This window comes from Actinoplanes hulinensis (assembly GCF_019429605.1).
Classification (GTDB): Bacteria; Actinomycetota; Actinomycetes; order Mycobacteriales; family Micromonosporaceae; genus Actinoplanes; species Actinoplanes campanulatus.
Window position 1 is genome coordinate 1 of the sequence record NZ_JAHXZI010000021.1, and the last position, 57671, is coordinate 57671.

Genomic DNA, 57671 nt, shown 5'->3' on the forward strand with positions numbered 1-57671 from the left:
GCTTCGACCTGAGCCGGTAGAAGCCGCCGCCGGAGTCGACGAACTGCCACTGCTGCTGCGCCTGATCGTTACGCGTCCACTGGGTGATCCGGCCGCCGTCGGCGGTGGACAGGTTGTAGACGTCCAGCGCCTTGCCACTGGTGCGGTTGACCAGCACGTAGGAAGCGCCGGTGTCGATCGTCGCGGCGGACGCGGCGGACGTGGTCACCGCGACGGCGCCGCCGGCGGCGAGCAGGACCATCGCGGCCAGAGCGCCACGCCACCTTCCGTGGCGAGCTCGGGTGGATGTCATGAGCGGTTCTCCAAAAACCTCGGGGATGTACGGGGGAAAGCTCAGCGGACGCGGACGAGTCGCCACTGCCGGTTAGCGCGGGAACGTGCGGGGTCACGCCTCAAAGGGGTGGCGAGGCCGAATCCACGACCGCATAGAAAGCAATCTCCGAGAACGCTACCAAAGTGTCAACCGACATTGCCAGAGCCAATCATGACTAGCAACTTGCCATCAATGATCGCATGAATTACCAGTTCAAAGGCAGTTTCAATCACTGCGACCAGCGAGAGCGGGTCCATATAACAGATTTTCAAAAACCGGCTCTTCTCATCGTGCTGATATCGCTAACACGGTTCGGCGCGGTCATATCCGCATGACGCCGACCATCGGCGAACCGCTCACATAACAGATTTCGGCGAACTATCGGTCTCGCTGATCATGAAAGCCCGGCCGCGCGCCCGTGGAGTCAGCGGCGGAGGGCGTCGGCGGGTTCGATCCGGGTGGCCCGCCACGCCGGGTAGAGACCGGCCACGAGACCGGTGAGCGCGCCGGCCAGTGGGGCGGGCAGGACCGTGGCGGGCTGGAGGATCGGGGTCCATTCCCGGAAGAAGGCGACGGCCACCACGGCGGCGACGCCCACACTGGTGCCGATGAGGCCGCCGATCAGGCCGAGGGTGCCGGATTCGGCGAGGAAGTGGGCGGCCACGTGGCGCCGGCGGGCGCCGAGGGCGCGCCGCAGGCCGATCTCGCCGACCCGTTCCAGGACCGCCACCAGGGTGGTGTTGGCGATGCCGACCGCGCCGATGAGCAGGCAGACGGCGGCGAGGGCGAGGAACAGCGTGCCGAGGTCGGTGTCCACGCCCTCCCGCAACTGGCGGGGGTCGGGCGGCGTGACCGTCCTGAACCGGCCCGGCTCCTCCGGCCGCAGGGCCAGCGGCGCCTCGTCACCGACCTGCCGGGCGGCGCCGATCTCGGTGTCGATGATCGCCCGCGCCCCGGTGCCCGCGCCCCAGACGGCCTCCGCCGTGCCGGCCGGGACCACGGCCCCGAGCAGGGTGCCGGCCTCACGGTCGACGTCGTCGATGATGCCGATGACGGCGAACGGGGTGCCGCCGATGAAGACCGCCGGCTGTTCGTCGATCCAGGTGACGCCCAGCCGGCCGGCCGCGCCGGAGCCCAGCACCACGACCCGCTGGTGTTCGGCGTCGTGCCAGGGGTCGAAGATCCGGCCGGCGGCGAGGCGCGCGTGGATGGCGCGCAGGTATCCGGGTGAGGCGGCGAGCACCTTCACGTCCTCGCCGGGTTCCTGGGCGGTCGGCCGGCGGGCGGCGAGCGGGCCGGCATCCGTCACCTCCCACACCACACCGGCGCTGTGCACCCCGTTCAGCGCGGTCAGCCGTCGTTCCGCGTCGTCCGGGAACGCCGGTCCGGCGCCGGAGCGGCCGGCGGTGTCCTGAACGATCACCTCGGTGGCGACCAGCGCGGTGAAGCGGTTGCTGATCTGCCCCTCGACGGTGGTGGTCAGGCCGAGGACGGTGACGAACGCCGCGACGCCGAGCAGGGTGCCGAGCACGGTCAGGGCGGCCCGCCCCGGCCGGGCCAGCATGCCGGCGACGGCCTCGTCGACCACGTCCAGCGGGCTCAGCCGGGTGGCCGGCACCATCCGGTTCGCCCGGTTCACCGCAGGACCCCATCCTTGATCAGGACCGAGCGGTACGCCCGCGCGGCGACCTGCTGGTCGTGCGTGACCATGAGGACCGTCAGGCCGGCGACGTTCAGTTCGGCGATGAGCGCGAGCACGGCCGCCGCGTTGGCGCTGTCCAGGTTGCCGGTCGGCTCGTCGCAGAGCAGCAGGGACGGGCGGTTCACCAGGGCCCGCGCGATCGCCACCCGCTGCGCCTCGCCGCCGGACAGGTGACCGGCCCGGGCGTACGCCCGCTGGGTGAGACCGACCCGGTCGAGGGTCTCGAGGGCGAGGCCGGTCCGCGCCCGCCGGCTCACCGCCGTGTAGATCATGGCCAGCTTGACGTTCTCCAGCACCGACCGGTGCCGCAGCAGGTGGAACGACTGGAACACGAAGCCGATACGCCGTCCGCGCAGCGCGGTCCGGTCGGCGTCGGCGAGGGCGGCGGTGTCGATGCCGTCGAGGCGGTACACGCCGCCGTCCGGACGGTCGAGCAGGCCCACCAGGTTGAGGAAGGTGGACTTGCCGGAGCCGGACGGGCCGGTCACGGACACGTACTCCCCCGCGGCGACGGTCAGGTCGGCCTCCCGCAGCGCCGGCACCGGGGGTGGGCCGGGATAGGAGCGGGTCACCCGGGCGAACTCGACGACCGGCGGCGTGGTCACCCCGTACCGTCCGGGATGCCGCCGACCGCGACCCGGTCGCCTTCGGTGAGTCCGTCGCCGCTGACCTCGACGAATCCGCCGGCGGACGCGCCGGTCCGGACGGTGACCGGCCGGCGCCGGTCGCCCTCCGGCACCCGGAGCACCTGGGTCGAGCCGTCCGCGGCCGAGAAGATCGCCGAGACCGGTACGACGAGGACGGCCTGCCCGGTGGTGGCGGCGGTGACGGTGAGGCGGACGTCCTCGCCGGCGAAGTTCGACGGCAGCGCCTTCGTGGCGCCCACCGTGATCGGGTGGCCGGCCTCGGCTCCGGCGCCCGGCTTCAGTTCGCCGATCGACGCGACCTCGCCGGTGACGGTGCGCCCGGTGGTCTCGTTGAGGATCTGCACCGGCATGCCGGTCTCCACCAGTTCCCGGTCGGCGGGCGCGAGGCTGCCGCGGACCACCATGTCGCCCACCGAGAGGGTGAGGATCGCGTCGCGGACCTCGGCGCCAAGCCCGGCCCTGACCGCGGACACCCGGGCGGGCAGCGACCTGACGTAGTAGACCTCGCTCATCGGCAGGTAGGCGGCGCGACTCGCGGCCGTCGTGGGTGACGCGCTCGGCGCCGCCGTGGTCGTGTCCGGCTGTTCCGCCTCCTCGACCGGCGGGTCGTAGTCGCGGGCCTGGTACATCCTGCGGATCGCGCGTTCGGTGGAGGCGCCGAAGACCCCGTCCCGGTCGGTGACGCGGTAACCCAGCCCGCTCAGCGCCGCCTGCAACTGGTCGACGTCCGAGCCCTTCATCCCCCGGTGGATGTCCCGGTACGGCGGCACCACACCCTTGAGCGCGATGACCGGCCGCCCGGAGATCTCCGCCAGCACCGTGCCCGCCTCGACCCGGGCGCCCGCCTTGACCGTGCGCCGCGAGATGACGGCCCGCCCCGCACCGGGCACCGGCCGGACGTCGAGCGCCCGGTCCGGTTCGACGGTGCCCCGCAGCACCACCGCCTGCTGGAGCACCCGCCGCTCCACGGTCGCCGTGATCAGGCTCGGCGCGGGCGGGGCGGCCTCGGCGGCGGCCTGCTGCGGCGACTTGATCAGGGTGGAGGCGCCCAGACCGGCGATCGCCATCACCACCGCCCCGGTGACCACACCGATCAGGAACCGGCGCCGCCCGCGCAAGGGTTCGGCGGGAGCCGGGCTACCGTCCACTCAGCACCGTCGCCGCGTTCTTCAGCGCTTCCTGGGTGTGCTGGTGTGCGGTCTCCAGCCGCTCCGCGTTGACCTCCACGATCTGCTGCTGGTAGGCGCTCAGGATTGAGGTCATCTGGTCGAGGTAGCCGACCTTCCGCTTGCAGCGCACGTCCGCGACAGCGGTGTTGATCTCCGTCTTCGAGGCGGCGGCCTTGTCGTCCTTCCACCAGCGCGCGTCGTTGTTCGCGTCGTCCGGCTTGGCGTAGCGGTAGCCGGACTCCTTCATGCAGGCGCTCCAGCCGGCGGCCACCTTGAGCGCGCGAGCGTCGGCGAAGGTGCGCGCGGCCGCCTCGTTCGTCAGGTCCTCGAGCCAGGCGTCCTCGTCGAGGTTCCAGGCGATCCTGCGGTGGCCCTCACCGAGACAACCCCCTTCCGGTACGCCGTCCGGCGCCTTCTCCCCCGGTGCGGCGCCCAACAGGATCACGGCCTGGTCGTCGGTGAGCGTCGTACGGTCGCGGTCGGTCTGCGTGTGGTCGCCGGCGCGCTGCGGATCGTCGTGGTACCCGGCCCGCTTCGCCACCGCCTCGTCGATCAGGCCCAGCCGGTTCGTCCGGTCCCGCAGCGCGTTGAGCTCGACGCGCTCACCGAACTTCCAGGTGACGCCGAACCGTTTCATGCAGTCCGCGGCCACCGCCTTGGAGGCGTAGTCGAGGTCGATCAACTGGTCGATCGTGGTGGTGTACCGGTCCAGTGGCAGCTTCACGTCGTTCAGATTCGACACCGAGGGCGTGGCGGTCACCGGGGGAGGCGGGAGCGAGGCGGCGGACGCCGGCGACCCGCCCGGGTTGTCCTGATCACCGGAACATCCGGCGGACCCAAGAAGGCCGGCCGCCACCACGGCCGCGGCGAGAACACGTTTCATCGGTACGCTCCACTCGTCATCTTCCCGTTCTTCCCGCCTCGATCGCCGGCGGGACGGCACGTGGGCCGCCCGCCGGCTTCGGTCACCGTTGCGACCCTGCGGTCAGCACGACCACGTGTGCGTGGACATGACCCTGTCGTAGGTGGTGTCGATCAGGGTCCGCCCCACACCGCCGGGGACGATCTTGATGACCTTGGTGCTGTTGGAGATGCTGCCGTAGTTGTTTCCCCACGCCGCGGTGCACGAGCTGCCCCTGGACGTGAGCCCGCGGCTGTTGTTGTCGACCAGAGCGCCGGTTCTCGGGTAGTAGTTGTTGCTGAGATTGGTGTCGGTGCCCTCGTAGTCCCAGCCGGCGATCTCCCAGATGTCGCCCTGCCAGATGCAGGACTCGGAGGGCTCACAGGTGCCGTTGAAGTTGGTGTTCGCGGATGCCGGCATCGACGTCGCGAACAGGACGGCGCTGGACGCCAAGCCGGTGACGGCTACCGCGCGCACCCAGCGCGCGGTCGAACTGGCCTGAGACAAGCTGTCTCCCTTCCCCGTGCGGAGCGGAGTCGCTCCGCCTTCTCATGAGCCTCGGACCGCCCCGTAGGTTCCGAGGCAAGCCGGGCATAAGTAACGTCAGGCGACGCTGCGCGGGCGCTGAGTGATCAGCTTCAGGAGCTGTTCGGTCGACCGGCCGCCCCGGAGCAGCTCCCGCTGGAGGCGTTCGAGGCCCGGCGCGTGCAGGCCGGTCTCCTTCACCAGGTGGTGGCGGGCCTGCCGGAAGGTGATGGAGGTGGCCTCCACCAGCCGCCCGCTGAGCGCCTCGGCGACCATGAGCTGCAACCAGAACCGTTCGCGGTTCGGATGGAGCTCGGCCAGCCGCCGGGCCCGGGGCAGGGCGAACTCGATCTGCCCCGACTCCAGGCTGGCCAGCACCAGCGTCTCCTCCGCCTGGAAGCGCAGCTCCTCCAGATAGGCGGCCTCGGCGCGCAGCGAATGCACGTCCACCACGTCCGGCATGGCGTCGGCGCCGCGCCACAGATCGAGCGCCGCGCGGGCGGTCCGGGCCGCGCCGGCGGAATCCCGTGGCCACCGGCGCCGCGCCTCGTCCAGCAGCTCGCGGAACCGGTAGGCGTCGACGGCACACCGGTCCGGTGCGATCCGGTATCCCGCCGCGCTCGTCGGCAGGGTCCGCTCGGTCTCGTGCCGCAGAGCGCCGCGCAGCACCCGGATGTGCGAGCGCACCATCTGCGGCGCGTGGGACGGCCGGCTGTCGCCCCAGATCGATCGGACCAGCTGACCGGTGGACACCGGCCGCCCGGCAGCCACGACCAGGAGCGCGAGCACCTTGCGGCACTGCAACTGGAGGTCGGCCTTCACCCCGTCCGGCCGCAGGATCTCTACCGGTCCGAGAATTCCCACGTCAGGCCACTCTTGATCTCCGCTCACCGTCCAGACCCCCGTCTCGATGGGCACATCGATCACGGAGAATACACAGAGGACGGACGCCGTGGTGACCCGTCGGTAACAGAGCATCACGCGAGCTGGGCCGGCATCGAGAACCTCGAGGTTCTCGATGCCCGGCCCAGCTCCGCGCGGGCGGGGTGTGACGGTCACCAGACGCGTACGCGGCCGCTTCCCTCGGTGAGGCCGGCGAGCGGGCCCGCCGCGTACGTCCGGCCCGGCTCCTTGCGGAGGCCGGTCAGGTCGGTGTCGATGACGACGGGGCTGCCGTCGCGCTCCTCGAACTCGGCGTCGGCGAACCGGACCCGCTCCAGGTCTCGGCCGCCGATCGGGGCCAGGCCCGCGCCGTCGAAGCCGTCCGGCAGGTCGGTCACGAGGTAGACCTCGTCGCCCTCGGTGACGACGGTGGCGGACGCGCCGCCCAGGGTCACCGGGTCGCGTTCCCCGGCGAACGGGCGGGCGCCGGCGGCGTAGACGTTGCGCCGGGCGTACACGGCCTGTTTGACGTTGAGGAAGCGCTGGTGGTCGCCCTGTGGCTGCTCGTCGATGCGCTGGAGGTACTCCTCGAACGACGCCGGGTAGACGTCGTAGCCCGCGGTGCCCGCGAAGGCCGGGGACATGCCCTCGGGCATGGCGCCGTACGCCGTGTCGCGGTCGCCGCCGACGAACAGGTTGCCGATCCACCGGTCGTCGCCGCCGACGATGAACGCGTAGCCGGCCACCTGTGTGCTGTGCGGCCGGTGGTACGGCGTGGCCCGGTCCATCACCGGTTCGGCCCACACCGTGCCGCAGAGCAGGTTGTTGACGAACGCCCCGCCCTGGCTCCACAGCTCCAGCGACGCGGGCGACGCGAGGATGTTGTGGTCGACCAGGTGCGGCCCGTGGCTGACCTCGATGAACAGGTCCCGGTTGTTGTCGTGGTAGACGTTGCGCGAGACGCGGGTGCCCTGGGTCTGCCAGTCCAGCCAGGTGCCGAGCGAGCAGTCGTGGATCCGGTTGTGCCGGATCTCCACGTCGATGGCGGCATGCAGTTTGATGCCGCCGATCTCGTACCCGTAGAACTCGCGTTTGATCGCGATGTGGTGGATGTGGTTGTCCTCGATGGTGGAGAACACGCAGCCCAGGTGACCGACGATCCCGTTCTGCCCGCAGTCGTAGATGTGGTTGCGGCGGATCACGTGCGAGCCGATGTGCTCCCGGTCCCAGCCGATCTGCCGGGCCGAGAACACCGCCTCCAGCTGGTACTGGTAGCCGGGCTTGTCGCCGCGCTCGGTGGCCCAGTTGTGGCCGGTGGAGGCCTCCTTGCCGATCGAGATCGCCGAGCACTTCGCGTCGTGGATGACGTTGTCCTCGATGATCCAGCCCTTGGCCCAGTTCGGGCCGATGAGCCCCGGCTGGTCGGCGGTCGGCGGCGTCCACGGGGTGGCCGCCTGCGCCAGCTCGAAGCCGCGCACGGTGATGTAGTCCAGGTGCGGCACGAGCGGGTAGAACACCGACCGGCGTACGTTGATCTCGGCGAGTTCGGTGTTCGGGTCGGCGCCCTGGAAGTTCGCCCAGATCGTGGTGGCCTCGGCGCCGACCTCCGCGTGCCAGACCAGCAGGGTCTGCTCCGGGTTGCGGACCCGGTCGGTGACGCCGGTCCAGTTGTCGATCATCTCGAAGCGCTTCTCCGGGTTGGACACCTCGGCGCGGGAGCCCGCCTCGTAGAAGCCGAGGCCGTTGAGGTAGACGTCGCCCAGGTGCTTGCGGGGCTCCTTGCCGTCGTGCACGACCCAGTCGCCGGCGAGCTCCTCGGCGTACGGATTGAAGTCGCCGAAGAGGGTGTTCGGCACGCTCGCCCGCCACACCGTCCCGCCGTCGTTCTCCCAGCCGGTGATCCGCTCGGAGCCCTTGATGACGACGTGCTCGCCGTCGGCGGCCTGGTAGGTGATGCGGCGGTTGTCGCTGAGGCCGCCCCGCCGGGGTGTGACCCACTCGCGGTACTCACCGGCGTGCACGATCACGGTGTCGCCGGGCCGGGCCAGGTCGGCGGCCCGGTTGATGGTCCGGAACGGCCGCCCCTCGGAGCCGTCGCCGTCGTCGGATCCGGTGGTCGCCACGTGCAGCGATGTCATGTCGGTTGCCTTTCTGTCGTCACGTTGGGGCGGCTCATCCCTTGACCGCGCCGGTGAGGCCGCCGACGATGCGGCGTTCGAACAGGCTGAAGAAGATCAGCGCCGGAATCATCGACAATGAGGTGAACGCGAGAACCTTGGCCGTGTCGACCGAATATTCCGACGCGAACGCCTGCACGCCCAGAGGCAGGGTGAAGGTCTCCTGATCGTTCAGGATGAACAGCGGCAGCAGGTAGCTGTTCCAGCTGTTCACGAACGCGAGGATGCCGGTGGTGATCAGGCCGGGCACCGAGAGCGGGAGCACCATTCGCCAGAAGAAGCCGAGCCGGCTGCACTGGTCGATGGCAGCGGCCTCCTCGATCTCCCGGGGGATGGCCCGCAGGAACGGGACCAGGATGATGATGGTGGTGGGCAGCCCGAAGGCGATCTGGGGAAGCATCACGCCGGGCAGCGTGTTCACCAGGCCCAGGTTCTTGATCAGGATGTAGAGCGGCGTGATGGCGACCGTCGCGGGGAACATGAGACCGGCGGCGAACAGGGCGTACATCGCTCCCCGGCCGCGGAACCGGTAGCGGGCAAGCACGTAGCTCGCCATCACCCCCAGCCCGACGACGCCGATGGTGGTGATGACCGCCGCGATCGTCGAGTTGCCGACCTGGCGCCAGAAGGTCTCGCCGGCCAGCACGTCGGTGTAGTTGCTGAACACCCACGGGTCGGGCAGGCCCGCCGGGTCGGTGGTGATCTGCGAGTTGGTCCGGAAGCCGCCGATGATGATGTAGAGGACGGGTCCGAGCATGAGCCCGATGAGCATCAGGACACCGACATGGACGGCCGGATTACCCTGCCGTGATCTGGCCATTGCTACCGCCCTCCGGTGAGCGCGCCCTCGGTGTCCCGGCGCAGAACGAAACGCTGGTAGACGAGGGCGATGAGCATCGAGATGAGGAAGAGGACCACGGCCACGGCGTTGCCGTACCCGTAGTTGCCGGCGTTGCGGCCCTCGGTGACCATGTACGTCGCCATCGTCGAGGTGCCGGCGGTCGACGCGACGTACTGGCCCCAGATGATGTAGACGAGGTCGAACAACTGCAGCGCGCCGATGATCGACAGGAATGCCCAGATCCGGATGGTCGGGCCGAGCAGCGGCAGGGTGACCCGCCACTGGGTCTGCCAGTAGGTGGCGCCGTCGACCGCGGCCGCCTCGGACAACTCCTCCGGGATGTTCTGCATGCCGGCCAGGAAGAGGATCACCGCGAACCCGATGTACTTCCAGGTGAGGATCAGCATCAGGGTCCAGAGGGCGAGGTCCGGGTTCGCGAGCCAGTCCTCGGCCAGCCAGCCGAGGCCGATCGACCGCAGGACGTCGTTGACGGCGCCGTTGGTCTGGAGCATGAGACTCCAGGCGGTCCCGACGATGACCTCGGAGATCACGTACGGGACGAAGATGAGGACCCGGATGATCGACTGGCCGCGCATCCGGTGGTTGAGCAGCAGGGCGAGGCCGAGGGCGATCGGGCCCTGGATCAGCAGCGACAGCACGACGATCTGGCCGTTGTGCAACAGCGCCTCGTGGAACGCGGTGTCCGCCAGGATGGTCTTGTAGTTGTCGAGGCCGACGAAGTCGGTCGGCGGCCCGAAGCCCTTCCACCGGTAGAAGCCGTAGTAGGCGGCCATCAGCACCGGGAAGATGACGAAGCCGGCGAACATGAGGATCGCGGGGCCGGAGAGCGCCGCGATCTCGAGTCGCTGAGCCCAGCCGATGCCGCGCCGGCGGGGCCGCGCCGGGGGCGCCGGCTTTACGCCGCCCCCGTCGCGGACCCGGTCGGCGACGGTGAAACTGCCGGCCACTATCAGCCCTTCTTGGCCGCGTCGTTGACGGCCTGGATGATCCCGGCGACGTCTCCCTTGCCGGCGAGCAGGTTGACCACGCCGACGTTCAGGGCGTTGCCCACGTTCTGGCCGTAGATGGTGTCGAGCCACTGCGAGACGAACGGTGCCTTGTTGTAGGCGTCGAGAACGGCCTTGAGGTAGTCCTCGGTGACCGCGCCCTGGGCCTCCTTGCTGACCGGCAGCGCGTTGAAGGCCTTGTAGTAGCCCTCCTGCACGTCCTTGGTGAGGATGTAGTTGAGGAAGTCGGAGCACTCCTTGGGCGCGTCGGCCGAGCAGGAGTAGCCGTCGGTGCCGCCCATGATCGCCGCCGGGTCGCCCTGACCGCCGGGGACCGCCGGGAACGGGAAGAAGCCCAGGTCGGGCAGCGGCTTGGTGTCCTTGGTGAGCGAGGCGATGACGCCCGGGTCCCACGCGCCCATCAGTTCCATGCTCGCCTTGTAGTTGGCGACCAGGCCGGCCGAGCTGCCCGCGCCCTGCTGGGCGGAGGTGGTCAGGAAGCCCTCGTTGAACGGTTTGGTGTCGGCGAACGCCTTGAGGTTCTCGCCGGCCGTGGTCCAGCAGGGATCGCCGAAGTTCTTGTCCTTGGCGGCGGCGTCGAGCGCGGCCGGGGCGCAGGCCCGCAGCGCGAAGAAGTAGTACCAGTGGGCGGCCGGCCAGGCGTCCTTGGCGCCGAGAGCGACCGGCGTGCCGTTGGCTTTGAGTTTGGTGACGGCCTGGTTGAGTTCGTCCAGCGTGGTCGGGGGCGTCGTGACGCCCGCCTTCGTGAAGAGGTCCTTGCTGTACCAGAGACCCCCGGGAAGGATCGACACCGGTACGGCGTACGCCTTGCCGTCGACCTGTCCGGTCTTGAGGGCGGCCTCGCCGACGGCCTGCTTGGTCTCGGCGGTGATGTCGGCGGTGATGTCCTTGAGCTGGCCCGCCTCGACCATGGCGGCCATCTTGCCGCCGCCGCGCTGGAGGAAGATGTCGGGCGCGGAGCCGGAGTTCAGGGCGGTCTGGAGCTTGCCGTCCAGATCCTCGTTCTGCACCTGCTGAATCTTGATCTTGACATTCGGGTGGGCGGTCTGGAAGTCGGCCACCGTCTTGTCCCAGAAGTCCTTGCCGGGGCCGGTCGAGGCGTTGTGCCAGAAGTCCATCGTGACGTTGCCGCCCGAGTCCGTGCCGCCGTCGTCGCCGGTGCAGGCGGTCAGCCCCATGGCGGTCAGTGCTACCGCGGCAGCCACCGCAAGGGTCCTCTTGTATGTCATGAAAGCCTCATCTCTCGCGCCCGAAAGTTTCGGAGTAATTCCGGAAGATGCCGCCAAAGTTAAGAAGAGAGCAGGGCCCTGTCAAGGCGTTGGGCGTGACCCGATGTCACACGTGCGTAACGGCAATCGACTGATTACCGCCTCGAATATGGCGCACGAGAGAACGAGAGCAGCCGGAGACCGACGGAACTTTCGCTGGACTTTCGAAGGAATCGGCTTAAGCTGAGTGCCACTCTCGCGGAGGGCAGCGCATGACCATCGAAGCCGTCATCAACGTGGACCTCGACGGCCCGAAGATCAACCGGCATGTGTACGGGCACTTCGCCGAACATCTGGGCCGCTGTGTATACGGCGGGTTCTACGTCGGTGAGGACTCCGCCGTTCCGAACGCGGGCGGCATCCGGCTCGACGTCGTCGAGGCGCTACGGGAGCTGGGCATCCCGAATCTGCGCTGGCCGGGCGGCTGTTTCGCCGACGAGTACCACTGGCAGGACGGCATCGGGCCCCGCGCCGAGCGCCCCACGATGGTCAACACGCACTGGGGCGGCGTCGAGGAGAACAACCACTTCGGCACCCACGAGTTCATGGCCCTGTGCGAAATGCTCGGCGCGGAGCCGTACATCAGCGGCAACGTCGGCTCCGGGACCGTCCGGGAGATGAGCGAGTGGGTCGAGTACCTGACCCGTGACGGTGACTCCCCGATGGCGCGACTGCGGCGGGCCAACGGCCGTGACGAGCCGTGGCGGGTCCGGTTCTGGGGCCTGGGCAACGAGACCTGGGGCTGCGGCGGCAACATGAGCGCCGAACAGTACGCGTACGAGGCCCGCCGCTACGGCACCTACTGCCGCGACCACGGGGACAACCGGCTCTACAAGATCGCCGCGGGCGCCAACGCCGACGACTACGCCTGGACCGAGACGCTGATGAGGCAGATCGGGCACCTCGGCTGCAAGCGGGTCACGACCACCGCCTTCCACGCGCTCTCCGTGCACTACTACACGATCACCGGGCCCACCTGGGACGAGAAGGGCTCGGCCACGGTCTTCGACACCGGCGAGTACTACCGGACGATGGTGTCGGCGGCCCGCGTCGAGGAACTGCTCGCCGGCCACGCCGCGGTGATGGACTGCTACGACCCGAACAGGACCGTGGGCCTGGTCCTGGACGAGTGGGGCACATGGTTCGACGTCGAGCCCGGCACCAACCCCGGTTTCCTCCACCAGCAGAACACCCTGCGCGACGCGCTGGTGGCGAGCGTCCACTTCGACGTCTTTCACCGGTACGCCGACCGGCTCGTGATGGCGAACATCGCGCAGACGGTCAACGTGCTCCAGGCGATGATCCTCACCGACCCGGACTCGCACGCCATGGTCCTCACCCCCACCTACCACGTCTTCCGGATGAACCGCGGCCACCAGGACGCGACGTCGCTGCGGGTCGACTTCCGCGGCCCGCTGCCGTCCCGGCCGGTCGGCGACGCGACGCTGACCACCGTCTCGGCGTCCGCCAGCCGCAAGGACGGGCGGCTGCTGGTCTCGTTGTCGAACCTGGACGCGGACTCGCCCGCCGACGTGGAGATCGACCTGCGCGGCGGCACGGTCCACGACCTGGGCGCCCTGATCCTGACGTCGGCGGCGCCGCGGGACCACAACACCCCGCGGTCGCCGTCGACGGTGGCGCCACGGCCGTACGACGGGGCGTCCGTGACCGGCGGCCGACTGCGAGTGCACCTGCCGCCGCACTCGTTCGTCACCGTGAGCGGCGCCCTGTGAGCGCCTGTCCATGAAGACGGGCGCCCGCCTCGCGGTGGGCGCCCGTTCAACACTGTCTACTTACGAGTGATGTCGCTCTGGGTGACCTTGCAGTTGCTGTCGTTCCAGCCCTCGCCGAGGTACTTCGGCTCGCTGCCCTTGGCCACACCCTGGTACTTGCCGCACACCGTGGCGCTGGAGGCGTTGGTCAGGGTGACGCGGGTGATGGTGGCGGTGTCGCCCCAGTTGCTGTTGATGCCGGCGACCATGTCGATGTCGTTCAGCAGCACGTTGTCAATCTTGACGTGACGCTGGTACGAGTTCGTGCAGTTGCCACAGCCGCGGTACAGCTTGCCGGAGCCGCTCAGGTAGAAGCCGGAGATGCTGACCGTGCCGTTGCCGTTGTGCTGGAACGTCTTGTCGCTGCCGTTGCGAGCGCCGCCACCGATGACGTAGCTGGTGCCGCCGCCGGTGCCCTTGAAGGTCGCGGCGTCCTCGCCGATGTCGTTCCACCACACGTTGCGGATGGTGCAGGTGCCCTCGCAGTGCACGCCGTCACCGGCGGGCGAGCCGAGGATGACGTTCTGGAGGGTGCCACCGTTGGCGATCTTGAACATCGGGTCCTGGGACTCGTTCTGCGACCCGTCCCCGATGCAGCAGTAGGTCTTCATGCCACCGTCGAAGGTGCCGGAGACACTGACCGTGCCGGAGATCGACACCGTGCCGGCCGAGGACGGCCACGCACCGGTCGGGGTTCCCGGGTTGCTGGTCGGGCTCGTGGTGGGACTGGTGGTCGGGCCCGCGGTCGGGCTGCTGGTCGGGTTCGAGCCGCCGCTGGCGTACGTCTCGAACTCGGAGATCCGCGGCGCGGCCGAGGCGCTGGTGATCTCGAAGGTCAGCTTCTTCAGCGACGTCGAGGAGAAGTTGATGGTGCTCGGGCTGCCGCTGCCGCTGGCCAGGGAGGCGCCGGTGTCGGCGTTGAGCACGCGCCAGGCGCTGATCGAACCGCCGCCGGAGGCCTGCCGGATGACGGCCGAGGACACCGTCGTGGCGCTGCTCCACTTGACCGAGACGTAGCCGGTCGCGCTGGCCGGCGACCAGTAGGTGCCGGTGTTGCCGTCCCGGACGTTGCCGTAGCTGGTGCCGCTGGCCTTGCTGGAGCCGTCCGCACCCGCGCCGAGGCTGAGGTTGTCGGCGGCGAACGCCTGGACCGACGGCAGCGCCAGCGCGATCGCGGCACTCGCGGCCGCGGTCGCTCCGACGGCTATCCACCGTACGACGACTGGACGTTTCATCAGTTGCCCACCTTCATCTGGGGATTTGGTCGCGCCTTCAAGCGGGGGGAAAGCGCTTTCCTGGGCACGATAGAGGCTGATCGATGCAAAGACAAGCGACGGCGGTGAGGGCCTCTCCGGCCCTCACCGCCGTCGCTGATCAGTTTCAGACTTGTCAGGTCGTGGCGCAGGCCGTGCCGTTGAGGGTGAACGTGGTCGGCACCGGGTTCGAGCCGGTATGGGTGGCGTTGAAGCCGAAGCTGACGGTGCCGCCCGCGGGCAGGTTCCCGTTCCAGGAGGCGTTCGTGGCGGTCACCTGCGTACCGGACTGGGTGACCGTCGCGGACCAGGCCTGCGAGACCTTCTGGCCGGCGGTGTACGGGAAGGCCAGCGTCCACCCGTTGACCGCGGTGGACCCGTTGGTGATCGTCACGGTCGCGGTGAAACCGCTGCTCCAGTCGTTGGTGGAGTAGGCGACCCGGCATCCGGCGGGCGGAACCGACGGGGACGGGGAGACGGACGGGGACGCGGACGGGGAGACCGAGGCCGACGGCGAGACGGAGACCGAAACCGACGGCGAGGGCGACGGGTTCGTGCCGTCCGGCACCGTGCCCCACACCAGCGCCGACCCGTCGAACAGCGGCACACCGGTGTTCGGCCCCGCCACGGCCTGGTACGACGGGTCGTCGGCCGGGTCCCACACCCCACCCTCGGCGACACCGATCTTGAGCTGCACCTCCATCCGGTGCGCGGACTGCCCGGCCGGCGCGATGGTGTAGCCGGTGCAGTCCACCTCGACGTACCAGACGTCACCGGAGTGCTGCTTCGCCGTGGTCGGTCCCGGACATCCCTGGGTGTAGGGCGAGCTGACCTGCAACGCCGAGGCGTCGTCGCGGGTGAAGTAGTAGCGGAACTTCCCGGCGGTCAGTGCCCGGGCCGGGAACGCCGACCTGTTGTAGACGATCACCTTCACGCCGGTGGACCGGGTCTCGTTCTGCATGACCGTCGTCTCGACCGACAGCTCCGGGATGTCCGGCTTCTCAGCGACGGGGAAACCGGTCAGCGCCGCCCCGCCGTACTCGCCGTACAGCCGGGCCACGGCCGAGGTGAACCCGGCGTTGTAGTCGGTCGCCACCTCGTTCATCACGTAGTCGCCACGATTGTCGGTGTAGGCGTCATCCGGTGAGGACGGTCCGCCGACCAGCGCCCCGTACAGGACATGTCTGGTCTCGACCGGCACCTGCTGGCTGTCCCACCACGAGCCGTGCGCCGTACGGTGATGGGGGTTCTTCGGCGAATCGGCGCCGAACCCGATCACGTAGCTGGCGTTGCGCGGGTTGTCGCCGAGGGCGTAGTTGATCTGCCGCACCGCGAAGTCGTGGTAGCGCTGTTTGCGGGTGGCGTCGCTGAGGTGGTCGCTGTGCACGAGCGCGACGAACGCGGTGTTCGCGGCGTAGCGCAGCGCGCCCCACGAGTCGACGACCACCATGCCGCCCGGTGACGTCCGGACCTTCTCACCGTTGACGCCGACGGTGAACCAGTCGAGCCAGCGGTTCGCGTCGTCGAGATACTTCTGCTTGCCGGTCAGCTGGGCGAGCAGCACGTAGTTGCCGTACTGCTTGTTGTCCCACGAAATGGTCCATTTATACATCTTGGTGCTGGTTTGATTCTCGTTGCCCTGCGCGTCGTAGCCCGCCTCGGCCTTGGCCAGGTAGGTCGCGTCGCCGGTGGCCCGGTGCAGCCAGATCGCGCCCCACACCAGCTCGTCGGCGTAGCCGCTCCAGGACCGGTAGAACGACGTCGCGTCGGTGATGCACTCGTGGTAGCTCTTCCGCACCCGGTCGGCGAAGGAGTAGAGCTGCTTGGCGTGCGTGAGCAGGGTGTCCGCATAGGCCGGGTCGGTCGGGCGGAAGACCATCGAGCTCGCTGCCATCGCGGCCGCCGTCTCCGCCGCCAGCTCACTGCCACCACAGGTCGCATCGATCCGGTACGCCGGGCGCGCCATCGGGAGCACCTCGGCCGGCCCCCACCACTTGTGGTCGTCGTCGCCCTTGCCCACCTGCCCGTACAGGACGTCGGCCGAGGGGTGCGCCTTGATGAAGTAGTCGTTGGGCACGCGCAGGTTGTTGAGCAGGTGGGTGAGCTGCCCGGAGCCGGCGTAGGCGTCCCGGTTCTCCACGGCGCCCCAGGCCAGCATGGTGGTGGTGAAGGCCATCGGCAGACCGAACTTCACGTGGTCGCCGGCGTCGTACCAGCCGCCGGTCAGGTCGAGCCCGGCGGCGGCGCCGTCGGTCATCGCCGAGTCGCCGCGCCAGGACACCCGGTTCCAGGCCGGCTTCTTCCCGGACACCTGGGCCTCGTAGAACAGCAGCGATTTCTGGAGCACTTCGCCGTACCGATAGGGCGCGGCGGCCGCATCGGACGGGACGGCGGTCCAGAGCAGGCCGGCGCTGAGCACGGCGGCCGTCAGAACGGTGGCAAGTTTTCTTATCATGGCGGGCCCCACCTCGCGAGACAGTGACCGACATCGTTTCATGGGAGCGCTCCCAATTTCAAGATTGTGTCCACGGTGTTAGCATCCGACTACTGCCGCATAGATGTTCGTGGAAGTCGCGATCCCCACGTCGAAGCGCTTCGACGACGCCGTGCGGTTCCCCCTACACCAGATGGGAAGCACATGAGAAGACGCAAGATCGCGCTCTCCGTGACCGCCGCGGCGCTGCTCACCAGCGCGGCGGCCGTCGCCACCGCCCTCCCCGCGTCCGCCGCCGCCGGCTGCCGGGTCGCCTACACGGTGAGCAGCTCGTGGCAGGGCGGCTTCGGCGCCAACGTCACGATCACCAACCTGGGCGACCCGCTCACCTCGTGGACGCTGGTCTGGTCCTACTCAGCCGGCCAGAAGGTCACCCAGGCCTGGAACACCAGCCTCACCCAGAGCGGCTCGACGGTCACCGCCAAGAACGCCGGCTACAACGGCTCGATCGCCACCAACGGGACCGCGTCGTTCGGGTTCAACGGCTCGTGGACCGGCAGCAACCCGGTGCCCACCGCCTTCACCCTCAACGGAACCGCCTGCACCGGCGGCGTGACCAACCCGACCACGTCGCCGACCACCTCGCCCACCACCTCGCCGCCGTCCACCGGTGTCCCGTCCGACGCGGTCTGGTCCGGCTCCGGGCAGTGGGACAACTGGACCAGCAACGGCTACACCGTCTACAACAACATCTGGGGATCCGGCGCCGGCACGCAGACGGCCTGGGCCCGGACGACGAGCAACTGGGGCGTGATCGCCAACCACCCGCGCACCAGCGGCATCAAGTCCTACCCGAACGTGAGCTACACGCTCAACCGGACGCTGAGCTCGCTGAGCACGCTCAACAGCTCGTACAACGTGACGGTGCCGGCCGGCGGGGACTTCGTGACCTCGTACGACATCTGGGCCAACAACAACGCGTACGAGATCATGATCTGGACCAACAAGCTGGGCGCGGTGGGCCCGATCGCCGAGCAGTACGACGCCAACGGCGCGGTGCCGTCCGCCCGGGACGTCAACGTCGGCGGCGCCACCTGGAACATCTACCGCGGCTCGAACGGCGTCAACACGGTCTACTCGTTCGTCCGTACGTCCAACAGCAACTCCGGCACGCTCAACGTGCTCGCCATGCTGAACTGGCTGCGCACCAACAACTGGTGGGGCGACGTGACCCTGGGCCAGTTCCAGTTCGGCTACGAGATCTCCGGCACCGCCGGCCAGGCCGCCTTCACCACCAACAGCTACAACCTGAGTTTCAGCTGACCCGGCGGATCAGTAGGCCCGCGGCGCACCCATGCCGCGGGCTCCCCGCGTGCGTGAGTAGGCGCTGGCCACCAGATGGGTCAGGTCGAGCAGGCCGGCGAAGACCACCCAGAACCACTCCCAGCCGACGAGACCCACGCCCGGCGTGTAGAAGATGACGTAGAGCAGAGTGGCGAACGGGAAGAAGATCAGGCCCAGCAGCGGCCAGATCCACCCCTCGAAGGCGGCGTCGACCAGCCTCGGCCGCACCAGCCAGATGATGAACAGAGCCAGACGCGGAAAGATCCCCGCGAAGATGGCGAACAGGCAACCCATCTGAACCCCGCTTCCTCGAGGAGCCCAGACTGCGGGGGCCCAGGATGGCCCGCCTCATTCGCGGCGGATGAGAACCGGTCACGTTCACCCCGTCCGGATGATCCGCGCATCGGGCCGGGCCGATGTCATGGACCAGTGACAGCCTCTGCGACGACGGTTCTGCTGCTGGTGGTGGGTGCGCGCTTCCTCGTACCCCTGCTGATCCCGCGCTTTCCGCTTCCGGCGATCGTCGCGGCGCTGATCCTGGACGGCATCGACCAGACGGTCTTCCAGGCGTTCGGGTTCGACCCGCCCGGCTACCAGGGCTACGACAAGGCGATGGACGTCTACTACCTGGCGATCGCCTACCTGTCGACGCTGCGGAACTGGACCAGCGGGCCGGCCGTGCGGGTCGCCCGGTTCCTCTACTTCTACCGGCTGATCGGGGTGGTCGCCTTCGAGCTGACCCAGTGGCGGGAGCTGCTGCTGGTCTTCCCGAACACGTTCGAGTACTTCTTCATCGCGTACGAGACGTACCGCCTCTTCTGGGACCCGGCGCGGGTCACGCTGCGCCGCTGGATCATCACGGCGGCCGCGATCTGGATCTTCGTGAAGCTGCCGCAGGAGTGGTGGATCCACGTCGCACAGCTCGACTTCACCGATACGGTCGCCGAGGTTCCGTGGTTCGGCCCCGCGGTGGTCGCGGCCCTGATCCTGCTCGGCCTGATCTACTGGTATGCGATACGCCCGCGACAGCCCGCACCGGACTGGCAGTGGCACGTCACCGCCGATCCGCTGCCCGCCGGAGCCCTCACCGTGGCCGACCGCAACCGGTGGGTCGCCGAACACGGCCGGCTCCTGTCCACCGCGACACTGGAGAAGGTCACCCTGATCGGCCTGCTGTGGGTGATCTACGCCCAGGTGCTGCCCGGCACCACCACCACGCCGATCCAGCTGTTCCTCGGCACCAGCGTGTTCGTCCTCGCCAATGCCGCCGTCAACCTCCTCGCCGCCCGGTCGGCGCGCGGTGTGGAACGGACGCTGCTGGCGTTCGGCGTACGCGTACTGATGAACGTGGGTCTGATGTTCGTCGCCGAACGGCTGGCCAGCGCTGACGGCCGGCAGTTCGACTCGTCCGCGGCGCTGTTCTTCGTCCTGTTGCTCAGCCTGCTCACGCTGCTCGACGACCGCTACCGGCCGATCCACGAGGTGCGCTTCGCCACCACACCCACCCGTGTCCCCTAGCTTTGCTCGTGTCCTCCAGCTTTGCTCGTGTCCTCCAGCTTTGCTCGTGTCCTCCAGCTTTGCTTGTGTCCTCTAGCGGAACGCCGTTTCCCGACGGTAGGGTGCCCGCATGATCGGCCGAGCCAGGCGGACAACCGTGAACCTCAACGACGAATCCGAGCAGATCAGGCAGGTGCCGGCCTACCCCGGGCGCCCGCCGGTCAGCGTGCGCCGCGGCGCCGCGGCGCCCTTCGGATGGTGGCCCGCCATCTGCATCGCCCTCGTCGCCGCCATCGACCGAGTCGAATACAACCTGCTGGCCGGCGCGCTCCCGACGATCCAGAAGGAGTTCGGCTTCAGCGACAGCGAGGGCGGCGCGATCGCCACCGCCGGCGCGATCGCCGCGATCATCCTGCTGCTGCCCGCCGGAAAGCTCGCCGACACCGGCAAACGCACCTGGACCGTCTCCGCGATCGTCGCCGTCTGGGCGCTGCTCACCATCGGCACCGGCCTGGCCGGCTCCTACGCCGCCCTCTTCGCGGTCCGGGTGCTGCTCGGCGCGGCCGGCCAGCTCTACAACCCGCCGTCGTCCAGCCTGCTCGGCGACCTCTACCCCGGCCCCGGCCGGGCCCGCGCCTACGGCTACGAACGCATGGCCTACTTCGCCGGCCTGCCCATCGGCGTCATCGCCGGCGGCGCGCTCGCCCAGACCGTCGGCTGGCGCACCGGCTTCTTCCTGGTAGCCGTCCCCGGCATCCTCATCGCCGCCCTCGTGCTCACCGTCCGCGAACCGGCCCGCGGCGTCGGCGACCAGCTATCCCGCTGGTACACCGACAGCTCCACCGAGCAGCCCTCATCCGCTCCAGCCGCCCCGATTCTATCCCCTCCAGCCGCCACGACTTCAACCGATCCAGCCGCCCCGATTCCATCCCCTCCAGCCGCCACGACTTCAACCGATCCAGCGGCCCCGATTCCATCCGCTCCGACCGCGCCGATGCGGATCCAACTGGCCGCTCTGCTCCGCATCCGCACGCTGCGCTCGGTGATCACCGGCCTGAGCATCCTCTTCTTCGGCCTGGGCGGCCTGTTCTTCTGGATGCCGTCGTTCTACGCCCGCGAATTCGCCCTGCCCGAAGCCTCCGCGGCGGCCATCGGCGGCGGCGCCGGCCTGGTCGGCATCGTCGCCGGCATCCTCACCGGAAGCTGGCTCGGCGACCGCCACCACGGACATCGGGTCGCCATCGGCGGCTGGTCACTGCTGTTCGGAACGGCCTTCCTCGCCGGCGCCGTCAGCGTCCCGGTCCTCGCACCGCAAGCGATCTGCTTCACCCTCGCCAACGTCGGCTTCGCCGCCGCCATCGCCAACCTGACCGCCGCCAACGCCGACGTCGTCGCCGCACATCGCCGCGGCCTCGGCTTCGCCGTGCTCCAGATGCTGGTCACCCTCGGCGGCGCCCTCGGCCCATGGCTGATCGGCCTGGCCTCCGACGCCAGCGGCTCACTGCGCTTGGCCTACACCGTCGTCCTCCTCCCCCTGGTCATCGGCAGCCTGATCGTCTTCCGCGGCCAGCGCACCTACCGCCAGGACGCGGCCGCCGCCCTCGGCACCGACCGATAAGGATCAAGCCCATATGCCCACCTGGCTGCCTGGTCACCCCGCGCCCCTCCCGGGGAGAACGGCCTGCGTGCCCACTCACCCTCACCCCAGCGGCTGACGCCGCACCCCAGCCCGACGCTCCGCCGCACAGAGCCGCCCGGCCGACCACGTAATCCCCCTCAGCGCTACATGCGCACCGACCCGGCGAGCCCGCCCGCAGCGTGCGCCCCGACCCGGCCGAATCCACCGGCGCACACGATCATCCTGGTGTGTGCACTGGGTTGGCCGAGGGCCGCAGCGGGTGCACACGCCAGGTGCGGCGTGTGCACCCACCCGGGCTGGGCCGAGGAGGGCGCGAGCGCTATCTGCCAGGATCCCCGCTTGCGCGGGGACACCCGAATCGAACGGAAGTAGGAGGAAGCGCTCGCATGACCTCGGCTGTCGTCGTTACGCGGGGATCAGCTCGGCGAGCCGGTCCAGGGTGTACACCTCCGAGCCGGCCGGCAGGCCCTCGGGCGCGTGGATGCCGATGAAGGTGACCGGCTCGTCCGGTGGCGTGCCGTCCCACAGGGTCACCTCGGTCCGCTCGCGCCAACGGTCGACGAGGTAGGACATGGTGAGGTAACGCCGCTCCATGAGCGCCCGCACCCGGTGGGCAGTGGTGAACGTGTTCTCCTCCACGCGGTTGAACGACGGCCAGCCCCGCAGGTAGAGGTGCAGCCACACCGCCTGCCACCCCTGCCCGGACTTGACGAACACCACCGGCAGCGCGATCCGGCCCTTGCCGCGCATCTGCGAACGCGACCGCACGGTCCGCGCGTCGAACGGGGCGCCCCGCTGCTCCGGCGACCGGCTCTGGTAGCCGAACATCGACTCGGCGACCTCGTCGAACGACTCCCCCGCATAGATGTTGACCTGGGGAACCACATACCGCCCGGCGATGCTCAGCGGCACGTCGATGAACTCGGTCGCACCGTTCGCCGCCTCGGTGAGGTCACCGGAGTGCACCACCCCGTCGTGGCGGTAGTTCGTCCAGGAGACCTGGCCCGCGGTCTGGAAGTCGTCGTCGAGCAACTGGACCGACAGGTCGTAGTCGGTGCGCCGGCTGTCCTGCCGCCAGTACATGAAGAACCGCAGCAGCTCACCGGAGACCGTCGCCCGAGAGCCCCGGGGCAGCACCGCGAAGCCGCCCTCCGACGCCTTGCCGGACAGCGGCAGGGCGACGTCGAGCACCTCCGGGTCGACCACGAGCGGCCGCTCCCACACCGGCAGCCGAGCACCGATCTCCGCGTCGAGCAGCGCGGACAGTTCCGTCACCAGGTCGGCCGGCAGCGGTGCCCGCCGGTCCGGCCCGACCCACGCGCTGCGCGACCGGCTCGCGTACATCCGGGCCGACGCCGGCGTCAGCCGGTTGCCGACATGCTCACGCAGCGAGCACAGCACCCGGGCCGACGCCGAACCGAACGCACCGGTGACGGCCTCGACCACGGCGGCGCGTTCCGCCCGCGGCGCCAGACGCAGCAGCCGGTCGGCGGAACGCAGCAGCAGACCCGGCGCGGACGACAGGACCGACGCCGCCGAAACGACGGCCCCGGCCTGGATCGCCGACTCGGCACGCCCGGCGAGATTGCGCACCTTGCGCTCGCCGCGCGCGACGGCGAACACCTCACGGGCGTGCGGCCACTGCTCGTACTCATGCGGGTGCAGCCGTTCCCCCAGCCGCTTCCACCGCTCGGCGTAGCGGCCGATGTCGCCCAGCTTGGCCGGGCTCGCGGCGACGACCTGGTCGAGCGCGGCCAGCAGGACCCGCCGCTCCGGGCGCCGGAAGGACCGGAACCGGGTGGCGGTCGCGAGCGAGACGTCTCCACCGGACACGTGGCAGGCCAGGCGCAGCACATCGGTCGTGCTGTCCACACCGGCCAGTGGCCGGCCGAGGGAGAGCCGAACCCCGTTGAGCACCGCACGGTTCTCCCGCACCGGGATCTCGGCCGGCTGGGCGGCGTCCGCACAGGCGGACGCGAGCTCACCGAGGATCGACAGGTCGGCCTCGCCGAGCGGGGTCGTGCCGCCGGCCAGCGCGAGGTAGAGCCGCTCCGCCTCGACCTCGGCGGTGTCGCCGAGCCGCAGCAGGGTGACCCGGTCGCCGGCGCCGGCGATCAGGTCGTCGTGGAGGGCGAGCATGTCCGCCCACGTGTGCTGACAGGCGCCGTAGCCGGGGAGATCGAGCAGGTTGATGCCACCGGCGCGGACCACGTCGCGCAGCTGCTCGCCGGTCGCCGTGCCACCGCCGGTGAGGACGGCGGCCCGCAGCCGCTCGGCCCAGAACTCGATCGTGTCCGGCACGCCCTCCGGGAAGCCGATGAAGTAGGGGTTGTGCCGCACGTGGTCGCCGACCAGCTCACGGACCGCGGACACGACCGTGGCAGCGAGGTCCATCGCTGGGCCGGGCGCCAGGGCGCCGAGGTGGTCGAGCAGGTCGCGCGACGCGGCGAACCCGACATCCAGCAGTGCCGCGTCCAGCTGCCGGGCGACGCCCGACCCGTCGCCTGCCGTGCCGGTGCTCGCCGGCACGCGCAGGGTCTTCTGGATGATCAGCTTCTCGAGCATGCGGCCCTCCGTTCCGCTGGTGGTGGCCCTCGACAGGGCAGCAGACCGGACGCCGGAGACCGGCGGCCTACAACTGCGTGACAGTGGGTCGCCGGGGACTCGAACCCCGAACCCTTCGATCCCGAGAGAGAAGGAAGCGTGCCCATGACCGCACAGGACGGAAAGCCGGCACGCTATGAAGCCGAATGCTCTAGCCAGTTGAGCTAGCGACCCAGGCGCCGATCATTGCACGGCCCGAGTCGCCGCTGCCAACCGTTTTGCCGCCTGTGGACAACGCCCGTTCCTGTCGTACCGGGCGGCTAACCTTCGCGGCACCGGAGACGGATCTGGGAGAGGATTCGCGATGCGTAGGTTCGTCATGCCCGATGAGGACGCCTGGGCGCTGCCCGAGGCGTGGCGCCGGGAGCTGCGCCCACGCCGGGGTGGGCCGGCCGTTCCCGGTCACGAGATTCCCGGCGACGCGGTCGACCGGTTACGCGCCTCACTGGCGAGCCCCGACGTGGTGCAGGCGCTGCAACGGGTCCGCGACCGGGCGGTGCTCTACGACGCGGAGCTGCTCGCGGCCGGCGAGGCACATCTGGACGGCTGGCGCACCCCCGGCGGTCCCGGTGGCGAGCCGGATCCACGCGCGGCCGCGGCGGCCGCCCTGCTCACTCGCCCGACGATCTACGAGATGGGCGAGCGGCTCGTGCACGCGTGGGTGTCCCGGTTCGGGCTCGTGTTCGCGGTTCGGGCCGCCGGGGAGATGACACGGCTGGTCGCCGACGGCGCGCTGTGGGCGATCGACCCGGCCCCGGAGAAGACCTACGAACGGCTGTGGCGCGGCGAGGACCTGCATGACCTCGCACGGGTGGCGCGCGTCCTGCGGGCACAGCTGGCGACCGCGACCGACAGCGACTACGAGGAGGCCTGCCGGCTCCTCTCCGGGTGCCGGACCTCCCCTGTCGGGCGGATCGTGACGTCCTACCTGGTGCCCACACAGACCGCCTGGGTGGAGGAGGACTGCGCGGCGGCCGCCGCGGGCTGGCCCGGTGCACCGGACCGCGGTGAGGAGTTCAGCTGGGGCGATCACCGGTACCTGTCCGACCTCCTGCTCCTGGCCGTCGGCACGCTCGACCAGTTGGCCCTGCTCAGCGGCGCCCTGGCCGGCCGCTTCCACGGCTACAAGGACCACAGTGTGGTCGGCACGGTGCTGGACGCGGTCGGGCCCGCCGCTGTCGTCGTCCTGCTCGGCGATCCGTTCTATCGCAAACTGCTGCGTCTCCACGAGGACGGGTGGATCAACCGGGAGCGGCTCCACCCGGACGCGGTTCGTCTGCTCGCCGAGGTGCCTTCCGATGACGCCATCCGGATGGTCTTCCGGGAGGTCGTGACCTTGAAGCCACGGCCGGGCCTGGCGCTGAGGACCAAGGTGCTGACGCGGTTCCCCATGCGGGCGCTGCGGGTTCTCGCCGAGTTGGAGGCCGAGGAGGGGCATCCGGTGTTCACCGGCATCCTCGGATTCCACCTGCTCACCGAACCACGGCTGCTGCCGGCCGTCGCCGGTTCGCTTCCACCCGCCGCACGGGCCCGCGCCGAAGAGATCGTGGCCACCGATGGGGCGGGCATCGGGGCGGCCTGGGCGGAGCTGCTCGACAACCACGAGCGGTGGGACCGGCCCGACCTCGACAGCTCCGATGAGCTGAAGAAGGTGATCAGCACGCTGGCCGCGATCCCGACCGAGGAGGCTCTGGGCCGGATCGTCGACCGGGTCGAGCGGAGACACTTCCGGCCCGCGCTGCTCACCGCCGCCAAGCGGGACCCGGGGTTGGCGCTGCGGGTGCTGGCGGCCAAGGCAGCCGACGAGACCGTCGCCGAACTGCTGCACAACCATGTGCTCGCCTATCCGCAGGCGGTCGTGGCGACACTTCCCGACCTCGACGACGAGGCCCGCGCCCGGGTGGAGGCGATCACCGGCCCGGCGCGGCTGCCGGCCGCCACCACGATCACCCCCGTCACCGGCCCGGCGACCTCCGGCGGTCCGGCGACGAGTGGTCCAGCGACCTCCGGCGGTCCGGCGACATCGGGCAGCCCGGGCTCAGGCAGCCCGGCGACGAGCGGCCAGGTGACGAGCAGCCCGGCGACGAGCGGTCCGATGCTTGTGGCGGGGTCGACCGTGACACCGCACGTGCTGGCGGAGCCGCCGCGCCGTGCTGACGGCAGGCCGATGCGGGCGACGGGCCTGCCGGAGTGGCTGGTTCTGCCGATCCTGCCCATCGTGACGTTGCGCGATGGCGGCGGGCAGCTCTCCCCCGACGCGGTGCGCAATCTGTGCGGGCTGGTCGCCGCGTCGAAGATCGCCGCGGCGCATCCCGGGATCACCGAGGTCCGCGCGGCGTGCGAACGGGACTCCCTGGCCGCGTTCGCGTGGGCGATCTTCGAGCAGTGGAAGGCCGCTCAGTACCCGGCACGGAGCAACATGGTGATGGTGGCGCTCGCCGTGCTGGGTGACGACGACATCGTGGCGCCGCTGGTGGCGCACTTCGCGGAGTGGACGGGCGCCACCATGCGGGTCCGTACCGGCATGGCGGTGATCGCCGCGATCGGCACCGACACGGCGCTCACCCAACTCGACCGGCTGGCGCGCAAGGCGAAGAGCAAGGGTTTCCGCAGGTTCGCCGCGGAGCACCTCGACAAGGTGGCCGCCGCCCGTGGGCTGCGGCCCGAGGAACTGGCCGACCGGACAGTGCCCGGCCTGGGTCTCGACGCGGAGGGTCGCGCCGTCCTCGACTACGGGCCGCGCCGGTTCACCGTCGGCTTCGACGAGCAGTTCCAGCCGTCCGTCACCGACGCCCACGGCAGGCGGCTGACCCGGCTGCCACGCCCAGCAGCCGCCGACGATGCGGAGCTCGCGGCCGCCGCCCAGCGCCGGTTCACCGAGTTGAGGAAGGACTTGCGGACCATCGCCGGCGAGCGTGCCCGCGCTCTTGAGGAGGCGATGGCGATGGGCCGTCGCTGGACCGGCGCCGACTTCCGCAGGCTCTTCGTCGACCACCCGCTGCACTGGCAGCTCACCCGCCGCCTGGTGTGGGCGGCCTTCGACGGGCAGGGCCGGGTGGCGGCCACCTTCCGTGCGGCTGAGGACCGCACCTTCGCCGACATCGATGACAAGACGTGGACCCTCGATCCGGCCGCGACCGTCGGCGTGGCGCATCCGTGGCACTTCGGCGCCGACGGGGCGGGCTGGGCGGAGATCTTCGCCGATTACGCGATCATCCAGCCGTTCCCGCAGGTCGGCCGGGAACTGTTCACGCTCGGCGACCTGGATGTGGACGCCGCTGTCGGCAGCACGGTCGAGAGCCGCCGGATCTACGCGCTGACCGCCCGCGGCTGGCGTTTCGGCCACGGCCACGGCTCGCTGCTGCGCGACTGGCCCGGTGGCGTCACGATCGAGCTGGTGTTCGGGCCGGGCTACCACTGGCAGGAGCCGGACCTGCCACAGAGCCTGACCGCCATCAGCGGCGACCTGACCGCACTTGATCCGGTCGGCGTCTCGGAGGTGGTCCGCGACGTCCACTCGCTCCTGACCTGACACCCCCGGCCGGCCCGGCACGATCGATTGCGGCCTCGACGCCCGCGCCGCCGGCGGGAGCCGGAGCGCGGGAGCCGGAGCGCGGGAGCCGGAGCGCGGGAGCGGTCGGGCTACTTGGTCAGGCGGGTGCTGCTCAAGGTCTGCGGCTCGTCGGAGACAGCGCGGAGGAAGGCGGGCTCGACCGGGGGGATCTTGACGGCCTTGTCCTTCTTCGACGGGGCCAGGGTGTAGGTGGCGGTCGCTCCGGCCGGCAGCGTTTCCGGGCCGGTCTGGATCTTCCAGAAGTCGGCGATCGTCACCCCGGTCACCACCGAGAAGTGCGGGGTCACCGGGGCGGAGGAACGGTTCGTGACATCGACCGTGAGCGCGTTCAACGTCTCCCCCGCCACGACCGGCGTCTGCACCCGGAAGGTCAGCGGCTGCGGGGTGGCCACGGCGATCACGAAACACGCCGCGGCGGGCAGGAACAGGGCGGCCGTCACGGCGGCGCGGGCACGTACCGAGGACGGGAGGCGGAGTTGGTAGGCGTCGGCGAAGTCGGCACGCGACGTGGTGACCAGGGCGACCAGCCACAGGGGCATGGTGAGCAGCCAGTACCCGTCCTGGGAGCGGGTCGACACCATGAAGATCACCCACGGGAGCACGGCGATCGCCGGGCCGATCCTGCGCAGGAACAACGCGAACGTGACCAGCAGCGCCGCCAGCAGCAGCTGCGTGGCGCGGCCGTAGAAGTCCAGGCCGCCACTGCCGCCGACGATGTAGTGGGTGATACCCGCCAGGCCCTGGCCGTGCGGGACGGCGTGCTGCAACAGCGGCTCGAACACCCCGGTCAGCCACGCGTGCGGCGTCTTGATCGCGAACGGCAGGCTGGACAGGGCGAACACGGCGAGCGCTGTCCCCCCGTACCGCAGAAGCAACAGGAAGGTGCCGCGCAGCCGCAGCGTGGGCAGCCGCAGCATGATCAGGCCGACCACCAGGAACAGCGCGAGGAACCAGCCCAGCTGATGGATCGAACAGGCCGCGCCGAGGGCCGCGGCGCGGCCGAGGCCGAACCGGCCGAGGCGGCCGTCGCGGCCGATCGACGGCCAGCTCCACAGGGCCAGGCACAGGAACGGCAGGGCGATCACCGACGGGTAGGCGTTGTCCGCATAGGCCGTGAACGTGCCCAGCCCGAGCACCCCGAGCGTGGCGAGCGGCCGCAGCGGCCGCGGCGCCACGAAGAAGATGAACAGCACCGTCGCGAGCAGCGCCAGCCACGCGACGAGCACGATGCCGACCAGGTTCGGGAAGATCTTCTGCACGACGGCGCCGATCTCGACACCGAGCGGCGGGTAGCCGAAGTCGAAGACGGTCCGCCCGTCCATCAGCTGTGTCGGCAGGCTGGGCTCGATGCCCTTCCACGTCGCCGTGTACGGGTTACGGCCGTCGGCCAGCCCGCGGGCCGCCGCGTCCATCAGCATGCCCTCGTCGACCGTCAGCTTCTTCAGCCCGGTGACACCGGCCCACGCGGCGACCGACTTGATCGTGATCGCGGTCACCAGGACGCCGATGTCGAGCCGGGCCAGCGTCCGCCGCTGCCCCGCGCACAGCGTGATCACCGCGAAGACCAGCATCGCCAGATAGCAACCGGTGATCAGCAGCGCCAGCCACGGACGTGCCAGAGCATGCGCCTGCCAGAACGCGCGGGTGGCGACCACCAGGCCCATCACCGCGGCGAGGCTCAGTCCCCGGTGCAGCCACAGCACCAGATCAGGCCCGGCCGGCGAGCTCACCCGCTCCAACCGCGCCGTAGCCGCCTCGCCCCACGAGGGCTCCTTCACGTCCTGGATCACCGGCGCATCGTACTAGCAGGTAGTGCGGAATCCGCCGGGGCAGCCGCCATCTCGCGACGGCCGGCTGCCCCGGCGGGGAGATGAAGGCGGCAAGCGATGGCCGGCCGCCGGGCCGGGCAACCGTCAGGGCTTGAGCGCGGTGGCGTACGCCGCCGACCCGATCAGCTCGAGCGACACCTGCAACCGCTCCAGGCTGATGTTCTTGGCGATGGTGTCCTCCGGGCTGTGGTAGGGCGGTTCGAGCAGCGCCGGCGACGCCTCGCCACGCCAGGAGAAGTTGGCCGCCGCGATGCCGACCTCCTGGAACGACTGGTGGTCGCTGGCCCCGCGCAGGGTGACCGGGGAGATCCGCGGGTCGTAGCCGAGCCGCACGGCGGCCGCGGTGACCTCGTCGGTGGCCCGGTTCGCGAGCCCGGTGAAGGACAGCAGCCAGTACCGGGTGGCCGGGTCCCAGCTGGTGGCGACCATGTCGTTCTGGTAGACGCAGACGATCCGGTCGCGTTCCTCCTGCGGCAGCTGGGCCACGTAGTAGCGGGAGCCGATCAGGCCCTGCTCCTCGGAGCCCCACAGCGCGAACCGCAGCGACGCCTCGGTGCGCAGTCCGCGCAGCGCCCTCGCCAGTTCCAGGTTGAGCACGGTGCCGGACCCGTCGTCGTTGGCGCCCGGCGACCCGATCACCGAGTCGTAGTGGGCGCTGACCATGACCACCTTGCCGGTGGTCGTACGGCGGCTGTCGGCGATCACGTTGTGCGAGGTGAGGCCGCGGTGTGCGGTGGTCTTGACGGTCAGTTTGAGGCGGCCGGCGGCGAGCAGTTCCCGGAGCCGGTGCTTCTGCGCCTGGGCGACGCCGACGACCGGGATCGGCGCCGGGTTCTCCGCGAGGCCGGGCAGTTGGGGGCTGAACGCCGACGCGCGGCGCGGTTCGACCAGGTCGACGGGGAGGAAGATGACGGCCGCGGCGCCCTGGGCGACGGCGGTGGCGACCTGTGTCTCGCGATCGGCGAGCGTGTAGTCGACCAGCACGATCTTGCCGGTGACGTCGGCCGGGTAGTCGGCGGCGGTGCCGGCCTTCACGTCCACCACCTCGCCGCGGACCCGGGTGTCGAGCGCGGCGTGCGGGGAGGCGCCGGCCTGCCAGATGAGGTCCTTCGGCAGGCCGCGGGGCGAGTCGAGCTGGGCGAGGAACTTGTCGGCCACCGGGAACGGCTGCAACGTCACGTGGTAGCCGAGCAGGTCGAGCACCCCGGCGATGTAGTCGGCCGCGATCTTCTCGGAGCGGGTGCCGCCGATGCGCGGGCCGATGCCGAGGGACAGCACCTTGAGGTGCTGGAGCGCACGTTCGGCGGAGACGCGCTTCGCCACCTGGTGATCGCCACCGGTCAGCGTCGGTGGGCGGACCGCTCCCGGGCGCTGGTCGGTGACCGCCCAGGCCGGGGCCGGCAGCGCGACGGTGGCCGCGCCGCCCATGGCGATGGTGAGCATCCGGCGGCGGCTCAGTGAGGTCTTTGGTGTATCCAAGGCTCCCCCTCGTGGCGGGGGACCGGCGCTCCGGTCGGAAGGCCGGTCCACATTAGGGGGAAGACTATGATCTATATAGCTCAGTTTCAATGACGTGCCGGTTCCGCCCCGTCATCGGAACGTACGTGGCCATCGCCCGACATGCGGCAAGATCCCCAGGTTGATCAACCTTTCGTGCGGTCTAATCCATTGACATCTTTCGATTGCAGCGCTTACCGTCAGCCGAGGAAAGCGCTTACCCGCAGCTTGCGGCCCGGACCACCGACCGGACCGCGAGTCACCGCCGCCTACCCCCGGGCGGCGCCGCCATCCGTCCCCCAACGGAGGAACCCCCCATGTCCCCGTCACGCCGTACCGTCCTGTCCGCACTGTCCGCCGGCGTCCTGGCCACGGGCGGCCTCGCCGTCATCGGCCCGGCCGCCCCCGCCTGGGCCGCCGAGTCCAGCCCCGTCGGCTACGCCAGCATGAACGGCGGCACCTCCGGCGGCTCGTCCTCGACCGTGGTCACCGTGACCACCGCGGCCGCCCTCAAGTCGGCGCTCAGCTCCGGCACCTCGCAGACCGTCCGGGTCTCCGGGCTGATCACCATCTCCGGCATGTACAGCGTCGCCTCGAACAAGACGATCCTGGGAGTGGGCTCCGGCTCCGGCATCACCGGCGGCGGCCTCAACCTCTCCAGCGTCCGCAACGTGATCATCCGCAACCTGCTGTTCCGCAACGCGGGCGACGACTCGATCAACGTGCAGGAGGGCACCACCAACGTCTGGATCGACCACAACGACCTGGCCAGCGGCTACGACGGCCTGATCGACATCAAGCGCGGCTCGGACTTCATCACGGTCTCCTGGAACCGGCTGCACAACCACGACAAGTCGATGCTGCTCGGCCACAGTGACGACAACGCCTCCCAGGACACCGGGAAACTGCGCGTCACCTACAAGCACAACTGGTTCGAGGGCACCGGCCAGCGGCACCCGCGAGTCCGCTTCGCCAACCCGGTGCACGTGCTGAACAACTACTACAGCAACATCGGCTCCTACGGCGTCGCCTCCACCGAGAACGCCGGCGTCTACGTCGAGCGCAACTACTTCGAGAACGTCGGCACCCCGACGGTCACCCAGACCGGCGACTCCGACCCGGGCAACCTGAAGGTGCTCAACAACTACAAGGTCAACTCCGGCACCGAGCAGGTCCGCAACGGCGCCAGCGTCGCGGCGATCCCCTACTCGTACACCCCGCAGGCCAACAACACGGTCAAGGCCACCGTCGTGGCCGGCGCGGGCGTCGGCAAGATCTGACGAAAAGCCCCCCGATGGCGCTCACCCTCCGCGGGTGGGCGCCATCTCCTTCTTTCTTGTACGGGCTACGCGAACCCGATCCAGCAGACCCGCGAGCCGGGTGCCACTCCAGCCGGCGACGCGCCCGCCGGGCTTTGCGATGTGGTCCATGAAACGGACGCTCCCCGCCGGCCCGTGCTCCGGTCGCGGCGCAGCCGAGCAGTGGCTCGTCACCGCGAGCGCGGCGAACCCGACCGGCGACCGGCGACCGGCGACCGGCGACCGGCGACCGGCGACCGGCGACCGGCGACCGGCGACCGGCGACCGGCGACCGGCGACCAACTCCCGAATCGACGTCCAGGTGTGGCACAGCGTTCGGTGAACCCGATCCGCCGCCCCGGCGTAGCCGGAGGAAAGGCCATTCGCGAAAGGGGACGGAATGAAGGCGCTCGCGAGTCCGCAGGCCCTCTGGCGCGTCCTGATCATCCTGGTCGCGGTGGCCGGCCTGTACGGCGACCACCACCGCGTCATGGAGTACACGACCCAGAGCGCGGTCCTCGTGATCGGCTACTACGCGGTGGCCCTCCATCTGATGGCCCGCCGTACGACGACCGAGGCGCCCGCCCCTCGCCTGCGCACCGCGATCCTGTCCTGGATCCTCCTGGACGCCGCGATGCTCCAGATCCTCACCGGCGGCTACAACCCGCTGCCCGGCCTGGCCCACACCGAGGCCCCCGGCGACCACCTCGGCACCGCCACCACCGCACTGATCGCGAACTGGTCGTTCTTCCTGCTGCACTACGTCCTGCCGCTGATGGTCCTGATCGACTGGCTGGCGTTCCGCCCCTACGGCGCCACCCGCTGGCGCGACCTGCCGATCTGGATGCTCTACCCCCTCGGCTACTCAACCGTCACGGTCGCCCGCGGCGCCCTGTTCCCGCTGGCGGAGTACAGCGCCCCGTACCGCTACCTCGACCTGGACCGCGGCTTCCCGGCGGTGGGCTCCTGGATCCTCACCCTGAGCCTCGCCTACCTGGCCGGAAGCGCGATGCTCGTCGCCGTCGACCACTCCCGCGCGCCCCGCATCCCGTCCGCGTGGCCGCCCGAGACCGCCCCGGCCGGCACCGGCCTCGAGGATGCCTGGCAGCACACCGCCGACCCCGACGACCTGTGGAGGCCGTCCGAGGATCAGCCGGCACCGATCCCGGAACCAAGCATCCCAGGAGCGCACGATCCGCGGATGTCGGCTACCGATCCGCGGGAACCCGCCACCGCGACGCACGGCCCGGCCGAGACGACGGCCAGGTCCCACCGACCCGGCCCGCGAACCTCCGAAGACCGGAACCGGCGCGAACGGGCTGCTGCGGCACCCTCTTCCGGCTGGCCGACCACCTCCGCGGATTCCGGCCCCGCTCGGGAACCCGCGGCCACCGGTTGGCAGTACAGCCCCGCCGAACCCGCCGCTCCCTGGGTGGGCACACCGGCGCGGTCACCCGCCGAACGACGGCAGGCCCGGGTAGAGGCCTCCGCCGAACGACGGCAGGCCCGGGTAGAGCCCTCCGCTGCCCGGCCGCAGGACCCGGTAGAGCCCTCCGCTGCCCGGCCGCAGGCCCCCGTAGAACCCACCGCCAACCCCCGGCAGGCCCCGGTAGAACCCACCGTCGACAGGCGACAGACCCCGGCAGAACCCACCGCCAAACCGCGACAGACCCCGGTGGAATCCAGCGCCGACCGGCGCGGCGCTCCCGCTGGGCCCGGCCCCGCATGGGCCGCGCCTCCGAGTGGTGCCGGCCCGGCCCGGGCGACCGAGCCGGTGGAGGCCCGGCCCAGCAGCCGACGACCACCCCAGACCCGCCGGCCGGGCGACCAGAACGACCGATCCCGCGGCCACGCGGGAGGCGACAGCGCCCGGCCCCGCGGTTATGCGGAAGTCGACAGCCCCTGGCCCCATGGCCACCGGGGAGAGGGCAGCCCCTGGCCCAGCGTGCCGCGGGGATCGGAATCGGTCTGGCCGGGTGAGGCGACGGACGGTACGGCCGGCTCGCGGGGGTCCAAGGGCGGGACCGGATCCTATGAGCCCTCGGAAGAACCCGAGGGTGTCTGGAAGCCGCCCCGGCGGGTGTGAGTGCCCTTTCCGCGCCCGTCGGTGGCCCTCAGCCACCGCATCAGCCCGGTGGCCGCGCTGCGGCCCGGAGTGGGCAGGCGGTCGCGGGGAGCCGCGGTTCGGGGATGGTGCGGTTGCCGGGCGCTCGGTCCCGTACCGGAAAGTCGGGGTTGACCTTGGGTTGTTATCTTTCCGTTACCGACGGTCCAGAACCTTTGCGGGTGGGCGCGCATCGCACCTGATGTCAACATGGGGCGGGAACGGAATCGGGGAGTGAGATGCGCAAGGTGGGGCTGGCCGCAGTGATGGTGGCCGCGGCTTTCGTGGTGGGTGGCTGCGGGCAGGACGTGGAGCGGCTCGACGGGGCCGCCGCTCCGGACGGTGTCGGGGCTACTTCTCCGTCACCATCCGTAACTCCGTCGCCGTCGCCGTCGGTGTCGTCGGCTTCGCCGAAGCCGTCGCGGACCTCGGCGGCGCCGTTGGTGCTGGGGCCGCGCGGGCTCGGGGAGCTGCGACTGGGCATGACCGTGAAGGAGGCACAGGCGACCGGGATGATCACCGGCTACCACGTCGAGGATTACCTGCACAATTGCGGTATCGCGGAGTTCAAGGCCGGCAACGGGAAGGGCGGCGTCTCCTTCACGCCGAACGAGGTGGGTCTGTCCAACATCTACGCCTACGGCAGTATCGGCACGCCGGAGGGGATCCGGCTGGGGAGCACGTACACGGCGGTGAAGAAGGCCTATCCGGATTTCGTGTTCACCATCGACGACCGCGCGACCGAGGGTAATGGGATCGCCGACACGCCGGGTAACAGCAAGGCCCACTACTCCATCACCATCGACGATGGCAAGGTCACCGCGCTGGGGCTGGACGCCGAGGGCCAGCTCTGCCAGGAGTGATCAGCGGCGCAGCATGTCGCAGGCCGCGTCGAGGACGGCCTCGCGCAGTGGGGCGGCCGGGGCGCCGGGCAGGACGACCGTGCAGTCACCGAGGCCGCCGATCGCCATCTGGACGCGGACCACGTCGGCGAGGGCGGGATCAGAACCGGTCAGCATGGTCACCATGCGGCGGCGCCAGTCGCCGACCGCGGACGCCAGGTCGACCATCGCCAGGATGCTCGGGTCGCGCATGATCATCGCGGTGACGTCGCGGTGCCGGTACGTCGCGTCGAAGTAGGCGCCGAGCAGTTCCCGCGGGTCGGCGCCCGGCCCGAATGGGGCGAGCGCCGCCTCCACCTCGTCGATGAACGGCTGGACCAGGCTGCGGACCAGGTCGTCGCGGGACGCGAAGTGGTAGTAGAGCGCGGGTTTGGTGACGCCGACCCGCTCGGCGATCTCCCGCAGGCTGACCTGGTGCACGCCCTTGACCGCGATCAGCTCCAGGGCGGCGGCGCGGATCCGGTCGGCGGTCTCGGTGGTCCTGGCGCGTGGCACGTGCCGAAGTCTACTTACCGGAAGGTAAGCATTGACCCTCCCTTCCATCCGGTCGTTTACTTACCGATAGGTCAACAAACGATCGGGGGATCGCCGTGCACGCACTGATCTCCGGCGCCAGCGTCGCCGGGCCCGTCCTCGCCTACTGGCTGCGCCGGCACGGATGGCGGGTCACCGTCGTCGAGAGGGCCGCCGACGCGCGGGCCGGAGACGGCGGGCACGCGGTCGACCTGTTCGGGCCGGCCGTCGACGTGATCGAGCGGATGGGGCTGCTCGACCGGGTGCGCGAGGCACGTACCCGCAACGACACGATCACCCTGTTCCGGGAAAGGCGAGCGCCGATCACCCTGGCCACCGCCGACCTGGCCGCCGGGGTCTCCGGACGGCACATCGAGATCATGCGCGGCGTCCTCGCCGGACTGCTGCACGAGGTCACCCGCGACGACGTCGACTACCGGTTCGGGACGGTGATCGAGCGGCTGGACGGCGCCACGGCGATGCTGTCCGATGGGGACACCGTCGACGCCGACCTGGTGGTGGGCGCCGACGGGCTGCACTCCGGGGTGCGCGCGCTGGCCTTCGGGCCGGAGGAGCGGTACCGCCGGTTCCTCGGCGCCTACCTGGCCGTCTACACACTGCCCGACGTGCTCGGGACCGGGCCGACGGTGGCGGCGTTCACCGCGCCGGGGCTGGCCGCCACCGTCTACCCGACGCTCGTGCCGGGGCTGTCCCGGGCGCTGTTCCTCGTGCGTACCGCGGAGATCCCGCACGACCGGCGCGACCGGGACGCCCAGAAGGGGATCCTGCGCGACCTCATCGGGGACCGGCTGGGGCCGCGGGTGACCGCGGTGCTGGAGCATCTCGGCCCGGCCGGGGACTTCTACTTCGACGACATCTCGCAGATCCGGATGGACTCCTGGTCGCGCGGCCCGGTCACGCTCGTCGGCGACGCGGGGTACGGCCCCGGCCCGGCCGTGGGTGGCGGCACCAGCCTGGCGGCGGCCGCGGCCTACGTGCTCGCCGCCGAACTGGCCACCGGCCCGGTCGACGGCGCGCTGCGGCGTTACGAGGCGGCGCTGGCCGGCCCGGTGCGGCACAGCCGGCGGATCGGCCCGTCCGTCCTCGGCGCGATCGTGCCCCGCAACCGGGCGCAGGTGTGGCTGACCGCGCAGGCCACCCGTCTGCTGCCCCGGCTGCCGAAGCCGGCACGGCGGTGGCTCACCTCGTTCGGCGGTGGGCCGGCGGCGATGCTCGACGGGCTCGTCCTGCCTCCGATGGGCGCCACCCGTTCGTAGGACCAGCCCTCCACCGACACGCTCCGGAGCGGGAGAAACGCACAGCGTCGCTCGTTAGGGGTGTTGACCCCATGTGCACGTCCGTCAATTCTGTGCGGCGGCACGGCAGGTCTACACGGGAGCGGGGCGAGGCATGAGCCGGGGCGGGCACACGATCCGCGGTCGCATCGTCCGGATGCTGGCCTTTCCGGTCGCGGCGATGCTGTTGCTGCTCGGCGTCGTGGTGGTGGAGGAGTTCGGCACCTACCGGCTGGCCGCGCGTACCGACCGGGCGATCACCCTGGACCTGGCCGTCCAGGCGATCTCCCAGGAGGTGCAGAACGAGCGGGGCGTGACGCTCGGGCTGCTCGCCGGCAACGAGGGCTTCCGTGCCGAGATCGTGGCGGCACGGCAACGGGTCGACGCGCAGATCAGCTCGGTCCGGCGGCTGATCGCCGACGACGGCGACCTGGACGGCCAGGTGACCGAGGCGCTCGAACAGGCGACCGCGCTGACCGGGATCCGCGAGGAGGTGGACGGCGGCGGCGCCGAGCGGGGCGAGGTCTTCGAGGAGTACAACGAGGTCCTCGACGAGCTGCGCGAGGTCTACTTCGCGCTGGACAACGCCTCGGACGCCACCATGCGGCTCGGCTCCGAGTCGCTGGCCATGCTCAACCTGGCCAAGGAGGCGAGCGCACAGCAGCGGGCCTACCTCAACGGGGTGTTCTCGGCCGGCGGGTTCGAGGAGGGCGAATACCTCCGGTACGTGCGGCTGCGCGCCGACCTGGACGCCGCCCTCGCCGAGTTCGAGGAGTACGCCACCCCGGAAGCGCTCGCCGCCAAGGACCGGCTGTTCAGCACGGCGCAGGCCCAGCGGGCGGCCCAACTGGAGGCGCGAGCGCTGCGCTCCGGCGACGGGCAGACCCTGCGGGTCGACGCGCAGGGCTACTGGGCCGCCATGTCCACCGTCCTCGACGACATGTCGAAGCTGGCGCAGACCATCGGCGACTCGCTGCGGGCCCGCGCCGCCGTGCTCCTCGACGAGGCCAACCTGCGGTTGGCCGGGCTCGCCGCGGTGATCCTGGTCTGCGTCGGGATCGCCGTCTATCTGGGTACGATCGCCGCGCAGTCGGTCTCCAGCCCGCTCGCCGAACTCGCCGACGAGGCGAACCGGCTGGCCGGCGAGCGGCTGCCGGAGGCGGTGCGCCGGACCGCGGCCGGGGAGGCGACCGGGCCGCCCGGGCCGGTGCGGGTCGCCGACCGTGCCAGCGCCGAGATGCGCCGGGTCGCGGACGCGTTCGAGCGGGTGCAGGCGACGGCGTACGCGCTCGCCACCGAGCAGGCCGAACTGCGCCGGGCCTCCGCCGACTCGCTGGCCAACCTGGGCCGCCGCAACCAGAACCTGCTGCGCCGCCAACTCGGCTTCATCACCAAGCTGGAACGGGAGGAGGCCAGCCCGACCGGCCTGGCCAACCTGTTCGAACTGGACCACCTGGCCACCCGCATGCGCCGCAACGCCGAGAGCCTGCTCGTGCTGGTCGGCGCGGCCAGCCCCCGGCAGTGGTCGCGGCCGCTGCCGCTGACCGACGTGATCCGGGCCGCGGTGTCCGAGGTGGAGGAGTACCGGCGGGTGTCGCTGCGCCGGCTGGACGAGGCGCTGGTGGCCGGGTCGGTGGCCAGCGGCCTGGCGCACATGCTCGCCGAGCTGATCGAGAACGGCCTGTCGTTCTCGCCGCCGGACCTGGACGTGGAGATCCACGGCCGGCTGGTCGGCGACGGCTATCTGATCGCCATCTGCGACCAGGGCGTCGGGATGAGCGTGGAGGAGCTGGAGCGGGCCAACCGGCGGCTACGCGGTGAGGGCGACTTCCTCACGGCGCCGGCCCGGTTCCTCGGCCACTACGTGGTCGGCCGGCTGGCCGCCGAGATGGGCATCGAGGTCCAGCTGGCCCGGTCGGCGGTGACCGGTGTGACGGCCCGGGTGTCGCTGCCGGTGAGCCTGCTGGGCGGCGCCGCGGCCATCGACGAGCCGGCGCCGGTCAGTCCGGCCGCGGCCCTGCCCGCACCCGAGCCCTCCGCCGTGACCGCCGCTCCGGAACCGCCCGTCGACTGGCCCTCCCTGCAACCGCCGGAGCCGGGGCCGGTCGCCGTGGAGGTCGACTACGTGGTCCTGGACCAGCGGCCGATGGTGCCCGCGCCCCGCCGGCCCGCCGAGGGCGGGCACACCGTCAACGGCCTGCGACGCCGTACGCCGAGGGCACAACGACCCCGGATCGAGCCTGCGCCGGCACTGCGACCGGAACCGTCCGCTGCGATCCCGGACTCGCCGGAGGCGGTCCGGAGCCGTCTGACCGCCCTGCGCGCGGGCATCCAGCGCGGTGCCGGCCGGGACCGGCACCGTAATCAGTGAGGAGCTTTGTTGATGAGCGTCGAGGCGACGGCCGACCGGCACCAGTGCAACTGGCTGCTCGGCAACTTCGTCCATCAGACCGACGGGGTACGCGACGCGGTGGCCGTGTCCTCGGACGGCCTGCTGATCGCCAGCTCGGAGGGGCTGAGCCGGGCCGAGGCCGACCAGTTGGGCGCCATCGTGTCCAGCATGGCCAGCCTGGCCCGCAGCGCCTCCCGCCGGTACGACTTCGAGGGACTGAAACTGATCATGATCGAGATGCACCGGGGCTTCCTGGTGATCTCGGTGATCCCGGGCGGCAGCTGCCTGGGCGTGGTGGCCGGCGGGGACAGCGACCTGGGCCTGGTCGGGTACGAGATCTCCCTGCTCGCGGACCGGTTCGGCGACCTGCTGACCCCGGCCCTGATCGCCGAATCGCGGCAGCACCTCCCCCGATGAGCGAGGACCCGGTCGTTCGGCCGTTCATGCTCACCAATGGGCGCACCCAGCCACTGCGCGACGGGCTGCGGATCGAGACCCAGCTGTACGCCGAGCCGGCCGCCCTGTCCGCGCCGCTGCGGTTCGAGGCCCGCCGGATCGTCGAACTGTGCCAGAGGCCGCGGTCGATCGCCGACCTGTCGTCCGCGCTCGGCGCCCCGATGGGCGTGGTCCGGGTGATCGTCGCCGACCTGCTCACCCAGGGTCTGGTCCGGGCCGGCGAGATGCCCGGCGAGCTGACCACCGCGTTGATCGAGAGGATCAGGGATCGTGTTCGGGCGCTCTAACCCGATGGCGCCGTCGTCACCGATGGCCGTCAAGATCGTCATCAGTGGCGGGTTCGGGGTCGGCAAGACGACCTTCGTCAGCGCCATCTCGGAGATCGAGCCGCTGGTCACCGAGGCGGAGATGACCGAGAGGTCGATCGGGGTGGACGACACCTCGGCGGTCGCCGCCAAGACCACCACCACCGTGGCGCTGGACTTCGGCCGGATCACCCTGGACGACGCGCTGCTGCTCTACCTGTTCGGCACGCCGGGGCAGGACCGGTTCGCGTTCCTCTGGGACGACCTGGTGACCGGGGCGCTCGGCGCCATCGTGCTGGTCGACACCCGCCGGATCGAGGACTGCTTCCCGGCGATCGACTACTTCGAGGAACACGACATCCCGTTCATCATCGGGGTCAACGCGTTCGACGGGGCGCGCCGTTTCGAGCTGCCCGAGGTCCGCGACGCGCTCGGCATCGCGGAGACCATGCCGCTGCTGGAGTGCGACGCCCGTCAGCGGGAGTCGGTGAAGGCGGTGCTCGTCGCGCTCACCGAGCGGGTGCTGGCCCGCCGTCTGGACCGGCTGGCGGGTTGAGGGCGCCGTCGCGTTCGACGTACTCGGCGCCGGTCTCCGGGCACAGCCAGACGCCGTCGCCCTTGGCGGTCAGTGGGTGCCCGGCCCGGCCCACCCAGCCGACCCGGCGTGCCGGAACGCCGACGACCAGCGCGAAGTCGGGGACGTCCGTGGTGACCACCGCGCCGGCCGCGACCAGCGCCCACCGGCCGACGGTGACCGGGGCGACGCAGACCGCCCGCGCGCCGATCGAGGCGCCCGCACCGATCGTCACGCCGACCGCGGTCCAGTCGTCGCCGGTCTTGAGCCGGCCGTCCGGGGTGACGGCACGCGGGTACTCGTCGTTGGTGAGCACCGCGGCCGGGCCGACGAACACGCCGTCGCCGAGCCGGGCCGGTTCGTAGACCAGGGCGTGGTTCTGGAGCTTGCAGTTGTCGCCGAGGACCACGCCGGGACCCACGTACGCCCCCCGGCCGATGTTGCAGTCCCGCCCGATCGTGGCGCCCTCACGGATCTGCGCGAGATGCCAGACCCGGGTGCCGGCGCCGATCACGGCCCGCTCGTCCACATCGGCTGTCGGTGCGACGGTCATCGTGAACCTTCCTCGTCATCGATCCGGCACAGGGTAGAGGCCGGCGGCCGACGACGTTGTCGGCCAGCCGACATAGGAGTCCAAAATGGCCATTGAGGGGTCCCCCGATCGGCCGAAGGGTTCGCCTTGACCCCGGCTCCGCCGTAAATCCGTCAGTGATCTGGCGTCCGGCCACAAGGGATCGATAGCTTTCCCGACGGACCGCGTCCGCCAATTCGACGAACGGATTCCTGTGACCTCTCACGTGCCCGACGAGCCCATCGGCGTGGCCGTCATCGGGGCCGGCTACTGGGGCCCCAACCTCGTCCGCAACTTCCAGGGCAGCCCCGCCTTCCACCTGCGGTGGCTCTGCGACCTCGACGTCGATCGGGCCCGGAAGGTGCTCGGTGGCTACTCCACCGTCCAGGTCTCCGCCGACCTCGACGAGGTTCTCGCCGACCCGGGCGTGCACGCCGTCGCCATCGCCACCCCGGCCGGCACCCACCTGCCCGTCGCCATGGCCGCGCTGCGCGCCGGCAAGCACGTGCTGGTGGAGAAGCCGCTCGCGGCCACCTTCGAGGAGGGCCGGCAGCTGGTCGACGAGGCCGACCGGCGCGGGCTCACCCTGATGTGCGACCACACCTACTGCTACACCCCGGCCGTGCTGCGCATCCGCGACCTGCTGGCCGCCGGCGAGCTGGGCGAGCTGCACTTCCTCGACTCGGTGCGGATCAACCTGGGCCTGGTGCAGCGCGACATCGACGTGGTGTGGGACCTGGCGCCGCACGACCTGTCGATCCTCGACTTCGTGCTGCCGCCCACGGTCCGGCCGATCGCGGTGGCGGCGCACGGCGCGGACGGGATCGGCGCCGGGCGGGCCTGTGTGGCGTACCTGACGTTGCAGCTCAGCAACGGGGCGATCGCGCACATCCACGTCAACTGGCTGTCCCCGGTGAAGGTGCGCACCGCGATCTTCGGCGGGTCGAAGCGGACGCTCGTGTGGGACGACCTGAACCCCAGCCAGCGGCTGTCGATCTACGACCGCGGGGTGGACGTGGCGTCCCCCGAGGAGCTCGGTGACGAGCAGCGGCGGGACATCCTCGTGTCGTACCGGTCCGGCGACATGGTCGCGCCCGCGCTCACCGAGCGGGAGGCGCTGCGCACCATGGTCGAGGAGTACGCGCGGGCCATCACCACCGGCACGCCCGCACTGACCGACGGCCGGTCCGGGCTGCGGGTGCTGGAGCTTCTCCAGGCGGCCTCACGCAGCCTGACCGAGGGCGGAACCATGATCAAGCTGAGCGAAGGGCACACGGCGTGACTGGGGTACCGATCGAGGGCGCGCGCGCTCTCGTGACCGGCGGGGCGGGCACCATCGGCTCGCACGTCGTCGACGAGCTGGTGCGCGGGGGCGCCTCGGAGATCGTCGTTCTCGACAATCTCGTACGCGGGCGGCGCGACAACCTCGCGTGGGCGCTGGGATCCGGCAATGTCCGGCTCGTCGAGGGCGACATCAGGGACAACGCGCTGGTCCGGTCGCTCACCGAGGGCCAGGATCTCGTCTTCCACCTGGCCGCGATCCGGATCACCCAGTGCGCCGAGGAGCCCCGGCTCGCCAACGAGGTGCTGGTCGACGGCACGTTCAACGTGATCGAGGCGGCCGCCGACGCGGGCGTCAAGAAGGTGATCGCGTCGTCGTCGGCGTCGGTCTACGGGCTCGCCGAGGAGTTCCCGACCACCGAGCGGCACCACCCGTACAACAACGACACGTTCTACGGGGCGGCCAAGGCGTTCAACGAGGCGACGCTGCGCAGCTTCAAGGCCATGAAGGACCTGGACTACGTGGCCCTGCGCTACTTCAACGTGTACGGGCCACGGATGGACATCCACGGCCTCTACACCGAGGTGCTGATCCGCTGGATGGAGCTGATCGAGGCCGGCACTCCCCCGCTGATCCTCGGCGACGGGCTGGCCACCATGGACTTCGTACACGTCGCCGACATCGCCCGCGCCAACATCCTGGCCGCACGGGCGGACGTCACCGACGAGGTGTTCAACATCGCCAGCCACGAGGAGACCAGCCTCAAGGAGCTGGCCGCCGCGCTCAGCGCCGTGATGAAGTCGGACCTGGCGCCGGAGCACGGGCCGGCCCGCGCGGTCAACGGCGTCACCCGCCGCCTCGCCGACATCTCCCTCGCCGAGCAGAGGCTGGGCTGGAAGCCGCGGCTCACCCTCACCGAGGGCCTTCAGGGCCTGGTCGACTGGTGGCGGTCGTCCCAGTGATCCCGGTGATGATCCCCGACCTCGGGGAGGAGGAGGCGCAGGCCGCCGCCGAGGCGGTCCGCTCCGGCTGGGTCGCGCAGGGGCCGCGGGTCGCCCGGTTCGAGCAGGAGTTCGCGGCCGCGGTCGGCGCCGGGCACGGTGTGGCGGTGTCGTCCTGCACGACCGGCCTGCACCTCGCGCTGGTGCTGCTCGACGTCGGGCCCGGCGACGAGGTGATCGTGCCGTCGCTGTCGTTCATCGCGACCGCCAACGCGGTCCGCTACGTGGGCGCCACCCCGGTCTTCGCCGACGTCGAGCTGGCCACCGGGAACGTCACGGTGGAGACGGTCGACGCGGTGCGCACGCCGCGGACCCGGGCGGTCATCGCGGTGCACCAGGGGGGCGTGCCGTTCGACACCGTCGCGCTGCGCAAGGCCGCCGACGACTGGGGCATCGGCCTGGTCGAGGACGCCGCGTGCGCGGCCGGATCCACCGCCTACGGCGCCCCGGCCGGCACCGGCGCGAAGGTGGCGGCCTGGTCGTTCCACCCGCGCAAGCTGATCACCACGGGTGAGGGTGGCATGGTCACCGTCGACTCCCCGGAGGCCGCGGCCCGGCTGAAGCGGCTGCGGGAGCACGGCATGAACGTGTCCGCGGCCGATCGGCACGCGTCGAAGCAGCCGGTGCTGGAGGCCTATCTGGAGACGGCCTTCAACTACCGGATGACCGACATCCAGGCCGCGGTCGGGCTGGTCCAGCTCGGCAAACTCGCCGGCCTGGTGGCTCAGCGCCGACAGCTCGCGGCCCGCTATCAGGAGCATCTGTCGGACATAGGCGGACTCATCCCCGTGACCGATCCGGCCTATGGACAGACGAACTACCAGTCGTTCTGGGTGCTGCTCCACGGGTTCCCGGTGAGCCGGGACGAGGTTCTCTCCGAACTCGCGGCCAAGGGGGTGTCGGCCCGCCGGGGCATCATGGCGGCACACCTGGAGCCGGCCTACGCGGACGTGACACCGGGCCCGCTGCCGGTGACCGAGCGGATCACCCGGGAATCGCTGATCCTGCCGCTGCACCACCGGCTGACCGAAGCCGACCAGGACCACATCGTCGGGGTGCTGCGCGAGCTGGCCACCCGGTGAAGGACCTGGTCATCGTCGGAGCCGGTGGCTTCGCCCGGGAGACGGCCGCGGCCGCAACCGGCTGGCGGGTCCTCGGCTTCGTCGACGACGATCCGGCGCTGCACGGGACCCAGCGCTCCGGGTTGCCGATCCTCGGGCCGGTCGACAGCGTGCTCGGGATGGACGCCGCCGTGGTGGTGTGCGTGGGCAATCCACGTGCCTACACCGCCCGGCGGCGGATCGTCGAGCGCCTCGCCCTGCCCCCGCGGCGGTACGCGACCGTCGTACACCCCTCGGTGTCGATCGGCGCCGGCAGCACCGTCGGCGAGGGCACCGTGCTGCTGGCCGGCGCCGTGCTGACCGCCGACGTCACCGTGGGCGCCCACGTGGCGGTCATGCCGCAGGCCGTGCTCACCCATGACGACCTGGTGGCCCCGTACGTCACGATCGCGTCCGGGGTGCGGCTGGGTGGCGGGGTGGTGCTGTCCGAGGGCGCCTACGTCGGCGCCGGCGCGCTGCTGCGCGAGGGCGTGACCGTCGGCGCCTGGTCCCTGGTCGGGATGGGCTCGGTCGTGCTCCGCGACGTGCCCCCGGCCGAGGTCTGGGCCGGCAGCCCGGCCCGTTTTCTCCGCAAGTCCTCCGCCCCGGAAAGGCAGTGCACATGACCCGCATCCCGCTCGTCGACCTGGCCGCCGCGCACGCGGAGGTGGCCGAGGAGGTCGAGGCCGGATTCAAGCGCATCATCGCCGACACGGCGTTCATCGGCGGGCCCGAGGTGGCCGCGTTCGAGCGGGAGTACGCCGCGTTCTCCGGGCTGCCGCACTGCGTCGGCGTGGCCAACGGCACCGACGCGCTGGAGCTGGCGTTCAAGGCGGTCGGTGTCGGTCCGGGCACCGAGGTGATCCTGCCGGCCAACACGTTCATCGCCACCGCCGAGGCGGTCGCCCGCACCGGCGCCGAGGTCGTGCTGGTGGACTGCGATCCGCGTACCTATCTGATCGACGTCGAGGCGGCGCTCGCCGCGATCACGCCGCGGACCCGCGCCGTCGTGCCGGTCCACCTGTACGGCCAGCTCGCCCCGGTCGAACAGCTCCGGGCCGGGATCGGCGGCCGGGACATCGTCGTCGTCGAGGACGCCGCGCAGTCGCAGGGCGCCACCCGGCACGGGCTGGGCTCCGGTGTGGACGGCATCGCGGCGACCAGCTTCTACCCCGGCAAGAACCTCGGCGCCTACGGTGACGCCGGCGCCGTCACCACCGGCTCCGAGGAGTGGGCCACCACGGTCCGCACCCTCGGCAGTCACGGTGGCCTGCGCAAATACCACCATGACCTGGTCGGGGTGAACAGTCGCCTCGACGGTCTCCAGGCGGTCGTGCTGCGCGCCAAGCTGGCCCGGCTGGCCTCGTGGAACGAACGGCGCCGGGCCGCGGCCGCCCGCTACGACGAACTGCTCGCCGGGCTCGGCGAGGTGATCCGCCCGGTCACCCTGGACGGCAACGTGCACGTGTGGCACATCTACTGTGTCCGGGTGCCGAACCGCGACGAGGTCCTCACGAGACTCGACGCGGCCGGGGTCGGCGCCGCCATCCACTACCCCGTCCCGGTGCACCGGACCGGCGCGTTCGCGTCGCTCGGCGGCTCGTTCCCGAACGCCGAGCGGGTGGCCCCGGAGATCCTGTCCCTGCCGATCTACCCGCAGATCACCCCGGACCAGCAGGCCCGCGTGGCCGAGGCCCTGGCCGGGGCGCTACGCCCCTGAGGAAAGCCGCACCGTGTATGTGACGATCCGGGACCGCCCGGCCGACGGAATCGGGCCCACGGCCGGGAAGGTCTCCGCGACCGTGCTGCTGCTGGGCACGGTCAGCCTGCTCACCGACGTCTCCTCCGAGATGGTGGCGTCGGTGCTGCCGCTGTACCTGACGGCGGCGGTCGGGTTGAGCCCGGTGGCGTACGGCTTCCTGGACGGTGTGTACCAGGGGGTCAGCGCGTTCCTGCGCATCGCCGGCGGCTACGCCGGTGACCGTGGCGGGCAGCCCAAGTGGGTGGCGGTCGTGGGGTACGGCGCCTCCGCGATCAGCCGGATCGCCATGCTCGCGGCCACCGGGTTCGCCGCGATCACCGCGGTGGTCACCGCGGACCGTCTCGGCAAGGGCCTGCGGACCGCGCCCCGGGACGCGCTGATCGCCGAGGCGTCCGATCCGGCGACGCTGGGCCGCGCGTTCGGCGTGCACCGGGCCCTCGACACGATCGGCGCGGCGCTCGGACCACTTGTCGCGTTCGCGCTGCTGTGGAGCGTGCCCGGCAGCTACGACTCGATCTTCGTGGTGTCGTTCGCGTTCGCCGTGGTGGGCGTCGCCGTACTGGTGCTGTTCGTGCCGAACCTGCGCACCACCGCCCCGTCCGCCCGGACCGGCCTGCGCCGGGTGCTGCGTGAGGTGGGTGGGCGGCGGCTGCGCCGGCCGCTGATCGCGGCCGGGCTGCTCGGCCTGCTCACCGTCGGCGACGGATTCCTCTACCTGGCACTCCAGGAGCGCGATGACGTCGCGGCCGTCTATTTCCCGCTTCTCTACGTGGGTACGAACATCGCCTACCTGGCGCTCGCCGTACCGATGGGGCGCCTGGCCGACCGGTTCGGCCGCGCCCGCGTCCTGGTGGCCGGGCACGGCGCCCTGCTCGCGTGTTACCTGCTGGGCGCGCTGCCGTCCGGCGGCCCCGGCCTGACCCTGGCCGTCCTGCTGCTGCTCGGGGTGTTCTACGCGGCCACCGACGGGGTCCTGCCGGCGCTGGTCAGCCGGCTGGTCCCGGCGGAGACCCGGGGCAGCGGCATCGCGGCCGCGCAGACCGTGGTGGTGCTGGCCCGGTTCGCGTCGTCGCTGACCTTCGGGGTGCTGTGGGCGGTGCGGGGGCCGGCCGTGTCGCTGCTGCTGTTCGCCGCGTTCCTGGTCGTGGCGATCCCGGTCGCGGCGTGGATGCTGCGCGGCGCCGAGGCGGCACGGTGAGCCTCCGCAACCGCGTCGCCGCCCTGGTCACGGTCCTGATCGTCGCCGTGGCCGGCGCCGGCGCCTACGTGTGGAACGTGCGCCGTGACCAGGCCCGGGCGGTGGCCGCCGCACCGCCGGTCCCGCCGGGCGCCGACCTGGCCACCGTGCGTGCCGAGCCGCATCTGGTGTTCCGCAGCACCGCCCTCGGCGCCGGCTACGGCAAGGTCGCGGTCGTCCCGCTGACCGCTCCGGACGGGCCGCGGACGCTCACCCCCGCCTCCTGCGAACGCGTCTACGCCACCGCCGCCGACGCGATCTGTCTCTCCGCCGAACGCGGACTGGTCACCACCTACCAGGCGCGGCTGCTGGGCCCGTCGTGGACACCGGTCCGGGACCTGCCGCTGACCGGCATACCGAGCCGGGCCCGGCTGTCACGGGACGGGACTCTGGCCGCCACCACCACGTTCGTCTTCGGCGACTCCTACGCCAACCCGGGACAGTTCTCCACCCGTACCGTGGTCACCCGGGTGGACGGCGAGGTCGTCGGCGACATCGAGAAGTTCACGCTGACCGTCGACGGCGGGGTCGTCACGTCGCCGGACAAGAACCTGTGGGGCGTCACCTTCCTCGACGGCGACCGGTTCTACGCGACCGCCGCGTCGGGTGCGCGGACGTGGCTGGTCGAGGGCAGCCTTTCCGCCCGTACCGTCACCGCCCTGCACGACGACGTCGAGTGCCCGTCGCTGTCGCCGGACCGCACCCGGGTCGCCTTCAAGAAGCACGGCGACCTGCCCGCCGGAAAATGGCGGCTGGCCGTCCACGACCTGCGTACCGGCGCCGAGATCCTGCTGGCCGAGACCCGCAGCGTCGACGACCAGGTCGAATGGCTCGACGACCGGACCGTCGTCTACGGACTTCCCCGGGAGACCGCCGGCACCGCGTCCAGCGACGTGTGGCGGGTCCCCGCCGACGGCACCGGCCGACCACAGCTGCTCATCCACGACGCATGGTCGCCCGCGGTGGTCCGCGGCGAGGAAGGCTCCTGATGCGCGTCCTGTACTCGTTCCCCACCCGGCTCGGCGTCTCCGGCATCGGCATGACCGCCTGGCATCAGGTCAGCGGCGCCGCAGAGCACGGCGCCGAGGTCACCGTGCTCTGCGCCAGCAACGAGCGGCCGCTGCCGCCCGGCGTCCGGGTCGTCGAGACGTTGCGCCCGGCCGGGCTCAAGGTGCCGTTCCGGGTCGTCGGCTACCTGCGCGCCCTGGACTGGCACGACCGCCGGGCCGCGGCCGCCCTGCGCCGCCTCGCCGGCCGCATCGACCTGGTGCACGCCTGGCCGCTACGGTCCGAACGGCTCCTGACCGCGGCCCGCGACCTCGGGGTGCCCAGCGTCCTGGAACGGCCGAACGCGCACACCGGATTCGCCTTCGACGCCGTCGAGAAGGTCTGCGCCGACCTCGGCATCCCGGTCGACCCGTCCAGCCCGCACGCCCGGCAACCCGGGAAGCTGGCCATCGAGGAACGCGAGTACGCGCTGGCCGGCCGTCTGCTCTGCCCGTCCGACTTCGTGGCGCGCACCTTCCTCGACGCCGGCACACCGGCGGGCCGGCTGCTGCGGCACCGCTACGGCTACGACCCCGGCCGCTTCCACACCGAGGGCCGCGACGACTCCGGACGGCCGTTCACCGTCGGCTTCGTGGGACGCGGCGAACCGCGCAAAGGGCTGCACGACGCGCTCCGGGCCTGGCTGCGCTGCGGCGCCGCCGACGCCGGCGGCCGGTTCGTCATCGCCGGAAGCATCGACCCCGGTTACCGGCGGGTCATCGAGGAGCCGCTCGCCCATCCCAGCGTCACCGAGGCCGGCCACGTGCCCGATCCGGCGGCCCTCATGCGCGGCTGCGACGTGCTGGTGCTGCCCTCGGTGGAGGAGGGCAGCGCGCTCGTCACCTACGAGGCCCGGGCGTGCGGGTGCGTGCTCGTGGTCTCCGACCACAGCGGCGCCCCCGGCACCGACGGGGTGGACGCGCTGTTCCACCCGGCCGGCGACGTGGACGCGCTCACCGAACGGCTGCGCTCGCTGTGGACCGACCCCGAGCTGCTCGCCCGGCTCCGCACCGAGAGTGTCCGCGGAGCCGGGGAGCTGACCTGGTCGGCGGCCGGCGCCGTGCTGACCGGCGCCTACCGGGAGGCGGCCGGCGCGCCGTAGACCTCGTCCTCGATGGTCTCCCGGGTCACCCGTTTCGCGTCGTCCCACGGCGTCGCCCGGACGCTGGCGGCGACCACGTCCGGCGCGGGCCGGTCGCCGCCGACGATCCCGCCGAGCGCCTCGGCCAGCCCGTACGCCGTCGGATGCGCCCACCGCACATGCGGGTTGTCCAGCGTCACCTTGGCGTACTCGGACTCCGCCATCACCGGCACCACACCGCACGCCAGCATCTCGTCCGGCACCAGCGACAGGTTGGTGAAGGACATCGCGATCCCGGCCGCACAGTCGTTGTAGAGGGCGGCCAGCCTCGCCGGTTCGAGCACCCCGTGGTTGATCGCCGGGAAGGGCACCTCGACCGTCGGATCGCCGAAGATGTGGATCGGCTGCTCCGGATGCCGCCGATGGAACTCCCGCAGCGCCAGCAGACCGAGCAGGAACCCACGGCGCGGCACATCCCGCTTGGCATAGAACACCACACCGGTACGCGGCGCCGGATTGGTCAGCCCGTAGATGTTCGTGTCGATCCCGAAGTTCGCCACCGCCGCTGTCACCCCGAACCGGTCCCGCAGCAGGTTCGCCAGCATCGGCCCCACCGTGATCGACCGGAACCCGAACCGGTAGGTGTCCTCGGCCAGCACGTGGTGCGAGCCCTGCGGGTAGAAGAACGGCTCGAAGTCCTGGACGAAGTAGAGCCGCCGGGTCGGCAGGTCGGCGCGCGAAGCCAGCACGTGCGCGGTCTCCCACGCCGAGGCGACGTACGCGTCGAGCGGGGCGAGCCCGTCCGCCACCGACCGCACCTCGGCCCGTACGCCCGGCCAGTACTGCCGGATCACCCGCTCGTGCCGGGCCAGATCGCCACGGAACGGGTCGTACAGGTAGAGCACGCAGGTGTGGCCGGCCGCCTCCATCCCCTCGATCATGCGGAAGAAGGTGGTGTGCCCGCCGGAGCCGGCGCCGGGCGGCGAGCAGATCCAGCCGACGGTCAGCGGGGTGCCCCGTTCCGGGCGCCTCCCGGGCACGGTGAGCCGCAGGTCCCGGGAGTCGGCCATGTAGTCCAGGTCGATCTGGGTCTCCAGTTCGGAGGCCCCCAGCCGCCGGTAGGCGACCCGGGCGGCGCGCTGCGCGATCCCGCGCACCCCGGCATCCCGGAGCAGCCGGACGGCCTCGCGGCGGCGGGCGTTGAGTCGGCGCAGGTCGGGGCTCATATGCTCAAGATCCCCAATCGGCGGGCCAGGCGCAGTGAACGGTCGAAGACGAACATGCCGGCCACGAAGGTGACCAGGGTGAAACCGGCCAGGATCAGGGTCGCGGCCAGCGGGGACAGCCCCTCGGTGGGCGTCCCGGGGATCAGCAGCCGGCGCTCGGCGGCGATCACGTACGAATGTGGCACCAGATAGCTCGCCCAGCGGATCCAGACCGGCAGCACCTCGATCGGGAAGAGCGCGCCGCCGAGGACCGAGGCGGCGAGGCTGTACAGCATCACGACCGGCTCACCCCGTTTGAACAGCAGGATGAAACTCGCCGCGAAGGAGCCGAGCGCGTTGCACGCCAGGATGCCGAGGAAGAGCACCAGCAGCCCGGCGGGGATGCCGGAGGCGTTGACCGGACCGCCGAGCAGCCAGCCGAGCGCCACCATGACACAGGCCAGCAGGGCGCCGGTGACGCTGCGCCAGATGTTCATAGCGACCGGGATGAGCGCCCAGGGCACCGGCTCGACCAGGTAGGTCTCCAGGGTGCCGCGTTCCATCGCGAAGTTGAGCCGCCCGGTGAGGCCGGTCAGCGCGTCCTGGAGTCCGGCGATCACCGCGGCGCCGATGAGCATGGTCATGAACAGCTCGTCGGAGATGGTCAGGAAGGTGCTCTGGAAGTAGTAGAGCAGCACCGGGAACACCACGGCGAGATAGCGCATGATCGTCGAGGCCGGGAACATCCGCTCCTCGACCAGGTCGATCCGGATGTACGCCTCGAGCGTGTCGACGACCTTGGTGAACCGGCTGCGTTTGTGGACCGTGGCCGGGTAGACGGATGTCATGCCTTGGTTCCCCGTTCGTACACGCGGGCGATGAGGTCGCGCAGGGGCATGGGGTGCTCCCGCACGTGGCGGATCGAGGCGGCCAGTGGGCCGAGCCGGGCCAGCACCGCGCCGACCGGCTCGTCACCGGCGTGCCCGCAGCGCACCGAGGTGTCGTCGACGTGGGCCTCGAGCCCCTGTGCGGCCAGGTTGTCCGCCACGGCGTGCGCGTCGGCGGGGGTGTCGAGGACGAACTCGACGACCGGCCGGTCCCATTCGCGGCGCAGGCTGTCCAGGTCGCCCGAGTAGTTGACGCGGCCCCGGTCCATCAGCAGCGCGTGTGACTGGAGGGCCTCGATCTCCTCCAGCCGGTGCGAGGAGATGAGCACCGCGAGGCGTTCCTGCTTGACCAGGTCCATGATCAGGGTGAGCAGGCCGTGCGCGGCGATCGGGTCGACGGCGCCGGTCGGCTCGTCCAGGATCAGCGCGCGCGGGCCGGGCAGCAGGGCGCGGGCGAGCCGCAGCCGCGCCCGCATGCCGGCCGAGAGGCCGGCCACGACCGACTCGGTCTGGGCGGTCAGGTTCACCGTCTCCAGGACGTACGGGATCCGCTCCGCGAGCTCGCGGCGCGGCATGCCCTGGAGGCGGCCGTGCAGTTGGAGGTTCTCCTTGGAGGTGGCGCGCATGAGCAGGCTGCGGTCCTCGGACGGCATCCAGCCGACCACCTGGCGGACCTGTTCGGAGTCGCGGCCGGCGTCCAGGCCCATGATGGTGGCGGTGCCGCCGGTCGAGGTGGTGAGGCCGACCAGGATCCGGAACATGGTGGTCTTGCCGGCGCCGTTGGGGCCCACGATCGCGCAGATCTCGCCGGCCCGGACGGTCAGGTCGACGCCGTCGAGTGCCTTGACCGGCTCGGTGAGGTGCGAGCGGGCGAAGATCCGCATCCATCGCGGGGTGGGTTCGTAGAGCTTCGTCAGGCCGGACAGGACGATGACGTCGTCGCCGTCCACGGAAGTGCTCGTCACAGTGACCGTACCGCCGGGGAGATGCCGGAGTGACGCCAGCGGCGCCATCCGAGGTGGAGCACCGCGCGGTCGCGCAGCGCCGTGACAGGGACGGGGACGACGGGGCCGCGGCCCGAGGCGTACCGCTCGTAGGTTCGCCGTAGTGCGCTGTCCTGGGACGCCGGCCAGATCTCGCCGGCCAGCTCGGCGAGGCGGGCCAGCTGTTCGGCCTCGGCGGCGCCGGGGCGGCCGCGCTCGTAGGGTCGGCAGGCCAGGATCAGGGCCTCCCGGGCGAGCGCACGGTACGCGTCGTCGCGCATCCGTTCGGCGCCGGGCAACCGGTCGCCGTCCTCCTCGAACAGGATCCGCAGGGTGAGGTGGCGCTGCTCCACGTCGAGGACGTCGCCGGAGTACTCGCCGGTGTGCATGTTGGCCCCGTGGACCCGGTAGAACGCCTGGTCGACGCCGTTGACCCGGCCGATCGCGGCGCGGGTGCCGGCGCGCAGCCACAGGTGGTAGTCGGCGGCGTGCGGGAGCCGGGCGTCGTACCCCACGAGGTCGCGCATCGTGCTCGCCCGCATCATCACCTCGGGGGTGTAGATCGGGTTGGTGGCCGTGCGGGTCACCCGGGCCACCCACTCCGGTCCGTCCCAGATGGACCAGGACCGCAGCGTGGCCCGCGGTGGGGGTGGGGTGCCGAAGAAGCGGCGTGAGAAGCCGTACACCAGGCCGACCTCGGGATGTGCCCGCAGCAGCGCGGCGGAGCGGGCGAGGGAGCCCTTCGCGAGCAGGTCGTCGGCGGAGAGCAGGACGACGAACTCGCCCTCGGCGGCGGCCAGACCCTCGTTGTACGTGGCGATGTGCCGCTTGTTGGTCTCGTGGGCGATCACGGTGACCCGTGGGTCCTTCGCCGCGATCCGCCGGGCCACCTCGGCGCTGCCGTCCGGTGACGCGTCGTCGACGATCAGGGCATCGACGTCGACCTGATCGGCGTCGGCGAAGACCGTCTCGAGGCACTCGGCGAGGAAGTGGCCGTAGTTGTAACAGGGGATCACGACGGTGACCCGGGGCCGGTCCGTCAGCGCCCGGGGGGTTACCTTCCGCACCGGCCAGCCCTTCTCTCTCGGCTCACGGTCAGCCTAGTTTCGGCGGGCATCAATCTTCTTCCTGTCGTCGGAATCCCGACCGTCTGATGTGGACGAGGCCGGTACGTGCGTACCCGGCCTCGTCCCCTCGTCAGCTGTTCGGGATGAAGTAGACGTCGACCCAGAAGTTGTGGTTGGAGGCCGAGTTCGGGAACCCGCCGTCGTAGGTGAAGACACCTCCGGCCGGGGGCACGTGCAGGGGTGCGTTGTCGTGCCCGTTGGCGTAGGCGTTCAGGTCGGCCGAGTAGTAGCCCCTGCTCGTCCGGTACGACGCCACGAACGTGGTGTTCGCGGAGATGTCCACCGGGTTGTCGAACAGCAGCGTCTGCCAGCCGGAGCCGGTCTCGTACTCGAACGTCCCGGAGGCGATCTCCTGCCCGCCGGCGGTCCACAGGGTGCCGCGGTGGGTGCCGGTGTTCTGCGTGCCCTTCCAGAACCGGATGCCGTGCACCTTGCCGGCGACGTCGGAGCGGAACTTCACACCGACCTCGATGCCCGAGTTGTCGTCGAAGTTCTCCACCGCGGGTGTGGCCGACCCGAGGATCGTCGACGATCCGGCCGGCGGGTCCGGCTGCTCGGCGGGCGGCGGCGGGCCGTCCGGTACGAACAGCGGGTCCACCCAGTAGTTGGTGGCGCCGTAGGTGCTCTCCGGCAACCGGTCACTGCCGTAGGCGTACACACCGTTGGCGCCGGTCGCGGCGGTCATGGTGCGGTCCGGGGCGATGCGTGCCTCGTTGAAGTAGCCGGGGTCGTAGGCGTAGTTGCCGTTCGGCGCCCAGTACGCCACCGTGTACGTCACCCCGGCCGTCACGTCGACGGGCTGTGCGAAGTGCACGGACTGCCAGCCCGACTCCGACTCGGTGCCGAAGGTCGCCTTGGCCATCTGGCCGCCGGGTCCGTAGAGCGTGCCGGTGTGGATGCCGTTGTTGCCGGGGCCCTTGTAGAACCGTACGCCGATCACCAGGCCGTCGACCGTCGGCTTGAACCGGGCGCCCAGCGTGATGGCGTCCGAGTCGCCGGACGACGCGGCGGCCGGTGTCGCGTCGGGGGCGAACAGGGTCGACACCTGGGCGTACGGCGTCGTGGTGAACGTCCACTCCAGCGGGGTGCTGGCGACGCCCTGGAGGTCCTGGGCGGTGACCCGGGCGGTGTAGGCGACCGCGGTGTCCAGCGACGCCGTCGGCCGGAAGGTCACCGAGCGGGTGTCCGCGTCGTAGACCGTGGCGCCGGGGACGGTCGTGCCGTCCGGGCGGCGCAGGGTGAACGCGATCGAGGACGCGGCCAGCGGCTTGGAGAAGACCGCCATCGGCTGGGCGTTGAGCGCGACCCCGATCTCGGTGTCCTCCGGGGCGGTGGTCAGCACGGTCGGCGCCGCCGTCTCGCCGTCGACGAACGTGACGTCGACGTAATAGTTGGCGTCGGTCGACGAGGCGATGACCGGGACGCCGTTACCGGCCCGGAACAGCCCGTTGCCGCCGGAGGTTCGGCCGCGCGGCGCGGTCAGCGGACCGGACTTCCAGTCCAGGCTGCTGAAGAAGCGGTCGTCGGCGGCGTACCGGCCGTTGGGCGCGTAGTAGCCGACGATGTACGTGGTGTTCTTGGTGACCCGGAGCGGCTTGGCGAACTTCAGCCTCTGCCAGCCGGTCGCCGTCTCGTCGGCGAACGATCCGGTCCGCAGGAGCTGGCCGGTCGACGACCACACCGAGCCGGTGTGCGAGCCGCTGTTGCCGGAGCCCTTGTAGAAGCGCACGCCGGTGACGGTGCCGTCGGTGCTCGGCGTGAACCTGGTGCCGAGGGTCACGGCGGAGCCGTCGTCGGCGACCGGGACCTGCGGGACCCGCTGCCCGAACAGGGTGGTCGGGCCGTTCAGGTCGAAGGTGCGGACCGCCGGGCTGGTCCCGATGTTGCCGCTGTCGTCGACGCCGCGGGCCCGGACCACCTGGGTGGCGGCGCCGGTGGCGTAGAACTGGTAGCTCCACGAGGAGCCGCCGGTGGCCGGGTGCCAGGTCTGGCCGTCGTCGGTGGAGACCTCGACGCCGGCCACCCGGCCGCCGCCCAGGTCGGTGGCGGTGCCCTGCACGGTGACTTTCGCGCCGTTGGTCATCGCGGAGCCGGCCGCCGGCGAGGTGATCGCGGTGGTGGGCCCGACGGTGTCGGTGGAGGCGGTGGTGGCGACCAGCTGCGACATCAGCGACGTGGGTTGCACGCCCATGTCGGCGAGCAGGTTGACGGTCGCCTGCTGCATCACCCGGTCGGCCGGCTCCTGGGCCTCGCCGTCGTGTTTCTCGTCCAGACCCCAGGCCCACTGGATGGTGCCGGCGCCGAACACCAGCGCGCCGCTGGGCGCCCGGTAGAGGGTGAGGTGGTGGGTGGTGGTGCCGGGGGCGGTCCGCAGCCCGAAGTCGAGAAGGTACTCCGGCGCCGGGCCGGTCGTGGTGGAGAGCCGGATCAGGCCCGGCGGGCGGAAGCCGTTGTCCAGGTCCTCGTCGGACTCGTAGCCGACGGTGTGGTTCGCGAGGGTGAGGGTGTCCCCGGCGTCCTGCTCGGCCGCGTCGGTGTGCCGCCAGAACCTGTTCTCGCCCTGGGCGGCGGGCACCTTGAGGGCCAGGTCGGTGTTGTTGGACATGTAGAGCACGCCGGTCAGCGCGTTCTCCGGGGCGCCGCCGTTGGACGGTGGGGTGAATCGCGGGTCACGCCAGGTGCCGGTCCACTCGGTGGACGGGTCGATCTTGTCGCCGGCCCAGGTCTCCTTGTAGCAGACCAGGGTGCGGTTCGGGGTGTTCGCGCCGTCGACGCTCGGCTCCCAGCGGGTCTTCCAGTAGACCTCGTTGCCGCTGAAGAAGGCGAGGTGGACGCCCGCGTCCCGGGCCGCCTCGACGTTCGCCCGCTCCGGGCCGGACCAGTACTCGTCGTGGCCCACCGACAGGAACGCCTTGTGGTTGCGGATCAGGTTGCCGCGGATGTCGGCGTCCAGGTCGGTGAAGTAGCTGACGTCGTAGCCGTTGCGCTCCAGGAAGCGCAGCATCGGGTATTCGTTGGCGAACAGGTAGTCGCGGCCCCCGGCGACGCCGCGCGTCTCGTAGGGCCGGTTGTAGCTGAGCTTGACCGCGCGGCCCATCGGGCCGCCCCAGTAGAAGTTGGAGCCGCCGTAGGTGTTGTACGCCTGCCAGGTGGCGTCGGAGGTCTTGAAGTACAGCTTCGAGGTGCTGGCGTCGTTGCGGACCACGAACGGGATCTGGCTGGTGTCGCCGGACTCCTCGATGACCAGCTTGGCGATGAAGATGCCGGAGACGGTGCTCGCCGGCACGGTCCACGTCGCCGACACCGACCAGGTGCCGCAGTCGTAGATCTCGGTGGCGGCGTTGGTGACGCACTCGGGCTGCGGGGAGCCCAGCGGCGGGCGCAGCGTGTCCAGCTTGCGCGCGCCGTCGCCCTGGTACCAGCCGAGCCGGTAGATGTCGATGCGGTACGCCGCCGCGGCCTTGATCTTGAAACCGATCGTCTGCCCGACGTTGACGCTGGCGTCGGTCGCGAAACCCTGGACGGTCTCGTCGCCCGAACCCCAGATGTCGTCCCACTCCTCCGACGGCGTCCCCTGCTTGCTGTTCTCACAGACGATCGGGTTCACCGGGCTGGCGCACGGATCGGCCGCGTAGGCCGGGGCGCCGGCGACG

The 57671-nt window shown here is 71.0% G+C and carries 46 protein-coding genes and 1 tRNA gene (1 of these 47 running past the window's edge); 22 read left to right on the forward strand and 25 right to left on the reverse strand.

All coding sequences use genetic code 11. The features are described 5' to 3' along the window. From KZ829_RS33170 to KZ829_RS33220, 11 genes are all read right to left on the reverse strand, one after another. On the reverse strand, positions 1–292 hold a 292-nt coding region (locus KZ829_RS33170; protein ID WP_220147787.1), incomplete at its 3' end, for an RICIN domain-containing protein. Positions 293–737: 445 nt separating this feature from the next. After that, positions 738–1952: an ABC transporter permease gene (locus KZ829_RS33175; RefSeq protein WP_220147788.1), complete on the reverse strand. Its 1215-nt coding sequence runs from the start codon at positions 1950–1952 to the stop codon at positions 738–740. Further along, positions 1949–2620, reverse strand: a complete 672-nt coding sequence (locus KZ829_RS33180) for an ABC transporter ATP-binding protein (protein ID WP_220147789.1) — start codon at positions 2618–2620, stop codon at positions 1949–1951. The genes KZ829_RS33175 and KZ829_RS33180 overlap by 4 nt, the downstream gene beginning before the upstream one ends. After that, positions 2617–3810 (reverse strand): efflux RND transporter periplasmic adaptor subunit, encoded by a 1194-nt coding sequence (locus tag KZ829_RS33185; RefSeq protein WP_220147790.1) that lies wholly within the window; start codon positions 3808–3810, stop codon positions 2617–2619. Before KZ829_RS33185 ends, KZ829_RS33180 begins: the two co-directional genes overlap by 4 nt. After that, positions 3800–4714 carry a hypothetical protein gene (locus KZ829_RS33190; protein WP_220147791.1) on the reverse strand — a complete coding sequence of 305 codons (915 nt, stop codon included), beginning with the start codon at positions 4712–4714 and terminating at the stop codon, positions 3800–3802. The genes KZ829_RS33185 and KZ829_RS33190 overlap by 11 nt, the downstream gene beginning before the upstream one ends. A gap of 102 nt (positions 4715–4816) precedes the next feature. Beyond that, positions 4817–5239, reverse strand: a complete 423-nt coding sequence (locus KZ829_RS33195) for a hypothetical protein (RefSeq protein ID WP_220147792.1) — start codon at positions 5237–5239, stop codon at positions 4817–4819. Positions 5240–5335: 96 nt separating this feature from the next. Then, positions 5336–6121, reverse strand: coding sequence for an AfsR/SARP family transcriptional regulator (locus KZ829_RS33200; RefSeq protein ID WP_220147793.1), 786 nt, complete (start codon positions 6119–6121; stop codon positions 5336–5338). A gap of 191 nt (positions 6122–6312) precedes the next feature. After that, a complete protein-coding gene (locus tag KZ829_RS33205; protein WP_220147794.1) occupies positions 6313–8277 on the reverse strand; it encodes a right-handed parallel beta-helix repeat-containing protein in 1965 nt (654 codons plus the stop codon). Between the two features lie 34 nt (positions 8278–8311). Next, positions 8312–9088 (reverse strand): carbohydrate ABC transporter permease, encoded by a 777-nt coding sequence (locus KZ829_RS33210; RefSeq protein ID WP_246636699.1) that lies wholly within the window; start codon positions 9086–9088, stop codon positions 8312–8314. 50 nt (positions 9089–9138) lie between these two features. Beyond that, a complete protein-coding gene (locus tag KZ829_RS43495; RefSeq protein WP_220147796.1) occupies positions 9139–10125 on the reverse strand; it encodes a carbohydrate ABC transporter permease in 987 nt (328 codons plus the stop codon). Positions 10126–10127: 2 nt separating this feature from the next. Then, on the reverse strand, positions 10128–11414 hold the full coding sequence (locus KZ829_RS33220; protein ID WP_220147797.1) for an ABC transporter substrate-binding protein: 1287 nt from the start codon (positions 11412–11414) through the stop codon (positions 10128–10130). A 251-nt stretch (positions 11415–11665) separates the two neighbouring features. Here KZ829_RS33220 and KZ829_RS33225 point away from each other — a divergent pair, with 251 nt between their 5' ends. Then, complete coding sequence (locus KZ829_RS33225) at positions 11666–13186, forward strand: alpha-N-arabinofuranosidase (protein ID WP_220147798.1); 1521 nt, start codon at positions 11666–11668, stop codon at positions 13184–13186. A gap of 56 nt (positions 13187–13242) precedes the next feature. Here the strand turns inward: KZ829_RS33225 and KZ829_RS33230 are convergent, their stop codons facing one another. Together KZ829_RS33230 and KZ829_RS33235 are read right to left on the reverse strand one after the other, a co-directional pair. Next, positions 13243–14460 (reverse strand): pectate lyase, encoded by a 1218-nt coding sequence (locus KZ829_RS33230; protein ID WP_220147799.1) that lies wholly within the window; start codon positions 14458–14460, stop codon positions 13243–13245. Positions 14461–14614: 154 nt separating this feature from the next. Then, on the reverse strand, positions 14615–16933 hold the full coding sequence (locus KZ829_RS33235; RefSeq protein WP_220147800.1) for a glycoside hydrolase family 9 protein: 2319 nt from the start codon (positions 16931–16933) through the stop codon (positions 14615–14617). Between the two features lie 183 nt (positions 16934–17116). Between KZ829_RS33235 and KZ829_RS33240 the strand changes: the two genes are divergently transcribed. Further along, positions 17117–18235 (forward strand): glycoside hydrolase family 12 protein, encoded by a 1119-nt coding sequence (locus KZ829_RS33240; RefSeq protein ID WP_220147801.1) that lies wholly within the window; start codon positions 17117–17119, stop codon positions 18233–18235. A gap of 9 nt (positions 18236–18244) precedes the next feature. Here KZ829_RS33240 and KZ829_RS33245 read toward each other — a convergent pair whose 3' ends face one another. Then, on the reverse strand, positions 18245–18484 hold the full coding sequence (locus tag KZ829_RS33245; RefSeq protein WP_308285762.1) for a hypothetical protein: 240 nt from the start codon (positions 18482–18484) through the stop codon (positions 18245–18247). 201 nt (positions 18485–18685) lie between these two features. Here KZ829_RS33245 and KZ829_RS33250 point away from each other — a divergent pair, with 201 nt between their 5' ends. Together KZ829_RS33250 and KZ829_RS33255 are read left to right on the forward strand one after the other, a co-directional pair. Then, positions 18686–19774, forward strand: coding sequence for a hypothetical protein (locus KZ829_RS33250; protein WP_220147802.1), 1089 nt, complete (start codon positions 18686–18688; stop codon positions 19772–19774). 109 nt (positions 19775–19883) lie between these two features. Next, on the forward strand, positions 19884–21371 hold the full coding sequence (locus tag KZ829_RS33255) for an MFS transporter (protein WP_220147803.1): 1488 nt from the start codon (positions 19884–19886) through the stop codon (positions 21369–21371). Between the two features lie 426 nt (positions 21372–21797). Here the strand turns inward: KZ829_RS33255 and KZ829_RS33260 are convergent, their stop codons facing one another. Together KZ829_RS33260 and KZ829_RS33265 are read right to left on the reverse strand one after the other, a co-directional pair. After that, positions 21798–23957, reverse strand: a complete 2160-nt coding sequence (locus KZ829_RS33260) for a TerD family protein (RefSeq protein WP_220147804.1) — start codon at positions 23955–23957, stop codon at positions 21798–21800. An 84-nt stretch (positions 23958–24041) separates the two neighbouring features. Beyond that, positions 24042–24170: transfer RNA gene (locus KZ829_RS33265), tRNA-OTHER, on the reverse strand. A gap of 130 nt (positions 24171–24300) precedes the next feature. On the opposite strand from KZ829_RS33265, the gene KZ829_RS33270 reads away from it, so the two are divergent. Continuing rightward, entirely contained in the window at positions 24301–27528 is a 3228-nt protein-coding gene (locus KZ829_RS33270; protein WP_220147805.1) for a DUF4132 domain-containing protein, read from the forward strand. Between the two features lie 110 nt (positions 27529–27638). Here the strand turns inward: KZ829_RS33270 and KZ829_RS33275 are convergent, their stop codons facing one another. Further along, positions 27639–29360 carry a hypothetical protein gene (locus KZ829_RS33275; RefSeq protein WP_220147806.1) on the reverse strand — a complete coding sequence of 574 codons (1722 nt, stop codon included), beginning with the start codon at positions 29358–29360 and terminating at the stop codon, positions 27639–27641. 123 nt (positions 29361–29483) lie between these two features. Beyond that, the gene (locus KZ829_RS33280; protein WP_246636700.1) at positions 29484–30878 is read right to left on the reverse strand and encodes a M28 family peptidase; all 1395 of its coding nucleotides are present in this window, start codon (positions 30876–30878) and stop codon (positions 29484–29486) included. Positions 30879–31213: 335 nt separating this feature from the next. On the opposite strand from KZ829_RS33280, the gene KZ829_RS33285 reads away from it, so the two are divergent. From KZ829_RS33285 to KZ829_RS33300, 4 genes are all read left to right on the forward strand, one after another. Continuing rightward, positions 31214–32176: a pectate lyase family protein gene (locus tag KZ829_RS33285; protein ID WP_220147807.1), complete on the forward strand. Its 963-nt coding sequence runs from the start codon at positions 31214–31216 to the stop codon at positions 32174–32176. 148 nt (positions 32177–32324) lie between these two features. After that, entirely contained in the window at positions 32325–32537 is a 213-nt protein-coding gene (locus KZ829_RS33290; protein WP_220147808.1) for a hypothetical protein, read from the forward strand. 57 nt (positions 32538–32594) lie between these two features. Then, entirely contained in the window at positions 32595–34280 is a 1686-nt protein-coding gene (locus KZ829_RS33295; RefSeq protein WP_220147809.1) for a Pr6Pr family membrane protein, read from the forward strand. A gap of 257 nt (positions 34281–34537) precedes the next feature. After that, positions 34538–35161 (forward strand): hypothetical protein, encoded by a 624-nt coding sequence (locus tag KZ829_RS33300; protein ID WP_220147810.1) that lies wholly within the window; start codon positions 34538–34540, stop codon positions 35159–35161. Here KZ829_RS33300 and KZ829_RS33305 read toward each other — a convergent pair whose 3' ends face one another. After that, on the reverse strand, positions 35162–35695 hold the full coding sequence (locus KZ829_RS33305) for a TetR/AcrR family transcriptional regulator (protein ID WP_220147811.1): 534 nt from the start codon (positions 35693–35695) through the stop codon (positions 35162–35164). A gap of 95 nt (positions 35696–35790) precedes the next feature. Here KZ829_RS33305 and KZ829_RS33310 point away from each other — a divergent pair, with 95 nt between their 5' ends. From KZ829_RS33310 to KZ829_RS33330, 5 genes are all read left to right on the forward strand, one after another. Next, a complete protein-coding gene (locus KZ829_RS33310; protein WP_220147812.1) occupies positions 35791–36990 on the forward strand; it encodes an FAD-dependent monooxygenase in 1200 nt (399 codons plus the stop codon). A gap of 175 nt (positions 36991–37165) precedes the next feature. Then, positions 37166–39379, forward strand: coding sequence for a nitrate- and nitrite sensing domain-containing protein (locus tag KZ829_RS33315; RefSeq protein WP_246636702.1), 2214 nt, complete (start codon positions 37166–37168; stop codon positions 39377–39379). Positions 39380–39391: 12 nt separating this feature from the next. Next, positions 39392–39817 (forward strand): roadblock/LC7 domain-containing protein, encoded by a 426-nt coding sequence (locus KZ829_RS33320; protein WP_183218178.1) that lies wholly within the window; start codon positions 39392–39394, stop codon positions 39815–39817. Continuing rightward, entirely contained in the window at positions 39814–40143 is a 330-nt protein-coding gene (locus tag KZ829_RS33325) for a DUF742 domain-containing protein (protein ID WP_220147814.1), read from the forward strand. Before KZ829_RS33320 ends, KZ829_RS33325 begins: the two co-directional genes overlap by 4 nt. A 4-nt stretch (positions 40144–40147) precedes the next feature. Further along, a complete protein-coding gene (locus tag KZ829_RS33330) occupies positions 40148–40717 on the forward strand; it encodes a GTP-binding protein (RefSeq protein WP_183218410.1) in 570 nt (189 codons plus the stop codon). On the opposite strand, the gene KZ829_RS33335 is transcribed toward KZ829_RS33330, so the two are convergent. Further along, positions 40671–41288, reverse strand: a complete 618-nt coding sequence (locus tag KZ829_RS33335) for an acyltransferase (RefSeq protein WP_220147815.1) — start codon at positions 41286–41288, stop codon at positions 40671–40673. The two genes, KZ829_RS33330 and KZ829_RS33335, sit on opposite strands and share 47 nt — an antisense overlap. Positions 41289–41520: 232 nt before the next feature. Between KZ829_RS33335 and KZ829_RS33340 the strand changes: the two genes are divergently transcribed. The 8 genes from KZ829_RS33340 to KZ829_RS33375 are packed head-to-tail and all read left to right on the forward strand — an operon-like array spanning position 41521 to position 49837. Beyond that, positions 41521–42588 carry a Gfo/Idh/MocA family protein gene (locus KZ829_RS33340; RefSeq protein ID WP_308285763.1) on the forward strand — a complete coding sequence of 356 codons (1068 nt, stop codon included), beginning with the start codon at positions 41521–41523 and terminating at the stop codon, positions 42586–42588. Continuing rightward, complete coding sequence (locus KZ829_RS33345; RefSeq protein WP_220147816.1) at positions 42585–43550, forward strand: NAD-dependent epimerase/dehydratase family protein; 966 nt, start codon at positions 42585–42587, stop codon at positions 43548–43550. The genes KZ829_RS33340 and KZ829_RS33345 overlap by 4 nt, the downstream gene beginning before the upstream one ends. Continuing rightward, complete coding sequence (locus KZ829_RS33350; RefSeq protein ID WP_308285764.1) at positions 43532–44671, forward strand: DegT/DnrJ/EryC1/StrS family aminotransferase; 1140 nt, start codon at positions 43532–43534, stop codon at positions 44669–44671. Before KZ829_RS33345 ends, KZ829_RS33350 begins: the two co-directional genes overlap by 19 nt. After that, on the forward strand, positions 44668–45315 hold the full coding sequence (locus KZ829_RS33355; RefSeq protein WP_204299176.1) for an acetyltransferase: 648 nt from the start codon (positions 44668–44670) through the stop codon (positions 45313–45315). Before KZ829_RS33350 ends, KZ829_RS33355 begins: the two co-directional genes overlap by 4 nt. Continuing rightward, positions 45312–46409, forward strand: coding sequence for a DegT/DnrJ/EryC1/StrS family aminotransferase (locus KZ829_RS33360; RefSeq protein WP_220147817.1), 1098 nt, complete (start codon positions 45312–45314; stop codon positions 46407–46409). The genes KZ829_RS33355 and KZ829_RS33360 overlap by 4 nt, the downstream gene beginning before the upstream one ends. Positions 46410–46422: 13 nt before the next feature. After that, positions 46423–47649, forward strand: a complete 1227-nt coding sequence (locus tag KZ829_RS33365) for an MFS transporter (protein ID WP_220147818.1) — start codon at positions 46423–46425, stop codon at positions 47647–47649. Then, positions 47646–48677: a TolB-like translocation protein gene (locus tag KZ829_RS33370; protein ID WP_220147819.1), complete on the forward strand. Its 1032-nt coding sequence runs from the start codon at positions 47646–47648 to the stop codon at positions 48675–48677. The genes KZ829_RS33365 and KZ829_RS33370 overlap by 4 nt, the downstream gene beginning before the upstream one ends. Continuing rightward, positions 48677–49837 carry a glycosyltransferase family 4 protein gene (locus tag KZ829_RS33375; RefSeq protein ID WP_220147820.1) on the forward strand — a complete coding sequence of 387 codons (1161 nt, stop codon included), beginning with the start codon at positions 48677–48679 and terminating at the stop codon, positions 49835–49837. Before KZ829_RS33370 ends, KZ829_RS33375 begins: the two co-directional genes overlap by 1 nt. Here KZ829_RS33375 and KZ829_RS33380 read toward each other — a convergent pair. From KZ829_RS33380 to KZ829_RS44690, 5 genes are all read right to left on the reverse strand, one after another. Continuing rightward, entirely contained in the window at positions 49810–51042 is a 1233-nt protein-coding gene (locus KZ829_RS33380; RefSeq protein WP_220147821.1) for a rhamnosyltransferase WsaF family glycosyltransferase, read from the reverse strand. The two genes, KZ829_RS33375 and KZ829_RS33380, sit on opposite strands and share 28 nt — an antisense overlap. Continuing rightward, positions 51039–51869 carry an ABC transporter permease gene (locus KZ829_RS33385; protein ID WP_220147822.1) on the reverse strand — a complete coding sequence of 277 codons (831 nt, stop codon included), beginning with the start codon at positions 51867–51869 and terminating at the stop codon, positions 51039–51041. The genes KZ829_RS33380 and KZ829_RS33385 overlap by 4 nt, the downstream gene beginning before the upstream one ends. Further along, a complete protein-coding gene (locus KZ829_RS33390) occupies positions 51866–52873 on the reverse strand; it encodes an ABC transporter ATP-binding protein (protein ID WP_220147823.1) in 1008 nt (335 codons plus the stop codon). The genes KZ829_RS33385 and KZ829_RS33390 overlap by 4 nt, the downstream gene beginning before the upstream one ends. Beyond that, positions 52870–53958, reverse strand: a complete 1089-nt coding sequence (locus KZ829_RS33395) for a glycosyltransferase family 2 protein (RefSeq protein ID WP_220147824.1) — start codon at positions 53956–53958, stop codon at positions 52870–52872. Before KZ829_RS33395 ends, KZ829_RS33390 begins: the two co-directional genes overlap by 4 nt. 130 nt (positions 53959–54088) lie before the next feature. Beyond that, positions 54089–57671, reverse strand: the 3' portion of a protein-coding gene (locus tag KZ829_RS44690) for a DUF4082 domain-containing protein (RefSeq protein ID WP_220147825.1). 119 nt of this gene lie beyond the right edge of the window; only the last 3583 of its 3702 coding nucleotides appear in the window; its start codon lies beyond the right edge, outside the window — the gene reads right to left on this strand; it ends in the stop codon at positions 54089–54091.

Coding starts and splice junctions, on each gene's coding strand:
- KZ829_RS33190 (WP_220147791.1), bottom strand. CDS start 4,714: ATGAAACGTGTTCTCGCCGCGGCCGTGGTGGCGGCCGGCCTTCTTGGG.
- KZ829_RS33205 (WP_220147794.1), bottom strand. CDS start 8,277: ATGACATCGCTGCACGTGGCGACCACCGGATCCGACGACGGCGACGGC.
- KZ829_RS33210 (WP_246636699.1), bottom strand. CDS start 9,088: ATGCTCATCGGGCTCATGCTCGGACCCGTCCTCTACATCATCATCGGC.
- KZ829_RS33220 (WP_220147797.1), bottom strand. CDS start 11,414: ATGACATACAAGAGGACCCTTGCGGTGGCTGCCGCGGTAGCACTGACC.
- KZ829_RS33225 (WP_220147798.1), top strand. CDS start 11,666: ATGACCATCGAAGCCGTCATCAACGTGGACCTCGACGGCCCGAAGATC.
- KZ829_RS33230 (WP_220147799.1), bottom strand. CDS start 14,460: ATGAAACGTCCAGTCGTCGTACGGTGGATAGCCGTCGGAGCGACCGCG.
- KZ829_RS33235 (WP_220147800.1), bottom strand. CDS start 16,933: ATGATAAGAAAACTTGCCACCGTTCTGACGGCCGCCGTGCTCAGCGCC.
- KZ829_RS33240 (WP_220147801.1), top strand. CDS start 17,117: ATGAGAAGACGCAAGATCGCGCTCTCCGTGACCGCCGCGGCGCTGCTC.
- KZ829_RS33255 (WP_220147803.1), top strand. CDS start 19,884: ATGATCGGCCGAGCCAGGCGGACAACCGTGAACCTCAACGACGAATCC.
- KZ829_RS33260 (WP_220147804.1), bottom strand. CDS start 23,957: ATGCTCGAGAAGCTGATCATCCAGAAGACCCTGCGCGTGCCGGCGAGC.
- KZ829_RS33270 (WP_220147805.1), top strand. CDS start 24,301: ATGCGTAGGTTCGTCATGCCCGATGAGGACGCCTGGGCGCTGCCCGAG.
- KZ829_RS33285 (WP_220147807.1), top strand. CDS start 31,214: ATGTCCCCGTCACGCCGTACCGTCCTGTCCGCACTGTCCGCCGGCGTC.
- KZ829_RS33290 (WP_220147808.1), top strand. CDS start 32,325: ATGAAACGGACGCTCCCCGCCGGCCCGTGCTCCGGTCGCGGCGCAGCC.
- KZ829_RS33295 (WP_220147809.1), top strand. CDS start 32,595: ATGAAGGCGCTCGCGAGTCCGCAGGCCCTCTGGCGCGTCCTGATCATC.
- KZ829_RS33300 (WP_220147810.1), top strand. CDS start 34,538: ATGCGCAAGGTGGGGCTGGCCGCAGTGATGGTGGCCGCGGCTTTCGTG.
- KZ829_RS33315 (WP_246636702.1), top strand. CDS start 37,166: ATGCTGGCCTTTCCGGTCGCGGCGATGCTGTTGCTGCTCGGCGTCGTG.
- KZ829_RS33320 (WP_183218178.1), top strand. CDS start 39,392: ATGAGCGTCGAGGCGACGGCCGACCGGCACCAGTGCAACTGGCTGCTC.
- KZ829_RS33325 (WP_220147814.1), top strand. CDS start 39,814: ATGAGCGAGGACCCGGTCGTTCGGCCGTTCATGCTCACCAATGGGCGC.
- KZ829_RS33330 (WP_183218410.1), top strand. CDS start 40,148: ATGGCGCCGTCGTCACCGATGGCCGTCAAGATCGTCATCAGTGGCGGG.
- KZ829_RS33335 (WP_220147815.1), bottom strand. CDS start 41,288: ATGACCGTCGCACCGACAGCCGATGTGGACGAGCGGGCCGTGATCGGC.
- KZ829_RS33360 (WP_220147817.1), top strand. CDS start 45,312: ATGACCCGCATCCCGCTCGTCGACCTGGCCGCCGCGCACGCGGAGGTG.
- KZ829_RS33375 (WP_220147820.1), top strand. CDS start 48,677: ATGCGCGTCCTGTACTCGTTCCCCACCCGGCTCGGCGTCTCCGGCATC.
- KZ829_RS33380 (WP_220147821.1), bottom strand. CDS start 51,042: ATGAGCCCCGACCTGCGCCGACTCAACGCCCGCCGCCGCGAGGCCGTC.
- KZ829_RS33385 (WP_220147822.1), bottom strand. CDS start 51,869: ATGACATCCGTCTACCCGGCCACGGTCCACAAACGCAGCCGGTTCACC.